This window comes from Rhodococcus sp. 5A-K4 (assembly GCF_046097995.1).
Classification (GTDB): domain Bacteria; phylum Actinomycetota; class Actinomycetes; order Mycobacteriales; family Mycobacteriaceae; genus Rhodococcus_F; species Rhodococcus_F erythropolis.
The window spans coordinates 1-45,495 of record NZ_JBJURM010000040.1 but is presented as its reverse complement, the minus strand read 5'-3'; the positions used below and the strand labels follow the sequence as shown (position 1 = coordinate 45,495).

Sequence of the window (45,495 nt, the reverse complement as noted above, 5' to 3'; positions counted from 1 at the left end):
TCGCTTCTACGAGCGCAAGGAAGTTCGGGACATCGTCGCGTATCTGCGCGTCCTCGCCAACGAAGACGACACCGTGAGCCTGCGACGCATTCTCAACACGCCACGACGCGGTATCGGTGATCGAGCCGAAGCCTGCGTCGCTGTGCACTCCGAGCATCGCAACATCAGCTTCGCCGCCGCACTGCGCGACGGCGCGGAAGGCAAAGTGGCGCTGCTCAATACGCGGTCACAGAAGGCCATCGCGTCGTTCCTCGAGATGATGGACGGGCTGCGGGCCCTGCTGCCTACACCGGCCGCCGACGAGGACGAACCCTTCGAACTCGGTGACATCGGTGAGGTCGCCGAGGCAGTGCTCGAGCGAACCGGCTACCGCGCCGAGCTTGCGGCCAGCAGCGATCCACAGGACGGCGCGCGACTCGACAACTTGAATGAACTTGTCAGCGTGGCAAGAGAATTCAGCTCCGACGCACGAAACGCGGCCGGACTGATCGATCCGGACGACGAGGAAACCGCAGCAATGCGTGAAGGCGAACCCGATCCGGGTTCGCTCGCCGCCTTCCTCGAACGGGTATCACTTGTCGCCGACGCCGATCAACTGCCGGACTCCGACGACGGCGTCGTCACGATGATGACGCTTCACACCGCCAAGGGCCTCGAGTTCCCGGTCGTCTTCGTCACCGGTTGGGAGGACGGGCAGTTCCCGCACATGCGCGCCCTCGGTGATCCGGCAGAGCTGTCCGAAGAGCGTCGACTCGCTTACGTCGGCATCACCCGCGCCAGGCAGCGCCTGTACCTGACGCGCGCGATCATGCGTTCGGCTTGGGGACAACCGATCCAGAACCCGGCGTCGCGGTTCATCCAGGAGATCCCGGAGGACCTGATCAATTGGCGCCGTGAGGATCCGGGCACCGGTGGTGGATTCGGAAGCGGCAGGCCGGGTTACGGCAGCGGAAGCCGATACGGCAGCCAGGGCGGCCAGGGATACGGTGGCGGGCAGAACTACGGGGGAGGGTCCGGCAAGGCTGCGTCGACTCCCAGTTTCGGTGCCGCGCGTGGCCGCAACAACGTTCTGGTCCTTGCCACGGGTGACCGCGTCAGTCACGACAAGTACGGTCTGGGCACCGTGTTGGAAACCAAGGGCACCGGACCCACCGCGACGGTCACCATCGACTTCGGTAGCGCGGGCAAGGTGCGGTTGATGCTCATCGGCGGTGTGCCGATGGTCAAGCTGTAGAAGACAGACAAAAAACTTCCGGCCCGTACCTGGAAAGGTGCGGGCCGGAAGTTTTTTGTCAGAAGCGTTGGGCTTGCGGTCAGTCCTGCTCGATACCGAGGCTGATGCCGCGTGATGCGAGCCAAGGGAGGGGGTCGATCTTGTTCTCGCCGGCGAGGTGAACCTCGAAGTGAAGGTGCGGGCCGGTGGAGAAGCCGCGGTTGCCGACAGTGGCGATCTGGTCGCCGGCCATGACCTGCTGACCGACGGTGACGGTGGACGTGTCGATGTGGCCGTAGACGGTGATCGTTCCGTCTGCGTGCTGTAGGCGTACCCACATGCCGAATCCGGAAGCCGGACCTGAATCGATGACCTTGCCGTCGGCGACTGCGACGATGGGCGTCCCGATCGGGGCGGCGATGTCGACGCCGGCGTGCAGGGTGCCCCAGCGGGTGCCGAAGTTGGACGTGAACGTGCCGACTGCCGGCAGGACGAACAGCGGGCGACGGGCAGCTGCTTCGCGTGCTGCGCGCTCGTCACTGAAACGCTGGCCCTTGGCAAGCAGGTTGCTGAACTGGGAGAGGTCGGTCGGTGCTGCGACGTTGAGGACCTGGGGAGCGTCGGCCTCGGTGGTGGCTGCCGTGGAGGTGGCCGGAGCGAACTGAGCGGCCTGCGGTTCTGCGGTGGTGCCGATCGCGGAGGACTCGTTGGCGAGTGCAACTTCCGAGTGGTCGGCGGCGGAAGAGGAACCGTCGTTGACAACTGCCTGGCCCGCGGCGACAACTGCGCCGGCTGCAACTGCCAGAACGGCGGCGCGGCCCTTGAGAGCAGAGGGAGGGGTGGGGAGTCGGTGAGCACCGCTGCGGCGAACCGGAGATTCGACATCGACTGTCGGTGCGGAAGAGGCGTAAGTGGGGGTGCTGATCACGTCGGACTCGACGAACTCGTGAGAGTCGGAATCTGACGACGTGGAGGATGAATTTCGAGTGAACATATCGGTAGAGATCTCAGAACTTTTGGTCTCGGTGTAACGCCTGGCCGAGTGCGTTGGATAAGTGGTCGTGACCTCGTCTGGAGCTGAGTTCGAGAACCTACTAGCGGTGAACTGGCTGCGGTGATGCATATGCCGGTTCTCTCCTCGAGTTCGTGATCAGCCCGTGACTTAGACCGACTGACGGTAACGAAATGATTGCGATGGGCGCAAGCCGTAGCGGAAACCTGTCCGATTATGTGACGTGCCTCACAGTTTGACCTGGGAATATGTCGATACGGGCAAAACGGACGAATCATCTCGTTTCGTGATCACGCGTGTCACAACCGGATCACCGGTCCATTCAGGCACTACCGTCGATCGAGTGTCCACAACACCTGGAACTACGTCGCAGGCGCGTTTCGACGACCCCGGAGTGAAGTCCGGGGCGCCACTAGCGGCGGTAATCGGACTGCTCGGTGCCGTCGGAGTGGCGGCCAGTCCCGTCGTCGGAGTCGGGAGTGGCCGCGGGGTCGACACGACGGGGGCTCTTGCTTCTGCCGCTCTCTTCGCGGCCGTCTGCACGATCATCGTGCCGTTGGTTGCAGTGCTCACCTCGGGCCGCAGGCCCGCCTTGGCCGGTGGACTCCTGGCCGGTATCGGGGCGGTGTCGCTCGGAGCGGCAATTCTCGACGTCCAGTTGTTCGTCGACGCAATCGATGCAAACCGCTTGGACCTTTTCCGTCCGATTTCGGCGGGTTCGATCGATGCGGGTCCTGGCGCTTATCTCGCGCTCGCGGGACACTGCCTTCTTGTCCTGTCCGGGGTGCTCGGACTTGTCGCCGTCCATCGTGAATCGGAACGGGACGGATACGGCAGCGCTCGCGCCGCGGAATTCGACGGGCGATCGGTTGGCGGACGGATCGGCGCGTGGCCGACAGCGCTGCTGATTCTGGCTGCTGTGGTGTTCGTGCTCTCCCTGTTCGGGCCGTCCTTCAGTTCGCAGGATCCGATCTTTCTGGTCAAACCGCTCGTCGACTCGGCGTCGGCCACCGCCGTCGGTACAGGATTGCTCGGCGTCGCGGTGCTCGTTGTGGTCGCGGCGGCGTTGACGTCCATCTCGCTGCCGGTGGGCTGCGGCGCCCTGATCGGTGTCGGCCTCGGCGCACTCGCAGTCAGTGGAACCAGGGTGATGGCTGGGTTCGCGGCCGGCGATCGGATCGGCGTCGGTTCGGGATCCGTGGTCGGGGCACTGGCCGCCGTGGTCATCGTCGTGATCGGAGTTTCAGCGCCTTACCTCGCATCCAGGCGTGAAACGGATGCGATTCCCGCTGAAAGTGTGGTCCGCGCACCTGCGAAGACAACAAAGGGTGCGCTCAAAGCAGCGATGGTGGCTCAGTCCCGGGCGGCGCAAGCGCGGGTCGACAGACTTCACCGCGTCGCCGGTACCGCCGCAATCATCACTGCGGCTGTTGCGGGCGTCGGCTCGGCTTTGCCTGTCCTGTCGTTGCCGGATGGAATCCCGGAGCCGTCGATGCTGTCGTCTCGAGTTGTCCTGCTCGCCGCTGCCGTATTGCTCCTCGCCGCGCTGGGCCTGTTTGCCCCGGGCCACGCCGCCGTGGTGCGTCCGGCCGTCGGAGTGCTGTGGACCACCGTCGTGATGGGCGTCGCGGCTGTCATGCAGTCGGCGGTCATCGCCACGGACGTACCAGGCGTCGGGTTAGGTGCCGGCGCCTTCGTGCTTTGTGGCGCGGCTCTCCTTGCTGCGGCGACGGGACTGCTCGTCTGGCTGGCGGGAAGCGCAGAACGTGAAGACGTCGACACGTCGGTAGACGGCGGTTCGAGAGGGCTGGTGCTTCTCGTCGGTGGGATCGGCGCAGTCGCAGTCCTGATCGGGACCGCGCTTCCCCTCTATCGGGGTGACGCCTACACAGCGGCGTCAGTTCTGGAGTGGCCGTGGGGAATTGACGTCTGGGGGCAACTGCTCGTCGGCGTCACCGTCGTGATCGCCGCTGTGATCGCAGCGTCTGCGCGACCGGCTCGAGGCGCGGCATTGCTGATTGGATCTGCCGTGGCAGCTCTGGTGTACGTCAGTGAGTGGCCGCTCACGTCATCGCGCATATCGGACGCAACCGTGGGGGTGGGTGCGATCACAGCGGCCACGGGCATAGTGTTGCTTCTCGTTGCAGCGTTCTCGAGCGCAAGAATCAGTGAGACTGATGCTTGACAAATTCGGTGTGGCCACCTTGCTCGATCGGTGAGGCGTGCCTCATTGCGCATTTGCGCGTGACTTGGGCCACATAGCATCAGTGCGGGCGCAAACCGAACGCGGCAACTGGTTAAAGTCCAGAACAGACCCGCTCCTACCCCTCGAGCGGGTGACAACGCAGACGAGACGGTGAGCAGATGGATCTCTTCGAATACCAGGCGAAGGAACTCTTCGCCAAGCACGGAGTGCCGACTTCGGCTGGACGTGTTACAGACACAGTCGCCGGCGCACGCGAGATTGCCGAAGAAATCGGTAAGCCCGTGATGGTGAAGGCACAGGTCAAGGTAGGCGGCCGCGGCAAGGCCGGTGGCGTCAAGTACTCGCCCGACGTGGATGCCGCAGTGGCAAACGCCGAGGCAATCCTGGGCCTGGACATCAAGGGCCATGTCGTCAAGAAGCTGCTGGTCGCAGAGGCAAGTGACATTGCCGAGGAGTACTACATCTCCTTCCTGCTCGACCGCACCAACCGCACCTACCTGGCCATGTGCTCGGTAGAGGGTGGCGTCGAGATCGAGGTCACCGCCGAGGAGAACCCCGACGCTCTCGCCAAGATCCCCGTCGACGCAGTCAAGGGCGTCGACCTCGCGTTCGCGCGCAGCATCGCCGAGGCAGGAAAGCTGCCCGCAGAAGTGCTCGACGCAGCGGCCGTCACGATCCAGAAGCTGTGGGAGGTCTTCATCAACGAGGACGCACTCCTCGTCGAGGTCAACCCCCTCGTTCGTACGCCTGACGATCAGATCCTCGCCCTCGACGGCAAGGTCACCCTCGACGAGAACGCAGCGTTCCGTCAGCCCGGCCACGAGGCATTCGAGGATCGCGACGCTACCGATCCCCTCGAGCTCAAGGCCAAGGAAAACGACCTCAACTACGTCAAGCTCGACGGTGAGGTCGGAATCATCGGCAACGGCGCAGGCCTGGTCATGTCCACCCTGGACGTCGTCGCATACGCCGGCGAGAACCACGGTGGCGTCAAGCCCGCCAACTTCCTCGACATCGGCGGCGGAGCTTCCGCTGCAGTCATGGCTGCCGGCCTCGACGTCATCCTGAACGACGCACAGGTCAAGAGCGTGTTCGTCAACGTCTTCGGCGGCATCACCGCGTGTGACGCAGTTGCCAACGGCATCGTCGGCGCACTGAAGACCCTGGGCGACGAGGCCAACAAGCCGCTCGTCGTTCGCCTGGACGGAAACAACGTCGAAGAGGGTCGTCGCATCCTCGCCGAGGCCAACCACCCGCTGGTCACGGTCGTCGCAACCATGGACGAGGCCGCCGACAAGGCCGCCGAACTCGCTCACGCAGCGAAGTAAGGGACTCACAGAACAATGGCAATCTTCCTCACCAAGGATTCAAAGGTCATCGTCCAGGGCATCACCGGCGGCGAGGGCACCAAGCACACCGCTCTGATGCTCAAGGCCGGCACCCAGGTCGTCGGCGGCGTCAACGCTCGCAAGGCCGGCACCACGGTCTCGCACGTTGCTGCTGACGGTTCCCCTGTCGAGCTCCCCGTCTTCGCGACGGTCGAAGAGGCAATCAAGGAGACCGGCGCAGACGTCTCCATCGCATTCGTTCCCCCGGCCTTCTCGAAGGACGCCATCGTCGAGGCCATCGACGCGGAGATCCCGCTCCTCGTGGTCATCACCGAGGGCATCCCGGTTCAGGACTCCGCTTACGCTTGGGCGTACAACGAGTCCAAGGGCAAGAAGACGCGCATCATCGGACCGAACTGCCCCGGCATCATCACCCCGGGTGAGGCCCTCGTCGGCATCACGCCCGCCAACATTGCAGGCACCGGCCCCATCGGCCTGGTCTCCAAGTCGGGCACCCTGACCTACCAGATGATGTACGAACTCCGTGACTTCGGCTTCTCCACCGCCATCGGCATCGGCGGCGACCCGGTCATCGGAACCACCCACATCGACGCCATCGAGGCGTTCGAGAAGGATCCCGAGACCAAGGTCATCGTGATGATCGGTGAAATCGGTGGCGACGCGGAAGAGCGTGCAGCCGATTACATCAAGGCCAACGTCACCAAGCCGGTCGTCGGCTACGTGGCTGGCTTCACCGCTCCCGAAGGCAAGACCATGGGCCACGCAGGCGCCATCGTCTCCGGTTCCTCGGGAACGGCTCAGGCAAAGCAGGAGGCTCTCGAAGCTGCAGGCGTGAAGGTCGGCAAGACGCCGTCCGCCACTGCTGCTCTCGCTCGCGAGATTCTTCAGTCCCTGTAAGGGGCTTCGCCCCCGTGCGTGGTTAGGGAGTCTCCGGACTCCTTAACCACGCACAGTGGTATCGACCCACATCGACCCGGCAGGTTCCAACTGCCCGGCACCGGATGTGATGGATGCGACGATCGAGTCGAGATCGTCGGCGTCACCGGCGGCGAGCGTCATCACCGCCTTCGATCCATACGCAGTTCCGAGCACCGAGACGCCCCGCGCTCTCAGCTCCGCTTCCACCCGACCGGCCTCTGAGTGCCGGATCGCCAAAGTGCGCAGGATCCTCCTCTCCCTGGCCACAAGCTCGGCCGAATCGAGAGCAACCGAGACGGCTCCCGAATACGCGCGGACCAATCCACCGGCGCCGAGCTTGATTCCGCCGAAGTAGCGCGTGACGACAACAATCACATCGACCAGATCTCGAGACTTGAGAACCTGAAGCATCGGCACCCCAGCTGTCCCGCCTGGTTCGCCGTCGTCGTGTGCACGCTCGACGCGTGAGTTCGCTTCGTATCCGATCACGAAAGCCGAACAATGATGGCGCGCATCGGGATACAGCGACTTCTGCTCCGCGACGAACTCCGTGGCGGCCTCGGCGTCGTCGATCCGGCGAAGCGCGGCGATGAATCGTGAGTGCTTCACCTCGGTTTCGACGACATGGTCGGCGCCGGGCGCGAGGGTGAAGGGCATCTGCCCATTGTCTCCTGTCGGTGTTAGCGTGCGAAGTCGAGACACATACGCTGGTAACCATCGAAGACCGTCTACGAGGAGAAGTCATGACGTTCACGCCGCAAGGGCCCAGCTTCGGGCCACCGAATCAGCCGGCAGCGGGCGGTGGAACCAAGAATCTCGGATTCATCCTGCTCATCGCCGTCGCGGCACTCGGCCTGATCAATTTCCTACTCGGTTTTGCGCCTTTCACGTCGATCAGTGGAAGCAGCAGCGGCATCGGTAGCGGTCTGGACACCAGTTCGAGCTTCTTCGAGTCGAGCATCTACGGCCTCGGATTCGTTTTCGCCGGCGGTGTGGTCGCAGGCGTATCGCTCCTCCCGAAGCAGTCGTATGCAGGCATTGCCGCAGCGCTCACCCTCACGGGTTTCTTCGCTTTGGTGTTCGCCGCGTTCTCCGTAGGTACCAGCGACTACGTCGACATCAGCCTCGGTTGGGGTCTGATCATCGTGCTGATCCTCTCGTTCGTGCAGACGGTCGTCGCAGTCGCCGCGTTGTTGTTCGAGATCGGAATCCTGAAGGCTCCCGCGCCGCGTCCGGTAGCTCAGCAGTACGGTCAGCCGCAGGGCTATGGCCAGCCCCAGGGCCAGGCGCCGGGCCAGGCGCCGGGGCAGGCGCCAGGTCAGCCACAGGGATACGGACAGGCTCAGTACGGCCAGCCGCAGCAGGCTCAGCAGCCGGGCCAGTACCAGCAGAACCCGCAGTACGGGCAGGCGCAGCAGCAGGGATACGGGGGAGCGCACGCCGCCCCCGCCGACCCGACTGCTTCGCAGCCGCCTTACGGCCAGACTGCGTCTCCCTACGGTCAGAACCCGGTGCAGAATCCCGCACAGACCGACTCGGCCGCGACGACGTCGTCTTACTATCCGCTGACCTCGCAGCCCGCGAGTCAGCCGAACCCGAGTTACTCGTCGGATCAGTTCACCGCTCCGCGCGGTTACGGCCAGCCGTACAACCAGCAGACTGGCTCGACCGAGCAGCCGACGGGCTTCGAGCCGCCCACTTTCGAGGCACCGACGCCGTCTGCTGAGCCTGATCAGGGCAGCAGCGATTCCGCGGCCGAGACCAAGGTCTTCGGCTCCCAGAACCCCGACGAGCGTCAGCAGTAGTACTACTTCGTTTCACGAACATGAATGTGGCCTCCGACCCGCTGCGGGTGGAGGCCACATTCCGTGAGCCCGACGGCGCGCCTGAGTGCGCGGCGCACTATCGAGTGAAACCCTCGAGGGGATGAGTTCTTTGATTGATGGCACCCGGTCCCGTCCCGCGTCCTCACGACCCGGACGTGGTCGTACTGGCGGCGGCCGCGTCGGCGGCGGTCGCCCGGCACCGAACCCGGACCTGGCGCGCAAGCTGCTGACGGTCGCCTTCCGGCCGTCGGGTCTGACGATGCTGCTGATCGCGGCTGTCGTTGTGGTCACCTTGGTATCGGCGAGCAGCGACCTGACCGGAACCTTCGGCGCCATTGCCACCACATGGTTGGTCATCCACCAGGTGCCGGCGACTATCAGCGGCGTCCAACTCGGTGTACTGCCATTGCTTCCGACGGCCGTCATTATGTGGGTGGTTGCACGCCGATGCGCGTCGACTGCGGTGCACACCGACTCCCGTGACGACACCCTCCGCCTGGTGGGGGCAGCGGTAGCCGGACCGTTGACTATCACGGCAATCGCTCTCGCCGTGGTTGCCGACGCCTCCGCAGCCATTCCGCTGTCTAGCCCCAACACGTTGGCTGCTTTCGGCTGGGTCGCCGGGATTCACCTGATCGCCGCGTCCGTCGGTGTTGCTGCTGCGCACTGGGATCGGGTCGTCGCCGAGATTCCGCCGTGGGCATCTGCTGCTGTTCGACCGGCAACGGCTGCGTCGGCAGCGCTGTTGGCTGCGGGCGCCGTGGCCGTCGTGGTGTCACTACTCGTGTCGTGGTCGACGGTCGGTGACCTACTCGCGCGCGGCAACGGGTTTGTCGGCGTACTGGGATTGACGGTGTTGTCGCTGCTCTACCTGCCGAACCTCGTGGTCGGCGCAGCCGCGGTGATGACGGGATCGACGGCCGATTTCGGCAATGTCTCCATCAGCGTGTTCGGCAACATCGGCGGTGACCTGCCACCCTTGCCCCTTCTCGGAGCGATTCCGGAAGGCGTCGCCGGTGGAATCTGGCCCGTGTTGTTGATCGTTCCGGCAGCGGTGGGCATGATGCTCGGCCGTGATTGCGCTCGACGCATCGCCGGGCAGGACAGTGTGCTCGCAGTGCTGACGGCAGCTGCCGGTGCCGGCGTCGTCATGGCGCTGCTCGCTCTTGCTGCCGGGGGAGACCTCGGGCAGTTCGGCACCGTCGAGGTCCTGTGGTGGGGCTTCGGTCTTCTGACTTTTGCGTGGCTGGGATTGTTCGGAACCGTCTCGGCGCTGTTCGCGATGTGGTTCTCACACCGCGGACACATGAAGGACGAGGTTGCGCCCCCGACGGCTGAACCGGCTCGAACAGTCGAGCCCGAACTTGCGATCACGGCTGCGGCCACACCGGAAGACGAGGACGACGAGAACACGGGCGAAGTGCTGGCCCAGGAATCTGCGGTCGTTGTCACCAAGGTCGTCGAAGCGGAAATCGTCGAGGAATCAGGCGAACCCGTGCAGGTAGTGACAGAGGAAACCGTCGAGATCGAAGTAGTCGACGCCGAGGTTGTCGCGGCACCCGAGGCGGACCCCACAGCCGACTCCCCAGCCGGGGCCGAGCCGGAGACCGACCTGCCCTCGAAGCCGCAGAAGTCCAGCGACTAGGCTGTCATGCGGCCGATACTCCGGCCGCATCATCTTCCAGTTCTCAGGAGTAGTGCGCTGACTGCCTCGGCCGACAATCCGCAGCCGACAATGCCCGACGGGGTCCAATTTCGCGACTCGATCGCGCGGGTAGTCGTACTCGCTTCCGGCGCGGGAACCCTGCTGACTTCGCTGATCGAGGCTTCGCACGCCGAGGGATACCCGGCCGAGATCGTTGCCGTCGGGGTAGATCGTGATTGCCTCGCCGCCGAGCACGCTGCGGATTCGAAGATCCCGTCCTTCAAAGTCTCGATCAAGACTTATGAAAATCGTGCCGCATGGGACGAGGCGCTGACAGCAGCGGTGGCCGAGCACGAACCCGATCTCGTGGTCAGTGCAGGCTTCATGAAAATCCTCGGCCCCAGCTTTCTCGCGCGTTTCGGCGGCCGAATCATCAACACTCATCCCGCGTTGCTGCCTGCCTTTCCCGGCGCGCACGCGGTTCCCGACGCTCTGGCGTACGGCGTGAAGGTCACCGGTTCCACGGTGCATCTCGTCGACGGCGGAGTTGATACCGGGCCGATCTTGGCGCAGGAAGCTGTGCCGGTGCATGACGACGACACCGAGTCTTCGTTGCATGAACGCATCAAAATTGTGGAGCGACGGTTGTTGGCGGACGTCATCGCCGCTGTTGCTACGCGCGGAGTGGTTTCCGATGGACGAAAGGCCGTGATCCCCAGTGAGTGAACGCAAGGCTGTGCGCCGTGCACTTGTCAGCGTCTACGACAAGAGTGGTCTGATCGAGCTGGCCACGGGCCTGCACGAGGCCGGTGTCGAGTTGGTCTCGACCGGTTCGACCGCGTCGAAGATTGCCGACGCCGGAATCCCCGTGACGCCGGTCGAGGCTCTGACCGGATTCCCGGAATGCCTCGAAGGCCGCGTGAAGACGCTGCATCCGCGCGTCCATGCCGGCGTTCTCGCCGATACCCGCAAGCCGGATCACCTCGCTCAGCTCGAGGAACTCGGCATCGCGACCTTCGAATTGGTCGTCGTGAACCTGTACCCCTTCACCGAGACGGTTGCCTCGGGCGCTAGCCCGGACGAGTGCGTCGAGCAGATCGACATCGGTGGCCCGTCGATGGTGCGTGCTGCAGCCAAGAACCATCCGTCGGTTGCCGTCGTGGTCGATCCGGCTCGGTACGCCGATGTCCTGACTGCCGTTGCCGGTGGCGGATTCACCTTGCGTGAGCGCACTGTGCTTGCGGCGCAGGCGTTCCAGCACACTGCGTCGTACGACGTCGCTGTTGCAAGCTGGATGACGAGCACGATCGCAGCTGACGAGGACGGTTCGCTGTTCCCGGCCTGGGTCGGTGCTACCTGGAACCGCAGCGCTGTCCTTCGCTACGGCGAGAACCCGCACCAGGACGCTGCGTTGTACGAAAACCCGGCTGCGCCTGCAGGTTTGGCTCAGGCGGAGCAGTTGCACGGCAAGGAGATGTCGTACAACAACTACACGGACTCCGACGCAGCGTGGCGTGCAGCGTACGACTTCACTGATCCGGCCGTCGCAATCATCAAGCACGCCAACCCGTGTGGCATCGCCATCGGCACCGACATTGCCGACGCTCACCGCAAGGCGCATGCTTGCGATCCGGTCAGTGCTTTCGGTGGTGTCATCGCAGCCAACCGTGAGGTCACCGTCGAACTGGCAGAGCAGATCGCCGATATCTTCACCGAGGTTGTCATCGCGCCCTCGTACGAAGACGGGGCTGTCGAGGTTCTGCAGCGTAAGAAGAACATTCGTGTTCTGAAGGCTGCGGCTCCGACCGCTACCGGAATCGAACTGCGTCCGATCTCTGGCGGTACCTTGCTCCAGCAGCGCGACGTTCTGGACGCTGACGGCGACAACCCGGCCAACTGGACTCTCGCCAACGGTGAGGCTGCAGATGCCGAGACTCTCGCTGACCTCGAATTTGCTTGGCGCGCCAGCCGATCGGTGAAGTCAAACGCGATCCTGCTGGCCTCCGGCGGCGCGTCCGTCGGCGTCGGTATGGGCCAGGTCAACCGCGTCGATGCAGCGCATCTTGCTGTTCAGCGAGCCGGTGACCGCGTCGTAGGTTCGGTTGCGGCCTCGGACGCGTTCTTCCCGTTCCCCGACGGTCTGCAGGTTCTTCTCAACGCCGGCGTCAAGGCTGTTGTGCAGCCGGGTGGTTCGGTTCGCGACAACGAGGTGATTGCCGCGGCCAAGGAAGCCGGTGTCACTCTTTATCTGACCGGTGCGCGCCACTTCGCGCACTGACTTTCTGCTTCGGTAGCGGGCCTCGACTCCTCAACGGGAGTTCGGGGCCCGTTCTGCATTCAGGCCGGCCCGGTTCTTTCAGGCTGCGCTGCTGTGGGTGCCCTGGAGTTCGCGGGGTGAGCCGGTGATGACCACGCGTGAGGCTCCGCGACTGCGGATCTCGCTGATCAGTGCGCCGAGGGTGGCTTCGTGGGCAGCATCGGAGTGCGAAAGATCCAGGGTGACGGCGTATCCGGTGAGGTCACCGGGCAGATCGACATACGGCGGCGCGATGGACAGTTGGTTGACTCGAAGTTTCATCTGGTGCTCCTGCGTGTGAAAGGTAAAAGAAAAGGCACCCGAGGCGTTTGCCCTGGGTGCCCGAGAACGAATCCGGTGAAACTGGGGATCATTCTCGGGGTACACCGCGCTTGTTGCCCATGTGCTTGGCCGACATTGCGGCCGAAAAAATGTGCTTGCCTGCGGTGCAGCTGCGCCACGAAGGTACGGATGCAAAGTTCGGGTGTAGCGACATGACGTCCGTTCCTTTCTGTGTGGCGTTGCTGGTTAATGGATGACCGTACAGCACGGATCGAGGGTTCGCACCAATAAAAAGCGCCGCGAACGTAAACTCCGGGTGACTTCTGTCCCCGGGTTCGCTGGATTGAGAGAGCCTTTGTTGCAGGTCAGGCGTAGAAAGCAGAAATCCCTCCGCGATGGTTCGCGGAGGGAACTTTCTACCCGAAAAAGAGGACGTTCGGTCTGTACGTCATTTGGAGAACGAGCGGACCCACGCTGTGAAGGGCTCCGAGAACTCTGCCGAGTACGGAAGCGGCGCGACGTAGTCGGCCCCGGTGGACTGTTCTTCGCCGATGTCCTTGAGTACGAAGTTGGCGTTGCGCATCCGCACTGAAGTCAGCGCGGTATGTGAGAGCGCGGCGTCGAGTGCCGCGACGTCGGAGGGAATTACTTGGATGTCCTTGTCCGAGCAGCTGGTGAGAACGGGCATGCCTGCCGGCAGCGCCGCTACGAGCGCAACCGGGTCCAGTGCGTCTTCCTCGGCGAGTGCCTTGGCATTGGCGTGAACGAGTCCCGCGTTCTGCAGCGGTTCGGGTAGATCATCCGGAACCGTGCCCTCGGTCCGAAGAGACTCGACGGCGTCGGCGAGCGCTACGCGCAGTTCGTCAGCCAGTTCGACCGGCAACTGTCCGGTGCCGACGACGGCGTCGAGCTGGCGGTGAATCTGCGTCGTGAGTAGATCGAGAAGCCGGACACTCAGTGGCTCGAGCAGTGCGAGGGCGCTGACTCTTGTGCCCTCTTTCGCCGTGGCAAGTGCCAGCGCGACGACGGCGCCGTCGCTGTGTCCGACGACGAACAAGCGCTCGGGATCGACGCCGGGTTGTCCGGCGAGGTAGTCAAGTCCGTCGGAGGCGGCGTCGACGAATGTGTTGAAGCCGAGATCGGCGATGTCCTCGATCTCGTAGTCGCCGAGGGCGGTTTCGCCGCTGCCGAGCTTGTCGTAACGCAGGCTTGAAATGCCTTGATTTTCAAGAAGATCCGCGATGAACCGCAGAGTTCCGATGTCGCCTTCGAGGAGTGCGCTGTCGCCGTTGCGATCGGTGGGGCCACTGCCGGCCAGAATCAGCGCGGCAGGCGCCGGGGAGTCGGGTGAGGCTGCCAGGCGAAGACTCCCGTACAGGGTGACGTCGCCGGATTGGAACGAGATCTCGGTGTCGGACATGACGACTTGTCTACCAGGTCCACAGGTTCAGGCGGTGCGCAGACTCCGGACACGTCGCCATCCGCGCCAGCTGAACCACAAGAGTGCGGCGAGCAGCGGAATGATCAGGAGCGGCAAGATCATCGCGATCAAGGAGGTGAAGAAAGTCAGCACATCCTCGATGACGGAGACGACGGGATTCGCCAGTCCACCGGTAGTGGCCGTACTGACCGCGCGAGTGCCGGTCTGGGCGGCGCTGAACGTCAGCGCCGTCGGTGCTCCGACGATGATGCCCGCCAACGCGGCCATCGCAGGGTCGAGATGGCTGAAGGCCGCCCAGGCCGCGATCACTCCGGCGATGGGTCCGGTGACGTTCCCGATCACCGAGAGTGCGTTGTCCACGAAGGGAATGAGGTCGGCACCCAGTTCGACCACAGCGGCTATTGCCAATGCCACCAGCGCGCCGGTGGATCCGATCCACCGCATCGACTCGCCGACGGTGATCCCGAACAGTTCGAAGTGGACGGCAGCGCTGAGCATCAGCAGCGGCAGGAAGGTTCGCATTCCGGACGCTGCGGCGAGTCCGAGACCGAGCATGGCGGGCAACACCCAGGTATCCATGGGTGGAGTTTAGGTCTACTGTGCGCCTTTATTAACCGCCGGCGGTTAATAAAGGCGCACAGCAAAGTCTCGGAAAGGACCTTTCATGGCGACAAACTCGCAGCCGATGTTCTTCCTCAACCTGCCCGTCAAGGACCTCGGCAAGGCCACCACCTTCTACGAGGGCCTCGGATACTCCAAGAACACGCAGTTCTCCGACGAGAATGCGTCGTCGATGGTCATCAGTGACACCATCGTCGTGATGCTGTTGGCCGAGCCCTTCTTCAAGACCTTCACCACCAAGGGCATCGCCGACACCTCGACGTCGACGGAAGCGCTGCTCGGTCTCTCGGCCGAGACCCGTGAGGCCGTCGACGCCCTCGTCGACAAGGCGCTCGCGACCGGCGGTTCCGAAGGTAACGCGACGCAGGATCACGGCTTCATGTACAGCCGCAGCTTCCAGGATCCCGACGGCCACATCTGGGAAATCATCTGGATGAATCCCGAGAACATCGAGGGCTGAGCGACCGAACTTCCTCGGCGAGAGGCGAAACCCCGCAAACACTCGTAGCGTGGAGTGGTGACTGTCGCAAAAACCCTCGGAGAGCTACGCGCCTCCGGACACGTACAGCGAAGTGTCAAGGAAGAACTACGAGAGAACCTTCTCGCCGCGTTGCGGGACGGCCGTGACCCCTGGCCCGGGATAGTCGGGTTCGAGGACACGGTCGCCCCGCAACTCGAGCGGGCGCTGATCGCCGGCCACGACGTGGTTCTGCTCGGCGAACGCGGTCAAGGAAAGACGAGGTTGCTTCGCACTCTCGGGCTCCTGCTCGACGAGTGGACCCCCGTCATCGAAGGCTCGGAACTGGGGGAGCACCCGTACGAGCCGATCACACCGGCTTCGATACGTCGAGCCAAGGAACTGGGTGACGACCTCCCGATCGCCTGGCGACACCGCAGCGAGCGGTACTCCGAGAAACTGGCAACGCCGGACACCTCGGTCGCCGACCTGATCGGAGATGTCGACCCGGTCAAGGTGGCCGAGGGTAGGAGCCTCGGCGATCCGGAGACCATTCACTTCGGTCTCGTGCCCCGCGCGCATCGCGGAATCGTGGCGATCAACGAGCTTCCCGACCTCGCCGAGCGCATCCAGGTCTCGTTGCTCAACGTGATGGAAGAGCGGGACATCCAGGTCCGCGGGTACACGCTTCGGCTTCCGTTGGACGTCCTTCTGGTCGCGAGCGCAAATCCTGAGGACTACACCAACCGCGGGCGCATCATCACACCGCTCAAGGACCGCTTCGGCGCCGAAATCCGCACTCACTACCCCGTCGAGTTGGCGGGCGAGATCGCGGTGATCGAGCAGGAGGCGCACCTGGCCGCGGAGGTGCCTGACTACCTTCTCGAAATTCTTGCCAGGTTCACGCGCTTGCTACGCGAATCCACCTCGGTGGATCAGCGATCGGGTGTGTCGGCACGATTTGCCGTCGCCGGCGCGGAAACCGTCAGTGCAGCGGCGGTACGACGCGCGGCGGTGCTCGGCGAGGCCGATCCTGTTGCACGGCCCGTCGATCTCGAGTCCGTGGTCGAGGTTCTTCGCGGCAAGGTCGAGTTCGAATCCGGTGAAGAGGGACGGGAACTGGAGGTGCTCGAGCACCTGCTGCGTCGCGCGACCGCCGATACGGTTCGGGTACGACTCGGCGGAATCGACCTCGGGATGTTGGTTGCTGCTGTGGAGACGGGCAATACGATCGTCACCGGTGAATCTGTCACGGCCAAGGCATTTCTCGACGAGCTTCCGGACCTCGAGGTCCTGGACGAAGTAGCCGAACGCCTCGGCGCGCAATCCGACGGCGAGCGTGCCGCCGGTGCCGAACTTGCCCTCGAAGGGCTTTACCTCGCGCGCCGGATCTCCAAAGATCAAGGCCCGGGCGGCCGCTCGGTGTATTCGTAAGGGGCAGTGATGATCCACAATCCGCGGTACGGGCCGTACGACGGTGGTCCCGATCCGCTGGCGCCTCCGGTAGATCTGCGCGATGCCTTGGCAGCAATCGGCGACGACGTGTTGTCAGGCACGTCGCCGCGCCATGCCCTCCGCGAACTCCTGCGCCGCGGAAACCGAGACATGCGCGGGCTCGACGACCTTGCTGCCCAGGCGAACCGGCGTCGACGTGAGTTGCTACGCCGCAACAATCTCGACGGAACGCTCGACGAGGTTCGTAAGCTTCTCGACAAGGCGGTGCTCGAAGAGCGCAAAGAACTGGCACGTGCTCTCGACGACGACGCACGATTCAATGAAATGCGTATCGAGGAGTTGCCACCGTCGACAGCTCAGGCCGTGCAAGATCTGGCCGACTACAACTGGCGCAGCGAACAGGCTCGCGCGGATTACGAGAAGATTCGTGATCTGCTCGGACGTGAGGTCCTCGATCAACGCTTCTCGGGAATGAAGCAGGCACTCGAGGGCGCTACCGACGAGGATCGTGAGCAGATTCGCCAGATGCTGGCAGATCTGAATCAACTGCTCGATGCGCACTCTCGGGGCGTCGACACTCCGGAGCAGTTTGCGGAGTTCATGGACAAGCACGGGCAGTATTTCCCGGACAACCCGCGCAACGTCGACGAACTTCTGGATTCGTTGGCGCAGCGCGCGGCGGCCGCACAACGATTGCGTAACTCGCTCTCGCAGGAGCAGCGTGACGAGTTGGATGCGTTGGCGCAGCAGGCGTTCGGTGATCCGAGCCTGATGAGTGAGCTGAGTCAACTCGACCAGTTCCTTCAGGCGGCTCGGCCGGGTGAGGACTGGGAAGGTTCGCAACAGTTCCGCGGCGACAACGGAATGGGGTTGGGTGAGGGGACCGGTGCCCTGCAGGACATCGCCGAGCTGGAATCGCTGGCAGATCAACTGTCGCAGCAGTATGCCGGCGCAGCGCTCGACGACATCGACCCCGAGCTACTCGCGCGGCAACTCGGCGACGAAGCCGCCGCTGATGCTCGCACCCTGGCCGATCTCGAAAAGGCTTTGCAGGAACAGGGTTTCTTCGATCGCGCACCAGACGGTCAATGGCGCTTGTCGCCCAAAGCCATGCGACAGCTCGGACAGACCGCTCTGCGTGACGTCGCCGGGCAACTGTCGTCGCGAACCGGTCAACGCGATACGCGTCGGGCAGGTGCGATGGGCGAACCGACCGGAGCTTCCCGCGAATGGGAGTTCGGGGACACCGAACCCTGGGACGTCACGAGAACCATCACCAACGCCGTCCTACGTGACCCTGGCCGAATGCCGGTGCGGCTGAGCGTCGTCGATGTCGAGGTGGCCGAAACCGAGCAGCGTAGTCAGGCTGCGGTGGCTCTGTTGGTGGACACGTCGTTCTCGATGGTGATGGAGGATCGCTGGGTGCCGATGAAGCGCACCGCTCTGGCACTCAATCATCTGGTGAGCACGCGGTTTCGCAGCGACGAGCTGCAGTTGATCGCCTTCGGACGCCACGCGCACGTACTGAGCCCGTCGGAGCTCGCCGGTTTGGACGGCGCGTGGGACCAGGGAACCAACCTGCACCACGCACTGTTGTTGGCGGCCAGACACCTTCGACGCCATTCCAATGCGCAGCCGGTGGTATTGATCGTCACGGACGGTGAGCCGACGGCTCATCTCGAAGCGGACGGAGAAGCCAGGTTCGACTACCCGCCGAGTGCGCGAACCCTCGGTTTGACGGTTCGAGCACTCGACGCCGTGGCCAGGCTGGGCGCCAAGGTCACGTTCTTCCGCCTCGGTGAGGATCCAGGTCTGGCCAGGGTGGTCGACCGGATGGCGCACCGGGTGGGTGGACGCGTCATCGCGCCGGACCTGGACGGCCTCGGCGCAGCCGTCGTGAGTGACTACATGCGAGGTCGCCGCTAATTCTGCCGCCGTCAGTCTTGTTCAGCGGGCTGGTGCTGGGTGATGCAGTGGATACCGCCGCCACGTTCGAACAGCGGTCTGGCATCGACGGTGACGACAGTGCGTCCGGGGTAAGCGGCTGACAGGATCCGGGCCGCTTCGGCGTCGGCCGGATCGTCGAAGCTGCAGGCGATCACTCCACGGTTGACCACGAGATGGTTGATGTAGCTGTAGTCGACGAATCCCTCGTCGTCGCGCAGGATTTCGGGTGCAGGCACCCGAATTACCTTCCACGGTCGGCCGCCGACGTCCGTCGAGCTTTCGAACAACTCGATGATCGTCTTGCTGACGGCGTAGTCGGGGTGCACCGGATTGCGTTGGTCATGGACGAGTACCACTCCGGGGGAAGAGATGGCAGCGACGATGTCGACGTGTCCGCGCGTTCCGTACGTCTCCTGATCGCGAGTCAACCCGCGGGGAAGCCAGATCACGTGCTTGGCGCCGATGGTGCGGGCGAGTTCGGCCTCGATGTCGGCCTTCGTCAGGTCGGGGTTTCGTCCCGGATCGAGTTGGACGGTTTCGGTGACCAAGACGGTGCCGAGACCGTCGACCTGAATACCGCCGCCCTCGTTGACGATTGGTGAGTCGATCAACTGGGCACCGGATTGTTCGACGACAAATGCGCCGATCTTCGAGTCCTTGTCCCACTGCGCCCACTCCTGTGCGCCCCAGCCGTTGAACACCCAGTCGACTCCGCCGAGACGGCCTTCGTCGGACAGGACGAACGTCGGCCCGATGTCGCGCATCCACGCGTCGTTGAGAGGTGCCTCGACGATGTCGACCTTCTCGGACAGATACTTTCGTGCTTCTTCGACTTCGGCGGGATCGACGACGACGGTGACCGGCTCGAATTCGGCGACGGCGTGGGCGACGGCCGCCCACGTCGAGCGCGCTTCGTGCTGTTCCTCGGCGGTGTCGCCGAGGGAGTATCCGGCGCTGGGGTACGCCATCCAGGTGCGTTCGTGCGGTTCACTTTCCGCGGGCATTCGCCAGGTCATCGGTTGGCTCCCACAGTGTTCACCGGTGCGGTCAGAGCCGAGTAGGTGTCGGGTCGGCGAGTGGCCAGGAACGGGAACAGTGCAAGCCAGTCTTCACGTTGCCGAAGATCGAGATCGGCGACCAGCACTGCTGATTCGTCGCGGGGAGCCTGAACGAGGATGCGTCCGTACGGATCCGAGATGAAGGAAGAACCGTAGAAGGTGATGAGACCTTCACTGCCGTGGCGATTGGGAACAACCATGAAGGTGCCGTTGGCGATACCGTTTCCGACGATCACCTGCTGCCACAGCGGTTGGGTGTCGAAGTTCGGGTGATCGGGCTCGGAGCCGATCGCCGTCGGGTACACCAGAACCTGGGCGCCGGCGAGGGAGTATGCACGTGCGACCTCCGGGAACCACTCGTCCCAGCATGTCGGGAGGCCGAACTTCGCGCCGAGTGCTTCGTGGACGGGGTATGCGTCCTGCGCCGGACCGCCGCGGAAGTACGTGTCCTCGTAGTATCCGGCCGTCACCGGAATGTGGAGCTTGCGGGTTCTGGCGAGAAGCTCTTCGGGCGAGACGAGGATCGCGGTGTTGAATCCCAGTCCGTCCTCGGCCTCACTGCGCTCGTACAGCGATGCGTGGACGAGGACCTGGTTCGCGGCGGCGGCTTTGGCGGCGAAGGCGAGAGTGGGTCCGGTGAGCAGGTCTTCCGCTTCGCGTCCGGGATTGTCGCCGGCCGGGGTGGAGGCGGGGTAGCGGCTGAGCGTCAGCTCCGGAAGAAAGACCACGGAAGCGCCCAGCTTCGCTGCGGACGCAATGCCCTCGCTCAATTCGGTGTAGAGGTCGTCTTGGTCCTCGTGCCAGCGATGTTGCACGAGACCTACACGCAGAGGTGTGGACGTGGACGGCGTAGTCGCGGCCAGAGACTCGGGTGGGGTGAGGGCGGTGATCGTCAGCATGGGGTTTCCTCGGTGCTCGGGTATTCGACGTTCAACGTAAAACGAATGTGATTCGTTAAGTATGGTGGGTGAGCGCTGATTGATCAAGGACTTTCGAGGAATTGTTTTTTGCGGCGCCCCGAACGGTGTGGATCACTACAGGAGGACATATGCCGCGGCCATCGCAACGACTGCTCTCACCAGCGATCATCACCGAGGCAGCGATCGAGTCGGTGGACGAATCCGGCGACTTCACCATGCCGGGACTCGCCGCACGACTGAAGGTGCGACCGTCGTCGCTCTACAACCACGTTTCCGGACGGGCCGAGATCGTCGAACTGATGAGGGCTCAGCTGATGGCGGGAATCGACGTGGAGTCGGCCTCGGGATCCTGGAGCGAGACCGTCTCTGCGCTGGCAGCCGAGTACCGGCGAAGCTACGCAGCACATCCTCGCCTGATTCCGCTCTTCACCGCCCAGACGGTGCAGGCCGGTGTGGCGTTCACCCTGTACAACGCGTTGGCGCAGGCATTCGCCGATGGTGGCTTCGACCCGGCTCAAACGCTGCACGCAATCACAACCGTCGACAGTTTTGTTCTCGGTTCGGCGTTGGATCTGGCGGCGCCGGATGTCCAGTGGGCATCGGGGCCCGAGGCCAACGACGCGATGAAGGCGGCGTTGGCAACATCCGGGAAAAATCCCGAACGTGCCGACGCCGCCTTCGAATTCGGCTTGCGCGTATTGATGGCGGGCCTGATCGCGCAGGCCCCCGAACCTACTGTCTCCTAGGACACGCTGAGGTCGTTCTCGTCGCGCAGAGCCTCCGTGTCGCGGTTGAGGGTCTTGCCCTCGAAGAACTCGGGATTGCGCACTCGCATGACCATCATCAGTACCGCGCCGAGGATGAGAATTCCGAAGCCGAGGAAGAAGACCAGGCCGATTCCGCCGATGGATGCTCCGCTGGCGTTGTCCGGATTCATACTCTCCTGGACCGAAATGACGAACACCGCAAGCAGCATGAGACCACCGATGAGTGGGAACGCGAGCCGGAAGACGAAGTTTCGTACGCTCTCGAAAAGCGTCTTGCGGAAGTACCACACGCACGCGAATGCCGTGATGCCGTAGTACCAGCAGATCATGATGCCGAGGGCGGCGATCGTGTCGAGCAGCGCACTTTCGGAGAGGAACGTGACGACGCTGTAGAACACTGCGGTTACCGCGCCGGCCACGACGGTGGCGTACGACGGCACCAGGAATCGAGGCGAGACCTCGGCGAGCTTCTTGGGGAAAGCTCCGTATGCGCCCATGGCGAGCATGGTTCGTGCGGCGGGCAGGAACGTGGTCTGCAGGCTCGCAACGGAAGAGACGAAGACTGCGAGGAAGAGAAGCATTCCGCCCCAGTTGCCCAGGACCGGGTCGGCCAGAGCGCCGAAGACGTTCTCGGAGTTGTCGGGATTGCCGAGACCGAGGCCTTCCTCGCCGACGCCGGCGTACATCATCGCGGCAACGGCGACCAACAGGTAGGTCAGGAGAATGGTTGCGACACAGAGCAAACCGGCGCGGCCCGGGGTCTTCTTGGGGTTCTTCGACTCCTCGCCCAGCGTGAGACAGGTATCCCAGCCCCAGAACGCGAAGATCGATCCGGTGAGTCCGATGACAAACGCACCGATGGCGAGTCCGCTGAACGGGTTGAACCAACTCAGGTCGAAGGACAAGCCGGCCGGGGCATCGCCGGCGCCAACGTGAACCAGTGCAACGACGGCGAAGACGACCAGCAGCACCATCTGGAAGCCGACGAGTGCGAACTGCACGCGCTCGCTGGTAGTGATTCCTCTACTCGCTATCCACGTGGCCAGGGCGATGAAGACGAGTGTGGTGCCGACATTGACAAATTTGTTGCCCGGCAGATCGGCGATCGACGGATTGTCGACCACCCGCGCGATGAACAGATAGAAGAAGTCGACGGCAATGGCAGCAAGGTTCGAGAGCACGATGATGGTGGCGATGACCATGCCCCAGCCGCACATCCAACCGACGTACGGCCCGAATGCCTTGGTGGACCACGTGAATGACGCGCCGCAGTCAGGTGTGTCGGAGTTCAATTCGCGGTACGCGTACGCGGTGAGGAACATCGGGATGAAGCCGGCGATGAAGATGGCGGGCATCTTGAGGCCGACCGCGGCGACGATCAATCCGATACTGGCGGTCAGGGTGTAACCCGGTGCCACGGAGGAGATTCCGAGTACGGCGCCGGAGATCATGCCGATCTTGCCGGTAGCGAGTCCTTTGGAACTCAGTTCGGTGCTGGTCATGACAGTGCCTCCGGCTGGGTGAATTCGTGCTTGGGCACTACGACCATGGGAACGGGCAGCACGCGCAGCATCTTGGCGGCGGTGGAGCCCAGGAAAAGTTTGCGGGGCTGCGCGAGACGGCTGGAACCGACCATCACGAGGTCACCGTCCTGCCAGTCCAGTTGACGCACTGCGGATTCCACTGTTGAACCGTCGGCGATGATGACCTCGATGGGGAACTCGGCGGGGAGCGCCGCTCTTGCGATGTCAAGCGTGTCCTGAGCGTGATTTCGTGCACGCTCCCTGGCGGACTCGGCGGTGTCGCGGTGATCGCGCAGATCGTTCTGGGGGTCGAGTGCCACGAGCGAGACCAGTCGCAGCGGAACCTGCATCAGTTCACTGGTACGTACGGCGGTGTTCAAGACGACGTCGGCGCCGACGCGGGTACCGAGCGCGCAGGTGACCTCTCGTATTGCGGTAGCCGCCGAATGCCGCGTTCCCCGAGGCGCCAGTGCTACCGGGACGTGGGCGGAGTGCAGCAGTTCGGTCGAGACCGAACCTATCGCGTGACGGCCGAGCAGACCGTCGCCGGAAGCTCCCACCACGATCGCCAGCGCGCTCAGTCGGTCAACCTCGTCGAGCAGGCCCTGAGCAAACGACTCGTGGAAGCTCAGGTGTACTTCCACCTGGATGTCCTCGGGCACCGATGCTTTCGCCTCGGCGAGCCAGTCGTGTGCACGTGCGGCGAGAATGTCGTCGTAGCCGGCTTCCGAGGGAACCTTGGCCGGCAGTGTCCGATCCGGTGGGAGGACCATGCAGATGTCGAGTTGCGCGCCGAGACTGCGCGCGAGCTGGGCCCCGAGGACCAGCCCGTCTTTACCGCTGGGTGTGGCGAGGTATCCGACGATAAGGCGCATGGTGGCTCTTTTCCGGATTGGAGGAATCTGCTGTGCGCCTTTATTAACCGCGGGGGGTTAATAAAGGCGCACAGCAGGAGGGGCGGCGACTCAGTCGTGCGAGCTCATGACGTGCTTGAGACGGGTGTAGTCCTCGACTCCGTATGCCGAGAGATCTTTGCCGTAGCCGGAGTACTTGAAGCCGCCGTGCGGCATCTCGGCAACGAGCGGGATGTGGCAGTTGATCCACACCGCACCGAAGTCGAGAGCGGCGGAGACGCGTTGCGTGACACCGTGATCCTTGGTCCAGATGCTCGAGGCCAGGCCGAACCGAACGTCGTTGGCAAGCGTGATCGCCTCCTTCTCGTCGGAGAAGCTCTGGACGGTGAGGATGGGACCGAAAGTCTCTTCCTGCACGATGTCGTCTGATTGCGCGACGCCGGTGATGACGGTCGGCTCGAAGAAGAATCCGGTTTCGCCCGAACGCTTTCCGCCGGTAACGATCTTGGCCGACGCCGGCAGGTTCGCGATCTTGTCGCTCACGGCGTTGAAGTGGTTGATGTTGTTGAGCGGGCCGTAGAAAGCGTCAGGATCGGAAGGCGCGCCGGGGCGCAGCTTCTCGGCGTTCCGGACGAGGGCTTCGACGAGCTGATCGTGGATGGACTCGTGAACGATCACGCGAGTGGCCGCGGTGCAATCCTGGCCACCGTTGAAGAACGCTGCCTCGGCGATGCCGGTGGCGGTCTTCTCGATGTCGACGTCGCCGAAGACGATCGCCGGCGCTTTGCCGCCCAGTTCGAGATGCGCGCGCTTGAGTTGCTGCGCTGCGGACACGGCGACAGCGATGCCCGCCCGCACCGAACCGGTGATCGAGACGAGACCGAGGGCCGGGTTCTCCACCAACGTCGCGCCGGTTCCGCCGTTGCCGAGCACGACGTTGAACACGCCGTCCGGCAGGATGCCCTTCGAGAGCTTCGCCAGGACCAGCGTGCTGCCTGGTGTGGTGTCGCTGGGCTTGAGGACGATCGTGTTGCCGGCCGCGAGGGCGGGCCCGATCTTCCACAGCGCCATCATGAACGGGTAGTTCCAGGGAGTGACCTGGCCGACTACGCCGATCGGCTCACGACGGACGTAGGAGGTGAAACCCTCCATGTACTCTCCGGCCGCCTTGCCCTCGAGAAGTCGTGCGGCTCCGGCGAAGAACCGCATCTGATCGGCTCCGACCTTGACCTCTTCGTCGGCGATCATCTGGTGGGCCTGGCCGGTGTTGGCGCTTTCGGCTGCGACGATTTCGTCGCTGTGCGCTTCGATGGCGTCGGCGAGTTTGAGGAGTGCGGCCTGCCGCACGCTTGGTGTCGTCTTACCCCAGGTCTCGAATGCGCGCTGTGCTGCTTCGACGGCGGCGTCGACGTCTTCCTTGGTGGAGACCGGCGTACGCCCGACCACACTCTCGTCCACGGGGTTGATCAGGTCGAGTGTTTCCGTCGCGGCCGAGGCGACGAATTCACCGTTGATGTAGTTCTCGAGTACGACGATCGACATCGGTACCGGTTCCTCTCGAGGTCGAACGAGTTCCGGCCGAGGTGATCAGCACGGAACTCGCACTTTGTGGGGCGTGTGTGAGCAAGTGTGCGCTGACTCACAAGTAAAGGCAGCTGCCAAAAAGGTGAAATCTTTGATCCCCGACGCGCCGAGTTGTACAGTCCTGCCCATGACGATCGCTGTGCGGTGGATGTTGGCGCAGCCGGATCTCGCGCTGGAACTCAAAGGTGGGGCGCAGGGTGTCGGTCGCGAGATCACATTTGCGCACGCCACGGAGCTGCTCGACCCGTTTCGATGGTTGACCGGCGGCGAATTCATCCTCACCACCGGCATCCGATTGCCGTCCACTCAGCAAAAGCGCGGCCGCTATCTCCGGATGCTCGATGCGGCGGGTGTGGCGGCGGTGGGATTCGGAACCGGGCTGTCGTACCCCGAGGTCCCGGCCGATCTGGTGGCCGTCGCCGACGAGATCGGACTCCCGCTGATCGAGGTGCCGCTGCCGACGCCGTTTGCTGCCGTCGTCAAGCGTGTGATGAGCCGGTTGGCAGAGCAGGAATATGAAGCTGTCCTCCGGGCGTCGCGGGCGCAACCGCGGATGACGCGTGCCGTCATTTCCGGCGGAACTGCCGCAACCGTGCGTGAACTGGCGATCGCAACCTCGGCGACGGTGCTTCTTCTCGACGTCGCCGGACGAGTTCTCGAGAGCTCACCTCAACTGCCGACGGACGACGTGATCGACGAACTGCGAGCAACTCTCGGGGGCGGCGCATCCAGCAGCGTGACGCTTGCAAGGTCTGGAGCGTCGATCGCGGTGCAGCAGATCAGCGTCGGGCGAACGCCGTACGGATACCTGGCGGTGATCAGTGCTTCGGCGCTCAGCTACGTCGATCAGATACTGCTCGGTCACGCGAACTCGTTGCTGGCGTTGGACTTCGAGAAACCTGCGCGCTTGCGCGCCACTCAGGATCAGTTGAATTCGCACGCCCTCGGGCTGCTGCTCACCGAAGACCGCGACCCGGCACCGGCGTGGCAACAGATCCGGCAGGCCGCCGACGGCGAGGGAATGATCCGAGGGTTGACAGTTCTTGCCGACACGTCCGACGTAGCGGGACGCGTCGGAGTCGAGATTGCCGAGTTCATGAACAAGGCAGGGCGGCAGTTGTTCTCGCGAATCAACGACACTCGCGTCACGGTGCTGCTGCGTGGAACCGACGACGTCCAGTTCGCCCGAGAGCTACTGGGCGGGGTATCGAGGTCGGATCTTCGCTCACTTCGTGTGGGCCTGAGTGCGCGGCGCGTGGTCGCAGCGCTGGCGGTCGCCGTCGAACAGTCCCAGCTGTGTGCGTCTGCGGCGGAAATCGGTGGCGAGCCTTTGGAATTCGCGGCGCTGACCGGAAGTGTGCTGCTGTCTTTCGATTCGACGCGTGAAGTACTCAACACGCTGGCGGAAACGATGATCACACCGATCGAGGACTACGACCGTGACAACGGCACCGAACTGCTGGCGTCGCTGCGGGCATTCCTCGAGGCCAACGGGCACTGGGAAGCGGCAGCCATCACGATGGGCGTCCACCGGCACACGCTGCGAAGCCGAATGGCGAAGGTGGAGAGCTTGATCGACTGTCGACTCGAGGTAGCGAGAGTTCGTGCGGAACTGCTGCTCTCGATCATTGCCCGGCAGTCGTGACTGCCGGGCAATGATCGAGACTTGGCAAAGCGGCCGTCAGGCCTTGCTGCGGGCGATGATGTCGGCGGCGGTTCGCTGCCCCATCCGGACAGCACCGTCGACGTGCTGGTACCCCTCGGCCGCGATGTCGGAGCACGAGAAGTGGATCGGGCCGACGGGTGTGCGGGAATCCGCGCCGTATCGGTGCAGGCCACCGAGGTCGAAGCTGGCCGCGTACGCACCGCGGGTCCATTCCTCCGAGCCCCAGTCGGATTCGTAGTACACAACCGGTTCTTCGGCCTTCGGGCCCAGATAGCGGGCAAGTGAGGCCAGAATCGTGGCCTTACGCTCCTCGACGGAAAGCTCGAACATCGCGTCGGCCTTCTCGTCGGAGACGAAAGCGACCAGTGTGCCGCGATCGTCCTCGTGGTTGGTGTTGTCGTACACCTCCTGCACTACCTCGGACGCGCCGAAGCCGGTGCCGGAGAGGCCGGCTTCGCGCCAGAAAGGCGTCTCGTACACCGCGTGCACCTTGATGACGAGGCCGAGGGACTGGTGTTGGTGCATCTGGTGCTGACGACGCGGCAGCGGGGGATCGTACGAGATCCGGGAGTAGAGGTTGGGCGGTACAGCCAGGATCACTCGGCTTGCCTCGACGCGAACATCGCCGTCCGCCAACACCGTTGCACCGGATTCGTTCCACTTCACCGTTCGCACGGGTGCGTTGAGGAAGACGTCGTCACCGAGGGCCTCCGCCATGCGGATCGATACCTGCTGCATTCCGCCGATCACTCGCTTGTCGAGGATGAAGTCCTCGTCGACGAGGTGGGAGAACGAGCCTGCCGAAGCGGCCATGAGTACGGCCTGCAGGGCAGAGAACGAGTGGGCGGGCTTGGTGAGCATGCCACCGGCGATGAAGAGGCCGATGTTGTCACGTGCCTCGGCGTCGTCGGACTGATTGATCAGCCACTGCTTGAAGGAGACTGTGTCGAGATCGCGGGCGAGGGGATGTGCCCACGGTTCCTCGGCGCCGATCTGTGCTGCGAGATCGTCCATCTCGTCGATGAGACGGTCCATCTCCTTCTTCGTGGTGTCGTTCGTGGGGAAGGAATCACCCGTGTACTGCGTCCGCTCACCTGCCGACGAGATGTAGACGGACTCGCCCTCTCGGTAGCGCTCGAAAGTTTTCAGGCCGAGTTCGTCGAGCAAGGAGATCAGCGCGGTCTGGTCGGGGGAGACCCACTGGCCGCCGATTTCCAGAACTGCTCCGTCGATGGTGTCGGTCCACGTGCGGCCGCCGACGCGGTCGCGCGCTTCGATCACAGCGACGGTCAAACCGGCCTTGCGCAGCGCGGTTGCAGCTGCCAGGCCAGAGGGGCCGGCGCCGACGATTGCAACGTCTCTCTGGAGAGTAGGCACTTGCGAGCTCCTTCATGTTGAGCACCGCTCGAGTCGAAAGCTGCCGACGAGCGAGTGCACGGGTGTCGGTTTTCAGTCTGTCCCGAGGAGACGCACACCACACCTGACGAAACGGAGTGTTCGATCGTTGATCTTGTGCCGTTTAGGCGCGGCTAGCCGTTGATGACGTGGCGATCGCCGAGCGGTCGGCTCAGCGGAACGTCCAGGCTGCCGAACACGGCAACCAAGATGCACATCTTGTCCGCGGCCTCCGGCAATGCTCCGGTTCGGAGCGTGACGATCACCGTCGTATCAGTCTCTTCGACGGTTGCGTACGCGCCGTAGCACTCCGGAGTGCCGGTCACGAAGTGGACTGCCACCGTGTGATCGTCGACCTCGGACCACGATTCGAACATGGTGGCCGTCGCACCCACGATGTCGGTGCGGCTGTCGAACTCCGTGCCCATCTCGCTGTCGTCGACCTCGTCGGGAACGGGGGTTCCGAGCGACCAGTCGGCGGGACTTGCTTCGTTGGCCGCCATCGGATTCGGCGCAGCAACCGGCCCCGTTGTCTGGGCCCCGACGGAGCATCCGGCCACAGCAAGGCAGGCCAGAACGGCGAGGGTTAGTACACGCATGAATCCACCGTAACCCTGCTCAAGCGAGTAGCGCCGTGACCAGCGCAATCGCCGGTATCGACGCCAAAGTGGTGACAAAGGCGCTGTCTCGGGCGAGGACCATTCCGCGCCGATATCGGCTTGCATAGATGAAGACGTTCTGTGCCGTCGGCAACGTCGAGACGACCACGATGGCGAACAACTGATGGCCGTCGATGCCGAGGAGGAAGTGCGCCATCAGGTAAGCCAGCACTGGTTGGACGACGATCTTGAGGGTCGAGGCAAGCGCGACGTCGCGGCGCGGACTGGAGCCCTTCTCGAGCACTCGTACGCCGTACAACGAGAGCCCGAATGCCAGCAGTGCGCCGGGGACCGACGTGGCGCCGATCAATTCGAAAGGCTGCATCAAGGGTCTCGGCGGTACCCAACCGATCAACGCCACGATCAACCCCGCAGCGCCCGCGAGCACGATCGGATTCTTGAACGGAGCGGTGACAGTGTCGATCAGTGACAGTTTTTCGGCTTCGCCCCGCAATGCCGTGAGATCGAGGATCGTCAAGGCGATCGGGGAGTACACGACGATCTGGAAGAGCAGGAGCGGCGCGACGAACGTGGCATCGCCGAGCACGAACACCGCGATCGGGATCCCGAGGTTGGCCGAATTCACGTACGACGCCGACAGCGCGCCGATAGTCAGTTCGGGCAGCGGCCGGTTGAGCCAGATCTTTGCAACGACGACGTACAGAGCGCCGACGGCAAAGGCAGTAGCCGACGCGACCGCGAGCGTCGGGGAGAAGATCACCGACAGATCGGACGACGCGAGGGTGGTGAACAGCAGGGCAGGCGTCGCGACGAAGAAGACGAGTCGACCGAGAACGAACTGTCCTTGGCTACCGAGGGTGCCGAGACGGCCGAGCAGATACCCGACCGCGATGACAACAAAAATGACGGTGAAACCCGCAACAACTCCCGACACGCTGCGGGCACCTCTCGACTGGAATGAATAACTTCGGGAAATCTTAGTCCGGGCAACAAAAAGGCCGCGCAGTCGAGTGACTACGCGGCCTCTTCGGTACTTCTACGTGTGACTACCGAGCACGTATGACTACCGTGCGGCGGTGAAGGGGAGCAACGCCATTTCGCGTGCGTTCTTCACTGCAACGGCGACCTGACGCTGCTGCTGCGGGGTCAGGCCCGTGACGCGACGGCTGCGGATCTTGCCGCGGTCCGAGATGAACGTGCGAAGCAAGTTGATGTCCTTGTAATCGACATGCGTGATCTTCGCTGCGAACAACGGGTTCTTCTTGGGCTTACGACCCTCTACGGGGCGTGGCTTCTTCGACGGTGAACGCTTGACTGCCATCCGACTTCCTTACCAGCTCGACTTGTGTACGCCAGGCAGTTCCCCACGGTGCGCCATTTCTCGCACGCGAATCCGGGAGAGCCCGAACTTCCGCAGGTGGCCGCGCGGACGTCCATCCGCAGCGTCTCGATTGCGCAATCGTACCGGACTGGCGTCGCGTGGTAGACGTTGCAGGGTCGCTTGGGCCTTCGCGCGCTCCTCGGGTGAGCTTTTCGGGGAGCGGATTGCCTCCTTGAGCGCCGATCGCTGCTCCGCGTATCGCTCGACGATGACCCGTCGCTGGTTGTTCTTGGCGATCTTGGACTTCTTGGCCATGCCTACTTCTCTTCTCGGAAATCGACGTGCTTGCGCACCACGGGGTCGTACTTCTTCAGTACGAGTCGATCGGGGTCGTTGCGACGGTTCTTGCGGGTCACGTACGTGTACCCGGTGCCCGCCGTGGACTTGAGTTTCACGATCGGGCGGATCTCGTTGCGTGCCATCTGCTCAGACCTTCTCGCCGCGCGCGCGGATCCGGGCGACGACGGATTCGATGCCGTCGCGGTCGATAGTCTTGATGCCCTTGGTCGAGAGGGTGAGCGTGATGCGACGACCCTCGCTGGGCAATACGTATGTCTTGCGCTGGATGTTCGGGTTCCAGCGACGATTCGAACGCTTGTGGGAGTGCGAGACGGATTTTCCGAACCCCGGCACACGTCCGGTCACTTGGCAGTGAGCCGACATGGGTGTTCCTTTCAACTTGCAGATGACAATCGTTTTCGACAATGCGGTGAGATCAATGTAGCGTTCAACCTCGGTAATGACAATCATTCCCAGAAAGGCCCGCTGTGAACACGATCCTGGACGGCAGGACTCCGCTGGTCCTGGTCGCCGGCATGAGCGAATCCACTCCACACACCGCACGAGCGTTGTTGCGAACCGGAACTGTTCTGGTTCACCACGACCTGAGCCACGTCCGTGAAGGGGTGGTCCGGCGGACGGTCACCTCGATGACCGGGGGCACCGGGTCTGCCGGCACGGTGTCCGAACGCGAGACGATCCTCGAGCTCGCGCACGGCTGCGTCTCCTGCACTCTGCGCGAAGACTTGCTACCGCTGCTGCGTCGCCTTCACTCGCACAGTTCGGTCCAGCGGATCGTCTTGCTGCTTGACCGCCAACTCGAACCCGAAGCGCTGTGCTGGGCGATCGAGCATGTCGTCGTGACCGGCGTCGTCGGCCAAGTGGACGGACCAGCGCAGCGTGACTGCCGCGTCGACGCCGTCGTGACGTGCATCGACGCCCAGACCTGGCTTGCCGACGCCACCGGCGACGAAGCCCTCGACGACGACCGCACCCTGGCTCAGGTCGTCGTCGGGCAGGTCGACTTCGCCGACGCTCTCGTACTGCGCGGGTCCGATGGACTCGACGGCTGGCAGCGGTCCCGCTTGAACGCGGTTCTCGCGCGCATTGCTCCGCGGGTACCCGTCTTCGATGAGGGAGACGACATCGAGGCACTGCTCCTCGCGGTGCCTGCGGATGCGCGACGCGGTGAGCTGGCCGACGCTCACTCACCGCTGTTGCGTCGTCAGCCGCCGCTCGACGACGACGGCGGCGTGATGCTCGTCGAGTTCACTGCGAACCGGCCGTTCCACCCCGGGCGGCTGCACGAGGCGATCGACGTCCTGCTCGAAGGTGTCGTCTATTCCCGCGGGCGCGTCTGGGTGGCGACTCAACCGGGCGAAGCGCTCTGGCTCGAATCGGCGGGCGGTGGCCTGCGAGTTGCCAGCGCGGACACCTGGCTGGCCGCGATGACGCCGCAGCAACGCGAGCGCGTTCCAGCCGAGCGCCGTGCGCTCGCGGCCCTGAAATGGGACGAGCGTTTCGGCGACCGTGACACCTCGATGGTCGTTCTGACGTGCGGTGCGAACCCGCTCGAGATCGACCGAACACTGCAGCACGCCCTGGTCACCGACGAGGAGTTGGCCGACGAAGCGTCGTGGACCACCTGGGAAGACCCGTTCGGAGAGTTCCACGAAGACCCGTGCGACGAATCCGAATCACCCTATGCCGAAACCGAATCAACGCGAGAGGGAAACGAATGAAGAAGCAGATGCACCCCGACTACCACCCCGTGGTGTTCCAGGACGCCAGCACCGGCAAGAGCTTCCTGACCCGGTCGACCGTGACGAGTGAGCGCACCGTCGAATGGGAAGACGGCGGCACATACCCGCTGTTGGTCGTCGACGTCACGAGCGACTCGCACCCGTTCTGGACCGGAGCACAACGAGTGATGGACACCGCCGGACGCGTCGAGAAGTTCGAGCGTCGCTACGGAAAGCGCAAGGCACTCTGATGGCCGTTCCCAAGCGGAAGATGTCGCGTTCCAACACCCGCAGTCGCCGTGCCCAGTGGAAGGCGACGGCGCCCGATCTGGTCGAGGTCACGGCCTTCGGCCAGACCCACCGGGTTCCTCGGCGACTGGTCAAAGCAGTTCGACTCGGGGTGATCGACCCGAGCCGCATCTGACCGTGCGATCCTTGGCCGGTGCTGCTGAGGATCCTCGAACTGGTGGGCATCGTGGCGTTCGCGGCCTCGGGTGCCTTGGTGGGCGTCACCAAGCGACTCGACATCTTCGGGGTGTGCTCGGTGGGTGTGTTCACCGGCATCGGCGGCGGTATCGTCCGCGACGTCCTCCTCGGCGTCCATCCGCCCAGCTCGCTGAGCAGTTGGCCGTACTTCGGAACGGCCGCCGCCACCTCACTCGCCGTGTTCTACCTACACGAGCCGCTCAATCGACTGCGTCGTGAAATCCTGGCGCTCGACGCGCTGGGGATGGGCTTGTTCGCGAGTACCGGCGCCGTCATCGCGCTGGACAACAACGCCAGTTCGCTGGCGGCGACGTTGATCGGTGCGACCGCGGCGATCGGCGGCGGAGTGATCCGCGACGTCCTCGTCAACGAGGTACCGCTGCTCCTGCACAAAGACCTGTACGCGGTTCCCGCACTGCTCGGCGCTGCGTTGGTGGTCACAGTCTCGCAAGCCGGACTGTCCACCAACGCCGCGCTGGTGTGCGGCACGGCGTTCGCCGCGGTGTTCAGACTGCTTGCGTTATGGCGTCATTGGAGCCTGCCCGGGCCCAGGCGAACCCGGGACTGACCGCGACACGCCGGAGGCCGGAATCGGACCCTCTCAGCCGCATCTCAGCACTTCAGTCCAAACTGTCGGTATGCGTATTTTGGTGGTCGACGACGACCGGGCGGTTCGCGAGTCGCTTCGGCGGTCGCTCAGCTTCAACGGCTACACGGTCGAGCTCGCGGTCGACGGGCTCGACGCACTCGAGAAGATCCTCGCCAACCGGCCGGACGCCGTCGTGCTCGACGTCATGATGCCGCGACTCGACGGACTCGAAGTGTGCCGTCGTCTTCGCAGTGCCGGCGACGACCTGCCCATCCTCGTGCTCACCGCCCGCGATTCGGTCAGCGAGCGAGTCGCCGGCCTCGATGCCGGAGCGGACGACTACCTGCCCAAGCCCTTCGCTTTGGAAGAGTTGCTTGCCAGGTTGCGTGCACTACTGCGTCGCACCGCGCCCGATCTGGACGCCGATTCCGAAATGATGGCCTTCGAGGACCTCACCCTCGACCCGGTCACCCGTGAGGTCAAGCGCGGAGAGCGATCGATCAGCCTGACCCGCACCGAGTTCTCCCTCCTCGAAATGCTCATGGCCAACCCGCGTCGCGTGCTCACCCGTGGACGCATTCTCGAAGAGGTGTGGGGGTACGACTTCCCGACGTCCGGCAATGCGCTCGAGGTGTACGTCGGCTACCTGCGTCGCAAGACGGAAGCCGACGGCGAACCGAGGTTGATCCACACCGTCCGCGGAGTCGGCTACGTCCTGCGGGAGACGCCTCCGTGATCACCGCTCCGTTCGGCAAGAACGCCGAACCGAAGAAATCCTCCACCACCCAAGCGTCCGTCGAAATGCGCCCGCCGATGCCACTGACCCGTTCGGTGTCATTGCGTTGGCGTGTGACGCTCCTCGCTGCGTCGGTGGTGGCCATTGCCGTCGCAGTCATGGCGATCGCGGCGTACGCGGTGGTTTCGCGTGCGCTCTACGCGGACGTCGATCACCAGTTGCGTACCAGGGCGGCGGTGCTCATCGACAGCAATGTCGTGCGATTCGATCCTCGCTACATCTCCGGTGCGACGCTGTACACCACCGACATCAGTGTGGCCCTGATCTTCTCGGACCTGAGCACGTACCAGCCGCCCGGTTCCGACGTGCCGATCGGTGAAGCCGAAGATGCCGTAGCGCGTGGCGAATCGGATTCTTCGCTGCGAACCGTCGACGGTCAGCGAGTGCTTGCTCAACGAACCCATGACGGAAGCACTTTGGTGATCGGTCAGCGGCTCGCGCCGACCGTTGCAGTACTGGACCGACTGGCCTGGGTGCTCTTCGTGGTCGGCGGGTGTGGCGTCATACTTGCTGCGGTGGCGGGTACTACCGTGGGCCGCACCGGTTTACGGCCCATCGCCAGGCTGACTGCCGCCACCGAACGCGTTGCACGGACCGACGATCTGACGCAGATCCCCGTTACCGGCAGCGACGAATTAGCGCGCCTGACAGAGAGTTTCAACACGATGCTGCGGGCGCTCGCCGAGTCCCGTGAGCGTCAGTCGCGCCTCGTCGCGGACGCCGGACACGAGTTGCGCACACCGTTGACTTCGTTGCGTACCAACATGGAATTGCTGATCGCGTCCAGTCGCCCCGGTGCGCCGCAGATTCCCGACGAGGACATGGCGGAACTTCGTGCCGACGTCGTCGCGCAGATCGAGGAACTGTCGACTCTGGTAGGTGACCTTGTCGATCTGGCCCGCGAAGACGCGCCCGAAACCGTGTACGAGCGCGTAGACGTCAGCGACGTCGTCGAGCGTGCGCTCGAACGAGCGCGGCGCAGGCGCAACGAAATCGAGTTCGAAGCGGTCACCACTCCGTGGTACGTCTACGGAGATCAGGCGGGCCTGTCGCGTGCGGTGCTGAACGTCCTCGACAACGCTGCGAAATGGAGTCCGAAGGGCGAACAGGTACGCGTCGAAATGCGTCCGGTCGGCCAAGGATTGTTGGAATTGACCGTAAGTGATGCGGGGCCTGGCATTCCGGAGGAGGATCGGGAGTTGGTGTTCGATCGTTTCTACCGGTCGACCGCGGCACGTTCGATGCCGGGATCGGGTCTGGGACTTGCGATTGTGCGTCAGGTCGTCGTCAAGCACGGCGGCACCATCGCGATCGACGAATCCGATCGTGGGGGAGCGCTTGTTCGTATCGTGCTTCCCGGCGAACCAGGGCCGAGCGCCGAGTAGCGTGTTCTGTAGACCCGTTGGTCCCGTGCTTCGGTGACTGACGTCACGAGTTAATGCGTTCGGCCCGAGAGTCTTTCGGGCCGAGCCGACAACACCGGATTTTCACGTCGAACTCTGGGTAAAGTGACAGGCACGTCTCAGCGCCTTCTCAGCAGCGCAAGGCAGCATTGTCGGCAGAACAGTTGTGACTGCCCGTCCGGTGGTCACCGTAGACGAAAGCGAGCCGATGACCGAGGACCGTAACGTCGGGCCGACCCGGCCCGAGCAGCCCAACAGCGAGCCCACCACCCAAGCGCAGCCGACAGCACCTCAGGCGCAGCCTCCCGTGCCGCCGCAGCAGCCTCAGGGGCAGGCGCCTCAGCAGCCGTACCAGCCGACCGAATCCTTTGCCCGACCCACTGAAGGCCGACCCACCGAAGGCCGACCCACCGAAGGCCGACCCACCGAAGCCTTCGGGCAGGCGCCGCAGCAGCCCACGCAGGCTTTCGGCCACCCGCACGGTGCCCATGAGGCCGCGTACCAGCAGAGCGCCCCGTACGGCGCACCCAACCCTGGTGGCCCCGGCGGTCCGAACGGCCCGGGCGGCCACAACCAGATCCCCGCACCGCTACAGGGGCCGAACTCCGGTTCGACCACCACAAAGCCGAAGTCGGGACGCATGGCGCTGGTTGCCGGCGCTCTCGCCCTGGTCCTGGTCAGTGGTGGTGTCGGTGGCGTGGTCGGTGCCGTCGTCGCGGACCGCAACGGTGGAACCGCGACGGTCACCAACTCTCTGAACGCTCCGAAGCCCACTGCGACCAACACGTCCAACGCTCCCGCCGGCTCGGTTCAGGCCGTTGCCTCGAAGGTGGTGCCGAGCGTCGTGCAGATCGAGGTGGCCACCGCGCAGGGACAGGGCGGTGAGGGTTCCGGTGTCATCCTGTCCTCCGACGGTCTGATCCTGACCAACAACCACGTTGCCGGTGCTCAGGGAGCGCAACTTCGCGTCGCGTTCTCCGACGGAACCAAGGCCTCGGCCACCCTTGTCGGTGCCGATCCCGTCTCGGACATCGCCGTCATCAAGGTCGACGGCCGCAACGACCTCACCCCCATCGATCTCGGGAACTCCGGCGACGTTCAGGTCGGACAGCAGGTTGTGGCCGTCGGGTCCCCGCTCGGCCTTGCCGGCACGGTCACCGAAGGCATCATCTCCGCACTCGATCGCCCGGTGTCCACGAGCGGCGAGTCCGGCAACCAGAACACCGTCATCGACGCTCTGCAGACCGACGCAGCGATCAACCCCGGCAACTCCGGCGGCGCCCTCGTCAACATGGACGGCCAGCTGATCGGCATCAACACGGCGATCGCCTCGCTCGGAGCCTCGTCGGGTACCCAGGGCGGTTCCATCGGCCTCGGGTTCGCCATCCCGATCGATCAGGCACGCCGCGTCGCCGACGAACTGATCAAGACCGGCAAGGCGACTCAAGCCATGATCGGCGTGACCGTACCGTCGCAGGACAACGCCGACGGCGCAACCGTCATGGATGTCACTGCTGACGGGCCGGCCGCCAAGGCCGGTATCCCGAAGGGTGCAGTCATCACCAAAGTCGACGATCGTGTTGTCGCAGATGGTGATTCGCTGATCGCGGCAGTGCGTTCACATGCTCCCGGCGACAAGGTTTCGATCACGTACAGCGACGGCGGGCAGACCAAGACCGTCGACGTCACGTTGGGAACCGCGGCAGCGCAGGGCGGCCGATGATGTTCGGCGATCAGCAGACGATCGACCCGATCTTCGGCCAGATCGCAACGGCGTCGGGATCGGACACTACGGTAGGTGTCATGGAACTCGAAGCCACATCGGCCGGCCGCGCTCTGGTCGTCATCGTCGACGATCGCACAGCCCACGGCGACAACACCGACTCCATCGGTCCACTGGTTACGGAACTGCTGAACGAAGCGGGTTTTCTCGTCGATGCGACGGTCGCCGTCGCCGCCGACGAAGTGGAGATCCGCAACGCTCTCAACACCGCAGTCATCGGTGGCGTCGACCTCGTGATCTCGGTCGGCGGTACCGGGGTATCCCCGCGTGACGTCACTCCCGACGTGACCGCAGAGGTTCTCGATCGCGAGATCCCGGGAATTGCCGAAGCACTTCGCGCTTCCGGTCTGTCGGCCGGATCGCTCGAAGCAGGCTTGTCCCGCGGCCTCGTCGGGGTTTCGGGAAGCACCGTGGTCGCCAATCTGGCGTCGACCAGGCCGGCAATTCGCGACGGCATGGCAACCCTGACGGCTTTGGCGAGTCACGTCATCGCCGAGCTGTCCAGCCTCGAGGGCTGAGTCAGCTTGTCGGAGCAACCAGATACGCCGAAGAAGCCGCCAGTCGACAAGAAGCGCCTGGCGCACATCTTCGGGGACGTCTTTCCCGAGACGACGTCGGACGAGCGGGGGCCTGAAGGTTCCTCGCGATCCTCGGACGACGACTGGCTGCGCAGTCAGCGGCCCCCGCACCACGGCGGTTGAGAAGTAAATCAGGCCCTCGGACAAATGTCCGAGGGCCTGATTTGTTCTGTGAGCGCTGCCTATTCGAGCGTCTTGGCGTGAGCTCCCGTGTCGGCGCCGCTTCCGTTGGCGGAGAGGATGTCGCGGATCTGGATGAGCAGATCGGTTTCGCTGGCTTCCTTGTCCTCAGGCTCGGAGACGAACTTCTTCTTTGCCGCATTCGCGGGAACGATCAGCACGAAGTAGACGACCGCCGCGATGATGATGAAGTTGATGATCGCGGTGACCACGGCGCCGATGTTCAAGAATGTCTCGGGGTTGCCTGAGATGATTTCGACACCCCAGCCCAACTCGTTTGAACCGCCGATTGCGGCGATGAGTGGATTGATGATGTTACTGGTGAATGCCGTGACGATGGCGGTGAAGGCTGCGCCGACGACAACGGCGACGGCCAGGTCGAGCACGTTTCCGCGAAGCAGGAAATCCTTGAATCCCTTGAGCATGTCGGTGTCCCCTCGAGTCTCCGATGGCAAGTGCCAGATGGTTCGTTGATACCGAACCGACTGGAAAAATCCTAGAGGAGCTTCGGACGCTTTGTGCGGTCAGCGGAATGTCACGGTGATCGCATTGGACAGGGATGCCGCGGCAACGACGTTGGCTGCCGGTGTCGGCAGAGCCAACAGAATCACCTGTTCCTGCTGGTTACGTGTACTTTCCGACGTGGTGACCAGCGCGACTACTGCTCCCGCCGCAAGAATCTGCGGGGCCTGGTCGGCAATTGATTCGTTGGGTGTGTCGGGGCGGGATGTGTCAGTGCGGGATGTGTCAGGGCCGACGGTCAGGACGTCGACGACATCCCCGCTGCGCAACATGTCCGCGACGGCTGCATCGGCCAATCGAACGGGGACGATACGGGCGTCGTCGGTTCCTACCGACAACCCGGCCAGCCGTGGGCTGAGAACGCGCACGTCGGTGACGGTTTCTCCGGAGCGAATCGGGCCGGCAACGGTTCTCCCGACTACCAGGTCGGTATCGGAGACAACTCCTTCGGGAAGCTGTTTCGAGTCGATCTCTCGGATCTCGACATCCGAATCCGCGATCACCTGTCCGGGAGTGAGATCGCGACTCGAGACAACTGCAGCGACGGTATCGGTCGCGGGATCGCCTCGGAAGAAGAGAACGACGCCGAGTGCTGCCAGGGCAACGGCTGCGATCTTGCGGACTGTCGCCGTGCGGAACCGAGTGCCGCGCGTCAGTTCGACGACGCGATCGAAGGTGCTCGGGGTGAGATCGAGCTGGGCGCGCAGTGGATCGGAGCGCCTCGGCGAGCGAGAACGTGCTGACGGCATTCATGCACGTTAGGGCCGGAAGCGGTGCTTCCGGCCCTAACGATGTGAAACTGTGGACAACCCGGAGGTTGTGGAAATCAGCTTGCGGCAGCCTTCGCGGGCGCCGGCGTGCTGGTCGACGAACTCGATGTCGAAGAGGAGTCCGACTTGGACTCGGACTTCGCAGCGGGTGCCGAATCACTCTTGGCGGGCTCGCTCGCAGTCCCGGAGCCGCCGCGGCTGTCGGTGCGGTAGAAGCCGCTGCCCTTGAACACGATGCCAACAGAGTTGAACAGCTTGCGGAGCTTGCCTGAGCAAGCTGGGCAGACCGTCAGCGAATCTTCGCTGAAGGACTGGACGATGTCGAAACGGTTGTCACATTCCGTACATGCGTATGAGTAGGTGGGCACCGGGCTTCCTCCGCACTGTGATGTTCGAGCAGCCGCGTATTTACACCGCAGCCTTTAGCACTCTACAAGTGACAGTGCCAACAGCGCTAATCAGGGATCTATTCCCGCAGATCAATCGCCCTGGAGCCGCGTGAGGCCGCCGCTCGGCGTCAATGCCCAGCCCATCGGAATGTCGTGGTCGTCGGCCGGCAAGATCTCGACGAGTTCGGAGTCTCTGACAATTGCCACGAGCCGAGTCTGCGGTCCGACCGACCCGAGCGTCCGGTCGTAGAAGCCTGCGCCGCGGCCGAGGCGTGTTCCACGAAGATCCACCGCGAGAGCAGGGATCAGCATGCATTCCACGTCGGACAGGGTTTCCGGTGGTAGGACGGGTCCGGCGGGCTCCCGAATGCCGTACTTCGCGGGGCGCAAACCGTCGGCACCGCTGTATTGAACCCAGGACAACGGTCCGGGTTCTCCGGTGATCGGAAGTAGTACACGCTGCGCGATCTCGGCAACGGCGTCGAGCAAGTCGGTGGAACCTGGTTCGGTGCGGGTGGGGACGTACGCACAGACGGTTGAGCCGTCGACAATCACTGAACGTATGTGCGTGATCAACGCCGCAGTTTCCGTATTTCGAGTGTGCTCGGAGACTGCATCACGTGCTGCGAGTGCGATTTGTCGCCATTGTGCTTTTGTCTGAGGTGTCACCCCGCAACGATATTCGTCGTGCTGACCGAGCGGTAACAAGCGGCGGCTAAGGTGTTGGCATGACAGACGTTGTCGCTAGCAGCACGAGGGCCTTCCGTACGGCCGTGGTTCCCGCAGCCGGACTTGGTACGCGTTTCCTGCCTGCCACCAAGACGGTTCCGAAAGAATTGCTGCCGGTCGTGGACACACCGGGTATCGAACTGGTGGCGGGTGAAGCTGCGGACTCGGGAGCCGAGCGGCTCGTCATCGTGACGTCCCCGGGCAAAGATGGAGTGGTTGCGCACTTCGTCGAGGATCTCGTGCTCGAAAGCAAGCTGGAAGCGAGCGGAAAACTTGCTGCCCTGGCAAAGGTGCGCAAAGCGCCGGGTTTGCTCGAAGTCGATTCCGTGATTCAGGAGCAGCCCCTCGGCCTCGGGCACGCAGTCGGTTGCGTCGAGTCGGTTCTCGACGACGACGAAGATGCCATCGCGGTCCTTCTGCCCGATGATCTCGTACTCCCGCGTGGCGTCCTGGAGATCATGGCGCGAGTTCGGGCCAAGCGCGGCGGGTCCGTTCTCTGTGCAATCGACGTTCCCAAGGACGCAGTGAGCGCTTACGGCGTCTTCGACGTCGAGATCGTTCCCGACGCGGTCAATCCCGACGTCCTCAAGGTCGTCGGCATGGTCGAGAAGCCGGCTGTGGAAGACGCGCCGTCGACCTTTGCCGCTGCGGGTCGCTATCTGCTCGATCGTGCGATCTTCGACGCACTTCGCCGCATCAAGCCGGGAGCCGGCGGTGAGTTGCAACTCACCGACGCCATCGCTCTCCTGATTTCCGAGGGTCATCCGGTTCACGTGGTGGTGCACCGCGGAACGCGTCATGACCTGGGCAACCCCGGCGGGTACCTCCGCGCTTCGGTTGACCTGGCACTCGACAGCGACGATTACGGTCCGTCCTTGCGTAAGTGGCTCGCGGATCGGCTCGACCGCTGAGCGTGTCGCCACGGTGGTTGATCGCCCGATAACGCAGTATCAATGTGCTTGTCCCTTTTCGAAGGCAAGGCATCATGAGCTGACGGATATCACCGAATTTCCAGACACAGGAGGACGCGGACCAGATGCGGTCGGTTGAGGAGCAGCAGACCAGGGTTACCGCTGCTGCAGTGGCACCCCGTCCGGTTCGGGTCGCCATCTCGGAGGCGCAGGGACTGCTGTGTGCCGAGGAAGTGGTGACCGAACGCCCATTGCCGGGATTCGATCAAGCTGCCATCGACGGTTACGCGGTTCGCAGTGTCGATGTCGCCGGCGCTGGAGCCGACCTCCGCGGCGAGGACGGCGAGCCTACGGACCTCAGCTTGCCGGTGGTCGGCGAGGTGACGGCGGGCTCACGCCAACCGATCCGGTTGCAACCGCGTCAGGCCGTTCGAGTCGACACGGGCGCGCCGTTGCCCACGCTGGCCGACGCAGTTCTTCCGCTCGAGAACACCGACGGTGGTCGCGCTCGCGTTCGGATCTTCGAGCCGGTGCGTTCGGGCGATTACGTTCGCCGTGCAGGCGACGACGTCCAGCCGGGCGACGTGGCCGTTCGGGCAGGCACCATCATCGGAGCCGCGCAGGTCGGTTTGCTTGCCGCGGTCGGTCGCGACAAAGTGCTCGTCCATCCGCGTCCGCGTCTCTCCGTCATCAGCGTCGGTGGAGAACTTGTCGACGTGGATCGCACGCCGGGGCCTGGTCAGGTCTACGACGTCAATTCGTATGCCCTCGCCGCCGCAGCGCGCGATGCCGGCGCCGACGTCAACCGTGTGGGAATCGCAGGCAACGACTCGCGCCGTCTTCGCGAAGTAGTCGAGGGACAGCTGATTCGCTCGGAAATCGTTGTCATCGCCGGTGCCGTGGGCGGCGGAGCGTCCGACGAGGTTCGTGAGGCGCTTGCCGACCTGGGGACACTCGAGGTGGAGCGCGTTGCCATGCATCCGGGATCAGTGCAGGGCTTCGGCAAGCTGGGACGAGACGAGGTTCCGACCTTTCTCCTACCGTCCAACCCGGTCAGCGCACTGGTGGTATTCGAAGTCATGGTTCGCCCGCTGATCAGAATCGCGCTCGGACGCCGCCAACCGATGCGGCGAATAGTGAAGGCGCGCACGGTGGGAACGATCACGTCGATTGCCGATCGCAAGGGTTTCCTGCGTGGTCAGCTGATGCGTGACGAAGCGACGGGGGAGTATCTGGTGCAGGCACTCGGGGGTGCGCCCGGTGCGTCCTCACATCTCCTCGCGACCTTGGCGGAAGCCAATTGCTTGGTTCTTGTCGATCGAGACGTCACCGAAGTGCACATCGGTGAAGAAGTCGACGTAGCTTTTCTCGCCCAACGTGGGTAACGCCGACCCGAGTGGGGTGTGATGTCAGTCCATCCAGGATGGCCGGAAGATCTCGGCCCACTGCGAGTGCCCGCGGGAGTGGTGACCGTCCGCCCCGTGAAGCTCCGTGACGCTGCTGTGTGGAGTCGCCTCCGCATTCGCGATCGCGAGCACCTGGAGCCGTGGGAGCCCACCGGAGAGTCGCCCTGGGATGCTCGCCACCACATCACTGTCTGGCCGTCCCTGTGCGGGAACCTTCGCTCCGAGGCGCGCAAGGGCAGGATCCTTCCCTTGGTGATCGAACTCGACGGGAAGTACTGCGGGCAGGTCACCATCGGAAATGTCGTGCGCGGCGCTCTGCGGTCCGCCTGGGTGGGCTACTGGGTCGCCTCGCACGTCACCGGCGGGGGCGTAGCCACAGCGGCCGTGGCGCTCACACTCGATCACGCATTCTCGAAGGTCGGTCTGCATCGAGTGGAGGCGACCGTTCGGCCGGAGAACGCGTCGAGTCGCGCAGTCCTACGAAACGTTGGGTTCCGGGAGGAAGGTCTTCTCAAGCGCTATCTCGATGTCGACGGCCAATGGCGTGATCATCTTCTGGTCGGAATGACCATCGAGGAAGTACCCACCACCGTCGTCGACAGATTGGTGCGGTCCGGACGCGCTTCGTGGGTGTGACCAATACGGCGCCACGAGCGTGAGAAACGCGAGCTAAACGGCAGTTACCGCTGAGTAGTCCTACTTTCGGCCGGAAAAATGTGGTTTTTGATTCAACCAGAACTTGAGACTTTTGGGACTGAACCGGAAGTTCAGTTCGGTACGCGTGTGACACATGAGTATGGTGGGGTTCGGCGCGTCGGCAACGATGCGAGGGCGTCGGCCGTTAACCTTGACTCGTCAACGGCTGGCATAGGTGCTGGTAGGTGATCGGGAGGAGGCCGCGGCATGCCTAGCTCATTCGTGTGGATCGGGCTGGTGGCCGTGTGGCTGTTCGTCCTGGTGCCGATGCTTGTCAACAAGCGCCCCAGGATCCGGCAGACGAGTGACGCGGCGCTCGCGACTCGAGTACTCCACCGCGGCGACAGCAACCCTGTTCAGCGCGGGCCGGCAGCAGGACATCGAAGCGATCCGAACTGGCAACCAGAACCAGTGCGCAGCAGCTACGACGCGGAGGACCAGATGGACACTCACGCAGAAGACGACTACGCCGGCGGTCGTGCACCGGTCGGAGAATTTGTTCCCGTTCGGCGCGGCCGAGGCGGATTCGACCCCGAAGCGGATGCCATCGCCCGGGAGGCGCGGTACGCATTCCGTCAGCGGACATTGTTGGGCCTGGCATTCGTCGCGATTCTCTCGGGTGCTCTCGCATTGATCATCTCGCCGATGGTGTGGTGGTTGTTTGTGCTGACCGTGTGCGGCCTCGGTGGGTATATGGCGTACCTACGTCGGCAGGTTCGGATCGAGCAGGAGATTCGCCGTCGTCGCACCGAGCGCCTCAACCGATCGCGACTCGGAGTCGAATCGCACACCGACGAAGAGCTGCGCCTGATTCCGGCGCGACTGCGCCGACCAGGAGCGGTTGTCCTCGAGGTCGACGACGAAGATCCGGCGTTCGATCACCTGGATCACTACGAAGAAGAGATCAGGCACACCGAGATGCGTCGCGCGTCCGGTCAGTGACCTATCTCGGTCGATCTTCTGGGCAGATCTTGTCGGGCCGAAAGTTCGTGTCGGGTGATTCCAACGGGAGTATTCGTTCCTGTTAGAGTTGCCGAGCACCGCTGAGGCGGTGGCACGGGGCTGTGGCGCAGTTGGTAGCGCGCTTCGTTCGCATCGAAGAGGTCAGGGGTTCGATTCCCCTCAGCTCCACCAAGAAGTACCAGCAAAAAGGGTCTTTCAACGAAAGTTGAACGGCCCTTTCCTGCATTTTCAGAGCCTGCCCGAATTGTGAAGATTTAGCTCGAGTGTGCGCCGTTTCATACGATTGCGACCGCTGATCCGGACCGTTGAGCTTCCAAGTGAGGGATGATCCTTGGGCGGATACATGTTTGCCGGAAATGTAACGAGGGTGTGTCCGGTGCGATAGGCACGATGAGTCTGCCGCAGTTTTCCGCAGGTCGGACGTATGTGTCGGGGAGGAATGTCGATGAGCCAGCCACGACGGCTAGCGATGATGCTTGTTGCTGTGATGTGCCTGATGGGTATCGGCGTCCTTGCCGTATCAGTCTTCCCTGCCATCGTCGCCGCCCAACCTGGCGGCAACAGTGGCGGTGGAAACAATGGCAACGGAAACGGCAACTACGGCAACAACGGCGGCAATAACAACGGCAACAACGGCAACAACGGCAACAACGGCAACAACGGCAACAACGGCAACAACGGTGGCGGTAACAACGGCAACGGCAACGGCAACTACGGCTGGCATTGCCACCATCACAACTGCGGTACAACGGTAATTCCGACGCCGACCACGACTGAGCCGACCACGACGACTGAGCCCACGACGACGACTGAGCCCACGACGACGACTGAGCCCAC

Annotated in this window: 48 protein-coding genes and 1 tRNA gene; 28 read left to right on the top strand and 21 right to left on the bottom strand. The window is 63.7% G+C overall.

Annotated features, from left to right (window positions below):
* Window positions 1-1,234, top strand: a 1,234-nt coding sequence (locus tag ACKAMS_RS31185) for a 3'-5' exonuclease (protein WP_408989994.1), incomplete at its 5' end; no start/stop codon positions are given.
* Window positions 1,235-1,313: 79 nt separating this feature from the next.
* Here the strand turns inward: ACKAMS_RS31185 and ACKAMS_RS31180 are convergent.
* A complete protein-coding gene (locus ACKAMS_RS31180) occupies window positions 1,314-2,336 on the bottom strand; it encodes a M23 family metallopeptidase (protein WP_020970357.1) in 1,023 nt (340 codons plus the stop codon).
* Window positions 2,337-2,568: 232 nt separating this feature from the next.
* Between ACKAMS_RS31180 and ACKAMS_RS31175 the strand changes: the two genes are divergently transcribed.
* The 3 genes from ACKAMS_RS31175 to sucD all read left to right on the top strand — a co-directional run bounded on the left by ACKAMS_RS31175 (window position 2,569) and on the right by sucD (window position 6,677).
* Complete coding sequence (locus ACKAMS_RS31175; protein WP_408989993.1) at window positions 2,569-4,410, top strand: hypothetical protein; 1,842 nt, start codon at window positions 2,569-2,571, stop codon at window positions 4,408-4,410.
* Window positions 4,411-4,589: 179 nt separating this feature from the next.
* Window positions 4,590-5,759 carry an ADP-forming succinate--CoA ligase subunit beta gene (gene sucC / locus ACKAMS_RS31170; RefSeq protein WP_019744753.1) on the top strand — a complete coding sequence of 390 codons (1,170 nt, stop codon included), beginning with the start codon at window positions 4,590-4,592 and terminating at the stop codon, window positions 5,757-5,759.
* Between the two features lie 15 nt (window positions 5,760-5,774).
* Entirely contained in the window at window positions 5,775-6,677 is a 903-nt protein-coding gene (sucD, locus tag ACKAMS_RS31165; protein WP_003946432.1) for a succinate--CoA ligase subunit alpha, read from the top strand.
* 42 nt (window positions 6,678-6,719) lie between these two features.
* Here sucD and ACKAMS_RS31160 read toward each other — a convergent pair whose 3' ends face one another.
* Window positions 6,720-7,355 (bottom strand): YigZ family protein, encoded by a 636-nt coding sequence (locus ACKAMS_RS31160; protein ID WP_047888486.1) that lies wholly within the window; start codon window positions 7,353-7,355, stop codon window positions 6,720-6,722.
* A gap of 86 nt (window positions 7,356-7,441) precedes the next feature.
* On the opposite strand from ACKAMS_RS31160, the gene ACKAMS_RS31155 reads away from it, so the two are divergent.
* From ACKAMS_RS31155 to purH, 4 genes are all read left to right on the top strand, one after another.
* Entirely contained in the window at window positions 7,442-8,503 is a 1,062-nt protein-coding gene (locus ACKAMS_RS31155) for a DUF5336 domain-containing protein (protein WP_408989992.1), read from the top strand.
* Window positions 8,504-8,624: 121 nt separating this feature from the next.
* Window positions 8,625-10,169: a DUF6350 family protein gene (locus ACKAMS_RS31150; RefSeq protein WP_408989991.1), complete on the top strand. Its 1,545-nt coding sequence runs from the start codon at window positions 8,625-8,627 to the stop codon at window positions 10,167-10,169.
* A gap of 6 nt (window positions 10,170-10,175) precedes the next feature.
* On the top strand, window positions 10,176-10,895 hold the full coding sequence (gene purN, locus ACKAMS_RS31145) for a phosphoribosylglycinamide formyltransferase (RefSeq protein ID WP_019744749.1): 720 nt from the start codon (window positions 10,176-10,178) through the stop codon (window positions 10,893-10,895).
* The gene (gene purH, locus ACKAMS_RS31140; RefSeq protein WP_003946407.1) at window positions 10,888-12,447 is read left to right on the top strand and encodes a bifunctional phosphoribosylaminoimidazolecarboxamide formyltransferase/IMP cyclohydrolase; all 1,560 of its coding nucleotides are present in this window, start codon (window positions 10,888-10,890) and stop codon (window positions 12,445-12,447) included. The genes purN and purH overlap by 8 nt, the downstream gene beginning before the upstream one ends.
* 78 nt (window positions 12,448-12,525) lie before the next feature.
* Here purH and ACKAMS_RS31135 read toward each other — a convergent pair whose 3' ends face one another.
* The 3 genes from ACKAMS_RS31135 to ACKAMS_RS31125 all read right to left on the bottom strand — a co-directional run bounded on the left by ACKAMS_RS31135 (window position 12,526) and on the right by ACKAMS_RS31125 (window position 14,767).
* Window positions 12,526-12,747, bottom strand: a complete 222-nt coding sequence (locus ACKAMS_RS31135; RefSeq protein WP_003946391.1) for a hypothetical protein — start codon at window positions 12,745-12,747, stop codon at window positions 12,526-12,528.
* 448 nt (window positions 12,748-13,195) lie between these two features.
* Complete coding sequence (locus ACKAMS_RS31130; protein ID WP_408989990.1) at window positions 13,196-14,167, bottom strand: alpha/beta hydrolase family protein; 972 nt, start codon at window positions 14,165-14,167, stop codon at window positions 13,196-13,198.
* A gap of 27 nt (window positions 14,168-14,194) precedes the next feature.
* Entirely contained in the window at window positions 14,195-14,767 is a 573-nt protein-coding gene (locus tag ACKAMS_RS31125) for a DUF4126 domain-containing protein (protein WP_007727593.1), read from the bottom strand.
* 85 nt (window positions 14,768-14,852) lie between these two features.
* Here ACKAMS_RS31125 and ACKAMS_RS31120 point away from each other — a divergent pair, with 85 nt between their 5' ends.
* From ACKAMS_RS31120 to ACKAMS_RS31110, 3 genes are read left to right on the top strand one after another with little or no spacing between them, the layout of a single operon-like run.
* The gene (locus tag ACKAMS_RS31120) at window positions 14,853-15,269 is read left to right on the top strand and encodes a VOC family protein (RefSeq protein ID WP_408989989.1); all 417 of its coding nucleotides are present in this window, start codon (window positions 14,853-14,855) and stop codon (window positions 15,267-15,269) included.
* A 54-nt stretch (window positions 15,270-15,323) separates the two neighbouring features.
* Window positions 15,324-16,700, top strand: coding sequence for an ATP-binding protein (locus ACKAMS_RS31115; RefSeq protein WP_020908640.1), 1,377 nt, complete (start codon window positions 15,324-15,326; stop codon window positions 16,698-16,700).
* 9 nt (window positions 16,701-16,709) lie between these two features.
* The gene (locus ACKAMS_RS31110; RefSeq protein WP_021345164.1) at window positions 16,710-18,647 is read left to right on the top strand and encodes a VWA domain-containing protein; all 1,938 of its coding nucleotides are present in this window, start codon (window positions 16,710-16,712) and stop codon (window positions 18,645-18,647) included.
* An 11-nt stretch (window positions 18,648-18,658) separates the two neighbouring features.
* Here ACKAMS_RS31110 and ACKAMS_RS31105 read toward each other — a convergent pair whose 3' ends face one another.
* Together ACKAMS_RS31105 and ACKAMS_RS31100 are read right to left on the bottom strand one after the other, a co-directional pair.
* Window positions 18,659-19,684, bottom strand: coding sequence for an agmatine/peptidylarginine deiminase (locus ACKAMS_RS31105; protein WP_070385515.1), 1,026 nt, complete (start codon window positions 19,682-19,684; stop codon window positions 18,659-18,661).
* Window positions 19,681-20,625: a nitrilase-related carbon-nitrogen hydrolase gene (locus ACKAMS_RS31100; protein ID WP_408989988.1), complete on the bottom strand. Its 945-nt coding sequence runs from the start codon at window positions 20,623-20,625 to the stop codon at window positions 19,681-19,683. The genes ACKAMS_RS31105 and ACKAMS_RS31100 overlap by 4 nt, the downstream gene beginning before the upstream one ends.
* A gap of 149 nt (window positions 20,626-20,774) precedes the next feature.
* On the opposite strand from ACKAMS_RS31100, the gene ACKAMS_RS31095 reads away from it, so the two are divergent.
* A complete protein-coding gene (locus ACKAMS_RS31095) occupies window positions 20,775-21,392 on the top strand; it encodes a TetR/AcrR family transcriptional regulator C-terminal domain-containing protein (RefSeq protein ID WP_019744741.1) in 618 nt (205 codons plus the stop codon).
* On the opposite strand, the gene ACKAMS_RS31090 is transcribed toward ACKAMS_RS31095, so the two are convergent.
* The 3 genes from ACKAMS_RS31090 to ACKAMS_RS31080 form a co-directional block, all read right to left on the bottom strand.
* Entirely contained in the window at window positions 21,389-22,915 is a 1,527-nt protein-coding gene (locus ACKAMS_RS31090; protein ID WP_007727566.1) for an APC family permease, read from the bottom strand. The genes ACKAMS_RS31095 and ACKAMS_RS31090 overlap by 4 nt on opposite strands.
* Window positions 22,912-23,811: a universal stress protein gene (locus ACKAMS_RS31085; protein WP_020970346.1), complete on the bottom strand. Its 900-nt coding sequence runs from the start codon at window positions 23,809-23,811 to the stop codon at window positions 22,912-22,914. The genes ACKAMS_RS31090 and ACKAMS_RS31085 overlap by 4 nt, the downstream gene beginning before the upstream one ends.
* Window positions 23,812-23,901: 90 nt before the next feature.
* Window positions 23,902-25,332, bottom strand: coding sequence for a gamma-aminobutyraldehyde dehydrogenase (locus ACKAMS_RS31080; RefSeq protein WP_003946421.1), 1,431 nt, complete (start codon window positions 25,330-25,332; stop codon window positions 23,902-23,904).
* A gap of 169 nt (window positions 25,333-25,501) precedes the next feature.
* Between ACKAMS_RS31080 and ACKAMS_RS31075 the strand changes: the two genes are divergently transcribed.
* Complete coding sequence (locus ACKAMS_RS31075) at window positions 25,502-27,019, top strand: PucR family transcriptional regulator (RefSeq protein ID WP_046378983.1); 1,518 nt, start codon at window positions 25,502-25,504, stop codon at window positions 27,017-27,019.
* A gap of 36 nt (window positions 27,020-27,055) precedes the next feature.
* Here ACKAMS_RS31075 and ACKAMS_RS31070 read toward each other — a convergent pair whose 3' ends face one another.
* The 7 genes from ACKAMS_RS31070 to rpmB form a co-directional block, all read right to left on the bottom strand.
* The gene (locus tag ACKAMS_RS31070; protein WP_020908634.1) at window positions 27,056-28,417 is read right to left on the bottom strand and encodes an NAD(P)/FAD-dependent oxidoreductase; all 1,362 of its coding nucleotides are present in this window, start codon (window positions 28,415-28,417) and stop codon (window positions 27,056-27,058) included.
* A gap of 152 nt (window positions 28,418-28,569) precedes the next feature.
* Window positions 28,570-29,034, bottom strand: a complete 465-nt coding sequence (locus ACKAMS_RS31065) for a hypothetical protein (RefSeq protein WP_007727550.1) — start codon at window positions 29,032-29,034, stop codon at window positions 28,570-28,572.
* Window positions 29,035-29,053: 19 nt separating this feature from the next.
* Window positions 29,054-29,989 (bottom strand): AEC family transporter, encoded by a 936-nt coding sequence (locus ACKAMS_RS31060; RefSeq protein ID WP_019744736.1) that lies wholly within the window; start codon window positions 29,987-29,989, stop codon window positions 29,054-29,056.
* Window positions 29,990-30,118: 129 nt separating this feature from the next.
* Window positions 30,119-30,376, bottom strand: coding sequence for a 30S ribosomal protein S18 (gene rpsR, locus ACKAMS_RS31055; protein WP_003946414.1), 258 nt, complete (start codon window positions 30,374-30,376; stop codon window positions 30,119-30,121).
* Between the two features lie 9 nt (window positions 30,377-30,385).
* Window positions 30,386-30,691 (bottom strand): 30S ribosomal protein S14, encoded by a 306-nt coding sequence (rpsN, locus tag ACKAMS_RS31050; RefSeq protein ID WP_019744735.1) that lies wholly within the window; start codon window positions 30,689-30,691, stop codon window positions 30,386-30,388.
* Window positions 30,692-30,693: 2 nt separating this feature from the next.
* The gene (gene rpmG / locus ACKAMS_RS31045) at window positions 30,694-30,858 is read right to left on the bottom strand and encodes a 50S ribosomal protein L33 (protein WP_019744734.1); all 165 of its coding nucleotides are present in this window, start codon (window positions 30,856-30,858) and stop codon (window positions 30,694-30,696) included.
* A gap of 4 nt (window positions 30,859-30,862) precedes the next feature.
* A complete protein-coding gene (gene rpmB, locus ACKAMS_RS31040) occupies window positions 30,863-31,099 on the bottom strand; it encodes a 50S ribosomal protein L28 (protein ID WP_020908631.1) in 237 nt (78 codons plus the stop codon).
* A 104-nt stretch (window positions 31,100-31,203) separates the two neighbouring features.
* Here rpmB and mrf point away from each other — a divergent pair, with 104 nt between their 5' ends.
* The 9 genes from mrf to ACKAMS_RS30995 all read left to right on the top strand — a co-directional run bounded on the left by mrf (window position 31,204) and on the right by ACKAMS_RS30995 (window position 38,215).
* Window positions 31,204-32,457: a ribosome hibernation factor-recruiting GTPase MRF gene (gene mrf, locus ACKAMS_RS31035; RefSeq protein ID WP_408989987.1), complete on the top strand. Its 1,254-nt coding sequence runs from the start codon at window positions 31,204-31,206 to the stop codon at window positions 32,455-32,457.
* A complete protein-coding gene (locus ACKAMS_RS31030) occupies window positions 32,454-32,708 on the top strand; it encodes a type B 50S ribosomal protein L31 (protein ID WP_003946367.1) in 255 nt (84 codons plus the stop codon). Before mrf ends, ACKAMS_RS31030 begins: the two co-directional genes overlap by 4 nt.
* Window positions 32,708-32,881 (top strand): 50S ribosomal protein L32, encoded by a 174-nt coding sequence (gene rpmF, locus ACKAMS_RS31025; RefSeq protein WP_007727540.1) that lies wholly within the window; start codon window positions 32,708-32,710, stop codon window positions 32,879-32,881. Before ACKAMS_RS31030 ends, rpmF begins: the two co-directional genes overlap by 1 nt.
* Window positions 32,882-32,899: 18 nt before the next feature.
* Entirely contained in the window at window positions 32,900-33,511 is a 612-nt protein-coding gene (locus tag ACKAMS_RS31020; RefSeq protein ID WP_003946409.1) for a trimeric intracellular cation channel family protein, read from the top strand.
* A 70-nt stretch (window positions 33,512-33,581) separates the two neighbouring features.
* Entirely contained in the window at window positions 33,582-34,268 is a 687-nt protein-coding gene (locus ACKAMS_RS31015; RefSeq protein ID WP_003946387.1) for a response regulator transcription factor, read from the top strand.
* 65 nt (window positions 34,269-34,333) lie between these two features.
* Window positions 34,334-35,713 (top strand): HAMP domain-containing sensor histidine kinase, encoded by a 1,380-nt coding sequence (locus ACKAMS_RS31010; RefSeq protein WP_020908630.1) that lies wholly within the window; start codon window positions 34,334-34,336, stop codon window positions 35,711-35,713.
* Window positions 35,714-35,939: 226 nt separating this feature from the next.
* Window positions 35,940-37,454: a S1C family serine protease gene (locus ACKAMS_RS31005; protein ID WP_408989986.1), complete on the top strand. Its 1,515-nt coding sequence runs from the start codon at window positions 35,940-35,942 to the stop codon at window positions 37,452-37,454.
* Window positions 37,455-37,534: 80 nt separating this feature from the next.
* Complete coding sequence (locus tag ACKAMS_RS31000) at window positions 37,535-38,032, top strand: molybdenum cofactor biosynthesis protein B (protein WP_176720912.1); 498 nt, start codon at window positions 37,535-37,537, stop codon at window positions 38,030-38,032.
* 6 nt (window positions 38,033-38,038) lie between these two features.
* Entirely contained in the window at window positions 38,039-38,215 is a 177-nt protein-coding gene (locus ACKAMS_RS30995) for a hypothetical protein (protein ID WP_020908628.1), read from the top strand.
* Between the two features lie 59 nt (window positions 38,216-38,274).
* On the opposite strand, the gene mscL is transcribed toward ACKAMS_RS30995, so the two are convergent.
* From mscL to ACKAMS_RS30975, 4 genes are all read right to left on the bottom strand, one after another.
* Window positions 38,275-38,697, bottom strand: coding sequence for a large conductance mechanosensitive channel protein MscL (mscL, locus tag ACKAMS_RS30990; protein WP_003946383.1), 423 nt, complete (start codon window positions 38,695-38,697; stop codon window positions 38,275-38,277).
* A 99-nt stretch (window positions 38,698-38,796) separates the two neighbouring features.
* A complete protein-coding gene (locus ACKAMS_RS30985) occupies window positions 38,797-39,543 on the bottom strand; it encodes an SAF domain-containing protein (RefSeq protein ID WP_047888475.1) in 747 nt (248 codons plus the stop codon).
* A 77-nt stretch (window positions 39,544-39,620) separates the two neighbouring features.
* Window positions 39,621-39,932 carry an FmdB family zinc ribbon protein gene (locus ACKAMS_RS30980; RefSeq protein WP_003946378.1) on the bottom strand — a complete coding sequence of 104 codons (312 nt, stop codon included), beginning with the start codon at window positions 39,930-39,932 and terminating at the stop codon, window positions 39,621-39,623.
* A gap of 111 nt (window positions 39,933-40,043) precedes the next feature.
* Window positions 40,044-40,622: a 5-formyltetrahydrofolate cyclo-ligase gene (locus ACKAMS_RS30975; protein ID WP_133727885.1), complete on the bottom strand. Its 579-nt coding sequence runs from the start codon at window positions 40,620-40,622 to the stop codon at window positions 40,044-40,046.
* A 59-nt stretch (window positions 40,623-40,681) separates the two neighbouring features.
* Here ACKAMS_RS30975 and ACKAMS_RS30970 point away from each other — a divergent pair, with 59 nt between their 5' ends.
* From ACKAMS_RS30970 to ACKAMS_RS30945, 6 genes are all read left to right on the top strand, one after another.
* Window positions 40,682-41,593, top strand: a complete 912-nt coding sequence (locus tag ACKAMS_RS30970) for a UTP--glucose-1-phosphate uridylyltransferase (RefSeq protein ID WP_019744725.1) — start codon at window positions 40,682-40,684, stop codon at window positions 41,591-41,593.
* A gap of 125 nt (window positions 41,594-41,718) precedes the next feature.
* Entirely contained in the window at window positions 41,719-42,978 is a 1,260-nt protein-coding gene (gene glp / locus ACKAMS_RS30965) for a gephyrin-like molybdotransferase Glp (RefSeq protein WP_408989985.1), read from the top strand.
* 21 nt (window positions 42,979-42,999) lie between these two features.
* Window positions 43,000-43,635 (top strand): GNAT family N-acetyltransferase, encoded by a 636-nt coding sequence (locus tag ACKAMS_RS30960; protein ID WP_007727523.1) that lies wholly within the window; start codon window positions 43,000-43,002, stop codon window positions 43,633-43,635.
* Between the two features lie 267 nt (window positions 43,636-43,902).
* On the top strand, window positions 43,903-44,637 hold the full coding sequence (gene glpR, locus ACKAMS_RS30955) for a gephyrin-like molybdotransferase receptor GlpR (RefSeq protein WP_182260956.1): 735 nt from the start codon (window positions 43,903-43,905) through the stop codon (window positions 44,635-44,637).
* Window positions 44,638-44,753: 116 nt separating this feature from the next.
* Window positions 44,754-44,829 (top strand) — tRNA-Ala (locus ACKAMS_RS30950).
* Window positions 44,830-45,103: 274 nt separating this feature from the next.
* Window positions 45,104-45,495: hypothetical protein (locus ACKAMS_RS30945; RefSeq protein WP_408989984.1), on the top strand; the 392-nt coding region annotated here is incomplete at its 3' end.

Excerpts from the sequence above, each read along its gene's own strand:
- ACKAMS_RS31180 (WP_020970357.1), bottom strand. The coding sequence starts at position 2,336 with ATGCATCACCGCAGCCAGTTCACCGCTAGTAGGTTCTCGAACTCAGCT.
- mscL (WP_003946383.1), bottom strand. The coding sequence starts at position 38,697 with ATGCTCAAGGGATTCAAGGATTTCCTGCTTCGCGGAAACGTGCTCGAC.
- ACKAMS_RS31010 (WP_020908630.1), top strand. The coding sequence starts at position 34,334 with ATGCGCCCGCCGATGCCACTGACCCGTTCGGTGTCATTGCGTTGGCGT.
- ACKAMS_RS31015 (WP_003946387.1), top strand. The coding sequence starts at position 33,582 with ATGCGTATTTTGGTGGTCGACGACGACCGGGCGGTTCGCGAGTCGCTT.
- ACKAMS_RS30985 (WP_047888475.1), bottom strand. The coding sequence starts at position 39,543 with ATGCCGTCAGCACGTTCTCGCTCGCCGAGGCGCTCCGATCCACTGCGC.
- ACKAMS_RS31150 (WP_408989991.1), top strand. The coding sequence starts at position 8,625 with ATGAGTTCTTTGATTGATGGCACCCGGTCCCGTCCCGCGTCCTCACGA.
- rpmB (WP_020908631.1), bottom strand. The coding sequence starts at position 31,099 with ATGTCGGCTCACTGCCAAGTGACCGGACGTGTGCCGGGGTTCGGAAAA.
- rpmG (WP_019744734.1), bottom strand. The coding sequence starts at position 30,858 with ATGGCACGCAACGAGATCCGCCCGATCGTGAAACTCAAGTCCACGGCG.
- ACKAMS_RS31105 (WP_070385515.1), bottom strand. The coding sequence starts at position 19,684 with ATGACCTGGCGAATGCCCGCGGAAAGTGAACCGCACGAACGCACCTGG.
- glpR (WP_182260956.1), top strand. The coding sequence starts at position 43,903 with ATGCCTAGCTCATTCGTGTGGATCGGGCTGGTGGCCGTGTGGCTGTTC.
- ACKAMS_RS31100 (WP_408989988.1), bottom strand. The coding sequence starts at position 20,625 with ATGCTGACGATCACCGCCCTCACCCCACCCGAGTCTCTGGCCGCGACT.
- rpmF (WP_007727540.1), top strand. The coding sequence starts at position 32,708 with ATGGCCGTTCCCAAGCGGAAGATGTCGCGTTCCAACACCCGCAGTCGC.
- ACKAMS_RS31085 (WP_020970346.1), bottom strand. The coding sequence starts at position 23,811 with ATGCGCCTTATCGTCGGATACCTCGCCACACCCAGCGGTAAAGACGGG.
- ACKAMS_RS30970 (WP_019744725.1), top strand. The coding sequence starts at position 40,682 with ATGACAGACGTTGTCGCTAGCAGCACGAGGGCCTTCCGTACGGCCGTG.
- ACKAMS_RS31160 (WP_047888486.1), bottom strand. The coding sequence starts at position 7,355 with ATGCCCTTCACCCTCGCGCCCGGCGCCGACCATGTCGTCGAAACCGAG.
- ACKAMS_RS31135 (WP_003946391.1), bottom strand. The coding sequence starts at position 12,747 with ATGAAACTTCGAGTCAACCAACTGTCCATCGCGCCGCCGTATGTCGAT.
- ACKAMS_RS31095 (WP_019744741.1), top strand. The coding sequence starts at position 20,775 with ATGCCGCGGCCATCGCAACGACTGCTCTCACCAGCGATCATCACCGAG.
- glp (WP_408989985.1), top strand. The coding sequence starts at position 41,719 with ATGCGGTCGGTTGAGGAGCAGCAGACCAGGGTTACCGCTGCTGCAGTG.
- ACKAMS_RS31120 (WP_408989989.1), top strand. The coding sequence starts at position 14,853 with ATGGCGACAAACTCGCAGCCGATGTTCTTCCTCAACCTGCCCGTCAAG.
- ACKAMS_RS31090 (WP_007727566.1), bottom strand. The coding sequence starts at position 22,915 with ATGACCAGCACCGAACTGAGTTCCAAAGGACTCGCTACCGGCAAGATC.
- ACKAMS_RS31125 (WP_007727593.1), bottom strand. The coding sequence starts at position 14,767 with ATGGATACCTGGGTGTTGCCCGCCATGCTCGGTCTCGGACTCGCCGCA.
- ACKAMS_RS31155 (WP_408989992.1), top strand. The coding sequence starts at position 7,442 with ATGACGTTCACGCCGCAAGGGCCCAGCTTCGGGCCACCGAATCAGCCG.
- sucD (WP_003946432.1), top strand. The coding sequence starts at position 5,775 with ATGGCAATCTTCCTCACCAAGGATTCAAAGGTCATCGTCCAGGGCATC.
- ACKAMS_RS31030 (WP_003946367.1), top strand. The coding sequence starts at position 32,454 with ATGAAGAAGCAGATGCACCCCGACTACCACCCCGTGGTGTTCCAGGAC.
- ACKAMS_RS31005 (WP_408989986.1), top strand. The coding sequence starts at position 35,940 with ATGACCGAGGACCGTAACGTCGGGCCGACCCGGCCCGAGCAGCCCAAC.
- ACKAMS_RS31110 (WP_021345164.1), top strand. The coding sequence starts at position 16,710 with ATGATCCACAATCCGCGGTACGGGCCGTACGACGGTGGTCCCGATCCG.
- ACKAMS_RS31065 (WP_007727550.1), bottom strand. The coding sequence starts at position 29,034 with ATGCGTGTACTAACCCTCGCCGTTCTGGCCTGCCTTGCTGTGGCCGGA.
- ACKAMS_RS31080 (WP_003946421.1), bottom strand. The coding sequence starts at position 25,332 with ATGTCGATCGTCGTACTCGAGAACTACATCAACGGTGAATTCGTCGCC.
- sucC (WP_019744753.1), top strand. The coding sequence starts at position 4,590 with ATGGATCTCTTCGAATACCAGGCGAAGGAACTCTTCGCCAAGCACGGA.
- purN (WP_019744749.1), top strand. The coding sequence starts at position 10,176 with ATGCGGCCGATACTCCGGCCGCATCATCTTCCAGTTCTCAGGAGTAGT.
- ACKAMS_RS31000 (WP_176720912.1), top strand. The coding sequence starts at position 37,535 with ATGGAACTCGAAGCCACATCGGCCGGCCGCGCTCTGGTCGTCATCGTC.
- rpsR (WP_003946414.1), bottom strand. The coding sequence starts at position 30,376 with ATGGCAGTCAAGCGTTCACCGTCGAAGAAGCCACGCCCCGTAGAGGGT.
- ACKAMS_RS31130 (WP_408989990.1), bottom strand. The coding sequence starts at position 14,167 with ATGTCCGACACCGAGATCTCGTTCCAATCCGGCGACGTCACCCTGTAC.
- rpsN (WP_019744735.1), bottom strand. The coding sequence starts at position 30,691 with ATGGCCAAGAAGTCCAAGATCGCCAAGAACAACCAGCGACGGGTCATC.
- ACKAMS_RS30960 (WP_007727523.1), top strand. The coding sequence starts at position 43,000 with ATGTCAGTCCATCCAGGATGGCCGGAAGATCTCGGCCCACTGCGAGTG.
- ACKAMS_RS31075 (WP_046378983.1), top strand. The coding sequence starts at position 25,502 with ATGACGATCGCTGTGCGGTGGATGTTGGCGCAGCCGGATCTCGCGCTG.